Annotated in this window: 55 protein-coding genes (2 of these 55 running past the window's edge); 31 read left to right on the top strand and 24 right to left on the bottom strand. The window is 60.2% G+C overall.

Features of this window, described 5'->3' with window-relative positions:
* From AB4Z52_RS17800 to yghX, 3 genes are all read right to left on the bottom strand, one after another.
* Positions 1–302 carry the 5' portion of a DUF3455 domain-containing protein gene (locus AB4Z52_RS17800; protein WP_442219253.1) on the bottom strand. 238 nt of this gene lie to the left of the window's left edge, so 302 of the gene's 540 nt are visible here — the first part of the coding sequence; the start codon lies at positions 300–302; its stop codon lies beyond the left edge, outside the window.
* A 190-nt stretch (positions 303–492) separates the two neighbouring features.
* A complete protein-coding gene (locus AB4Z52_RS17795) occupies positions 493–969 on the bottom strand; it encodes a CHRD domain-containing protein (protein ID WP_442219252.1) in 477 nt (158 codons plus the stop codon).
* A 333-nt stretch (positions 970–1,302) separates the two neighbouring features.
* A complete protein-coding gene (gene yghX / locus AB4Z52_RS17790) occupies positions 1,303–2,190 on the bottom strand; it encodes a YghX family hydrolase (protein WP_442219278.1) in 888 nt (295 codons plus the stop codon).
* Between the two features lie 338 nt (positions 2,191–2,528).
* Between yghX and AB4Z52_RS17785 the strand changes: the two genes are divergently transcribed.
* Together AB4Z52_RS17785 and cueR are read left to right on the top strand one after the other, a co-directional pair.
* Positions 2,529–5,018 carry a heavy metal translocating P-type ATPase gene (locus tag AB4Z52_RS17785; protein WP_442219251.1) on the top strand — a complete coding sequence of 830 codons (2,490 nt, stop codon included), beginning with the start codon at positions 2,529–2,531 and terminating at the stop codon, positions 5,016–5,018.
* A gap of 9 nt (positions 5,019–5,027) precedes the next feature.
* Positions 5,028–5,423 (top strand): Cu(I)-responsive transcriptional regulator, encoded by a 396-nt coding sequence (cueR, locus tag AB4Z52_RS17780; RefSeq protein ID WP_442219250.1) that lies wholly within the window; start codon positions 5,028–5,030, stop codon positions 5,421–5,423.
* Positions 5,424–5,426: 3 nt separating this feature from the next.
* Here the strand turns inward: cueR and AB4Z52_RS17775 are convergent, their stop codons facing one another.
* From AB4Z52_RS17775 to AB4Z52_RS17735, 9 genes are all read right to left on the bottom strand, one after another.
* Positions 5,427–5,915 carry a nucleoside deaminase gene (locus tag AB4Z52_RS17775; protein WP_442219249.1) on the bottom strand — a complete coding sequence of 163 codons (489 nt, stop codon included), beginning with the start codon at positions 5,913–5,915 and terminating at the stop codon, positions 5,427–5,429.
* A gap of 47 nt (positions 5,916–5,962) precedes the next feature.
* A complete protein-coding gene (gene nadC, locus AB4Z52_RS17770; RefSeq protein ID WP_442219248.1) occupies positions 5,963–6,865 on the bottom strand; it encodes a carboxylating nicotinate-nucleotide diphosphorylase in 903 nt (300 codons plus the stop codon).
* Position 6,866: 1 nt separating this feature from the next.
* The gene (locus AB4Z52_RS17765) at positions 6,867–8,411 is read right to left on the bottom strand and encodes an L-aspartate oxidase (RefSeq protein WP_442219277.1); all 1,545 of its coding nucleotides are present in this window, start codon (positions 8,409–8,411) and stop codon (positions 6,867–6,869) included.
* Entirely contained in the window at positions 8,411–9,373 is a 963-nt protein-coding gene (nadA, locus tag AB4Z52_RS17760; RefSeq protein WP_442219247.1) for a quinolinate synthase NadA, read from the bottom strand. Before nadA ends, AB4Z52_RS17765 begins: the two co-directional genes overlap by 1 nt.
* Before the next feature lie 75 nt (positions 9,374–9,448).
* Entirely contained in the window at positions 9,449–10,342 is an 894-nt protein-coding gene (locus tag AB4Z52_RS17755) for an NUDIX hydrolase (protein ID WP_442219246.1), read from the bottom strand.
* 108 nt (positions 10,343–10,450) lie between these two features.
* Positions 10,451–10,591, bottom strand: a complete 141-nt coding sequence (locus tag AB4Z52_RS17750; RefSeq protein WP_442219245.1) for a hypothetical protein — start codon at positions 10,589–10,591, stop codon at positions 10,451–10,453.
* A gap of 9 nt (positions 10,592–10,600) precedes the next feature.
* The gene (locus AB4Z52_RS17745) at positions 10,601–10,795 is read right to left on the bottom strand and encodes a hypothetical protein (protein WP_442219244.1); all 195 of its coding nucleotides are present in this window, start codon (positions 10,793–10,795) and stop codon (positions 10,601–10,603) included.
* Positions 10,796–10,952: 157 nt separating this feature from the next.
* On the bottom strand, positions 10,953–11,519 hold the full coding sequence (locus AB4Z52_RS17740) for an RBBP9/YdeN family alpha/beta hydrolase (protein ID WP_442219243.1): 567 nt from the start codon (positions 11,517–11,519) through the stop codon (positions 10,953–10,955).
* A 134-nt stretch (positions 11,520–11,653) separates the two neighbouring features.
* Positions 11,654–11,776: a GMC oxidoreductase gene (locus AB4Z52_RS17735; protein ID WP_442219242.1), complete on the bottom strand. Its 123-nt coding sequence runs from the start codon at positions 11,774–11,776 to the stop codon at positions 11,654–11,656.
* Positions 11,777–12,274: 498 nt separating this feature from the next.
* Between AB4Z52_RS17735 and AB4Z52_RS17730 the strand changes: the two genes are divergently transcribed.
* Together AB4Z52_RS17730 and AB4Z52_RS17725 are read left to right on the top strand one after the other, a co-directional pair.
* Positions 12,275–13,006: a FadR/GntR family transcriptional regulator gene (locus AB4Z52_RS17730; RefSeq protein ID WP_442219276.1), complete on the top strand. Its 732-nt coding sequence runs from the start codon at positions 12,275–12,277 to the stop codon at positions 13,004–13,006.
* A 312-nt stretch (positions 13,007–13,318) separates the two neighbouring features.
* Positions 13,319–14,824, top strand: a complete 1,506-nt coding sequence (locus AB4Z52_RS17725) for a DegQ family serine endoprotease (protein WP_442219241.1) — start codon at positions 13,319–13,321, stop codon at positions 14,822–14,824.
* 60 nt (positions 14,825–14,884) lie between these two features.
* Here the strand turns inward: AB4Z52_RS17725 and AB4Z52_RS17720 are convergent, their stop codons facing one another.
* Positions 14,885–15,964: an alpha/beta hydrolase family protein gene (locus AB4Z52_RS17720; RefSeq protein WP_442219240.1), complete on the bottom strand. Its 1,080-nt coding sequence runs from the start codon at positions 15,962–15,964 to the stop codon at positions 14,885–14,887.
* 336 nt (positions 15,965–16,300) lie between these two features.
* Between AB4Z52_RS17720 and AB4Z52_RS17715 the strand changes: the two genes are divergently transcribed.
* The 3 genes from AB4Z52_RS17715 (at position 16,301) to AB4Z52_RS17705 (ending at position 17,353) form a co-directional block, all read left to right on the top strand.
* Entirely contained in the window at positions 16,301–16,636 is a 336-nt protein-coding gene (locus tag AB4Z52_RS17715) for a hypothetical protein (RefSeq protein ID WP_442219239.1), read from the top strand.
* A complete protein-coding gene (locus AB4Z52_RS17710) occupies positions 16,633–16,899 on the top strand; it encodes a hypothetical protein (protein ID WP_442219238.1) in 267 nt (88 codons plus the stop codon). The genes AB4Z52_RS17715 and AB4Z52_RS17710 overlap by 4 nt, the downstream gene beginning before the upstream one ends.
* A 124-nt stretch (positions 16,900–17,023) precedes the next feature.
* The gene (locus AB4Z52_RS17705) at positions 17,024–17,353 is read left to right on the top strand and encodes a hypothetical protein (RefSeq protein ID WP_442219237.1); all 330 of its coding nucleotides are present in this window, start codon (positions 17,024–17,026) and stop codon (positions 17,351–17,353) included.
* 7 nt (positions 17,354–17,360) lie between these two features.
* Here the strand turns inward: AB4Z52_RS17705 and AB4Z52_RS17700 are convergent, their stop codons facing one another.
* Positions 17,361–18,581, bottom strand: coding sequence for an ROK family transcriptional regulator (locus tag AB4Z52_RS17700; protein WP_442219236.1), 1,221 nt, complete (start codon positions 18,579–18,581; stop codon positions 17,361–17,363).
* Positions 18,582–18,826: 245 nt separating this feature from the next.
* On the opposite strand from AB4Z52_RS17700, the gene AB4Z52_RS17695 reads away from it, so the two are divergent.
* The 6 genes from AB4Z52_RS17695 (at position 18,827) to AB4Z52_RS17670 (ending at position 24,912) form a co-directional block, all read left to right on the top strand.
* Positions 18,827–20,080 carry an extracellular solute-binding protein gene (locus tag AB4Z52_RS17695; protein ID WP_442219235.1) on the top strand — a complete coding sequence of 418 codons (1,254 nt, stop codon included), beginning with the start codon at positions 18,827–18,829 and terminating at the stop codon, positions 20,078–20,080.
* Positions 20,081–20,155: 75 nt separating this feature from the next.
* Complete coding sequence (locus AB4Z52_RS17690) at positions 20,156–21,040, top strand: carbohydrate ABC transporter permease (RefSeq protein WP_442219234.1); 885 nt, start codon at positions 20,156–20,158, stop codon at positions 21,038–21,040.
* Entirely contained in the window at positions 21,040–21,885 is an 846-nt protein-coding gene (locus tag AB4Z52_RS17685) for a carbohydrate ABC transporter permease (protein WP_442219233.1), read from the top strand. The genes AB4Z52_RS17690 and AB4Z52_RS17685 overlap by 1 nt, the downstream gene beginning before the upstream one ends.
* Before the next feature lie 2 nt (positions 21,886–21,887).
* A complete protein-coding gene (locus tag AB4Z52_RS17680; RefSeq protein ID WP_442219232.1) occupies positions 21,888–22,904 on the top strand; it encodes an SIS domain-containing protein in 1,017 nt (338 codons plus the stop codon).
* A complete protein-coding gene (locus AB4Z52_RS17675) occupies positions 22,904–23,839 on the top strand; it encodes a PfkB family carbohydrate kinase (RefSeq protein ID WP_442219231.1) in 936 nt (311 codons plus the stop codon). Before AB4Z52_RS17680 ends, AB4Z52_RS17675 begins: the two co-directional genes overlap by 1 nt.
* Positions 23,836–24,912 (top strand): ABC transporter ATP-binding protein, encoded by a 1,077-nt coding sequence (locus AB4Z52_RS17670; RefSeq protein ID WP_442219230.1) that lies wholly within the window; start codon positions 23,836–23,838, stop codon positions 24,910–24,912. The genes AB4Z52_RS17675 and AB4Z52_RS17670 overlap by 4 nt, the downstream gene beginning before the upstream one ends.
* Here the strand turns inward: AB4Z52_RS17670 and AB4Z52_RS17665 are convergent.
* From AB4Z52_RS17665 to AB4Z52_RS17650, 4 genes are all read right to left on the bottom strand, one after another.
* Positions 24,909–25,304 carry a type II toxin-antitoxin system VapC family toxin gene (locus AB4Z52_RS17665; protein ID WP_442219229.1) on the bottom strand — a complete coding sequence of 132 codons (396 nt, stop codon included), beginning with the start codon at positions 25,302–25,304 and terminating at the stop codon, positions 24,909–24,911. The genes AB4Z52_RS17670 and AB4Z52_RS17665 overlap by 4 nt on opposite strands.
* The gene (locus AB4Z52_RS17660; protein ID WP_442219228.1) at positions 25,304–25,534 is read right to left on the bottom strand and encodes a type II toxin-antitoxin system VapB family antitoxin; all 231 of its coding nucleotides are present in this window, start codon (positions 25,532–25,534) and stop codon (positions 25,304–25,306) included. The genes AB4Z52_RS17665 and AB4Z52_RS17660 overlap by 1 nt, the downstream gene beginning before the upstream one ends.
* 122 nt (positions 25,535–25,656) lie before the next feature.
* Positions 25,657–28,809 (bottom strand): efflux RND transporter permease subunit, encoded by a 3,153-nt coding sequence (locus AB4Z52_RS17655; RefSeq protein ID WP_442219227.1) that lies wholly within the window; start codon positions 28,807–28,809, stop codon positions 25,657–25,659.
* Positions 28,809–29,972: an efflux RND transporter periplasmic adaptor subunit gene (locus AB4Z52_RS17650; protein ID WP_442219226.1), complete on the bottom strand. Its 1,164-nt coding sequence runs from the start codon at positions 29,970–29,972 to the stop codon at positions 28,809–28,811. Before AB4Z52_RS17650 ends, AB4Z52_RS17655 begins: the two co-directional genes overlap by 1 nt.
* 109 nt (positions 29,973–30,081) lie before the next feature.
* Here AB4Z52_RS17650 and AB4Z52_RS17645 point away from each other — a divergent pair, with 109 nt between their 5' ends.
* Positions 30,082–30,708, top strand: coding sequence for a TetR family transcriptional regulator (locus tag AB4Z52_RS17645; RefSeq protein WP_442219225.1), 627 nt, complete (start codon positions 30,082–30,084; stop codon positions 30,706–30,708).
* A gap of 16 nt (positions 30,709–30,724) precedes the next feature.
* On the opposite strand, the gene AB4Z52_RS17640 is transcribed toward AB4Z52_RS17645, so the two are convergent.
* On the bottom strand, positions 30,725–31,207 hold the full coding sequence (locus tag AB4Z52_RS17640; protein ID WP_442219224.1) for an Lrp/AsnC family transcriptional regulator: 483 nt from the start codon (positions 31,205–31,207) through the stop codon (positions 30,725–30,727).
* A 148-nt stretch (positions 31,208–31,355) separates the two neighbouring features.
* Here AB4Z52_RS17640 and AB4Z52_RS17635 point away from each other — a divergent pair, with 148 nt between their 5' ends.
* The 3 genes from AB4Z52_RS17635 to AB4Z52_RS17625 all read left to right on the top strand — a co-directional run bounded on the left by AB4Z52_RS17635 (position 31,356) and on the right by AB4Z52_RS17625 (position 34,544).
* A complete protein-coding gene (locus tag AB4Z52_RS17635; protein WP_442219223.1) occupies positions 31,356–32,129 on the top strand; it encodes a tryptophan 2,3-dioxygenase family protein in 774 nt (257 codons plus the stop codon).
* A 147-nt stretch (positions 32,130–32,276) separates the two neighbouring features.
* Positions 32,277–34,073, top strand: a complete 1,797-nt coding sequence (locus AB4Z52_RS17630; RefSeq protein ID WP_442219222.1) for a M23 family metallopeptidase — start codon at positions 32,277–32,279, stop codon at positions 34,071–34,073.
* 204 nt (positions 34,074–34,277) lie between these two features.
* Positions 34,278–34,544 (top strand): hypothetical protein, encoded by a 267-nt coding sequence (locus AB4Z52_RS17625; RefSeq protein WP_442219221.1) that lies wholly within the window; start codon positions 34,278–34,280, stop codon positions 34,542–34,544.
* 108 nt (positions 34,545–34,652) lie between these two features.
* On the opposite strand, the gene AB4Z52_RS17620 is transcribed toward AB4Z52_RS17625, so the two are convergent.
* Positions 34,653–35,336 (bottom strand): GntR family transcriptional regulator, encoded by a 684-nt coding sequence (locus AB4Z52_RS17620; RefSeq protein WP_442219220.1) that lies wholly within the window; start codon positions 35,334–35,336, stop codon positions 34,653–34,655.
* Positions 35,337–35,669: 333 nt separating this feature from the next.
* Here AB4Z52_RS17620 and AB4Z52_RS17615 point away from each other — a divergent pair, with 333 nt between their 5' ends.
* From AB4Z52_RS17615 to AB4Z52_RS17575, 9 genes are all read left to right on the top strand, one after another.
* Positions 35,670–36,797: a BMP family ABC transporter substrate-binding protein gene (locus AB4Z52_RS17615; RefSeq protein WP_442219219.1), complete on the top strand. Its 1,128-nt coding sequence runs from the start codon at positions 35,670–35,672 to the stop codon at positions 36,795–36,797.
* A gap of 18 nt (positions 36,798–36,815) precedes the next feature.
* Positions 36,816–37,949 (top strand): ABC transporter permease, encoded by a 1,134-nt coding sequence (locus tag AB4Z52_RS17610; RefSeq protein WP_442219218.1) that lies wholly within the window; start codon positions 36,816–36,818, stop codon positions 37,947–37,949.
* Positions 37,949–38,875: an ABC transporter permease gene (locus tag AB4Z52_RS17605; protein WP_442219217.1), complete on the top strand. Its 927-nt coding sequence runs from the start codon at positions 37,949–37,951 to the stop codon at positions 38,873–38,875. The genes AB4Z52_RS17610 and AB4Z52_RS17605 overlap by 1 nt, the downstream gene beginning before the upstream one ends.
* 10 nt (positions 38,876–38,885) lie before the next feature.
* Entirely contained in the window at positions 38,886–39,587 is a 702-nt protein-coding gene (gene biuH / locus AB4Z52_RS17600) for a biuret amidohydrolase (protein ID WP_442219216.1), read from the top strand.
* Positions 39,584–41,134, top strand: a complete 1,551-nt coding sequence (locus AB4Z52_RS17595) for an ABC transporter ATP-binding protein (protein WP_442219215.1) — start codon at positions 39,584–39,586, stop codon at positions 41,132–41,134. Before biuH ends, AB4Z52_RS17595 begins: the two co-directional genes overlap by 4 nt.
* Positions 41,134–41,802 carry a cysteine hydrolase family protein gene (locus AB4Z52_RS17590; RefSeq protein WP_442219214.1) on the top strand — a complete coding sequence of 223 codons (669 nt, stop codon included), beginning with the start codon at positions 41,134–41,136 and terminating at the stop codon, positions 41,800–41,802. The genes AB4Z52_RS17595 and AB4Z52_RS17590 overlap by 1 nt, the downstream gene beginning before the upstream one ends.
* Positions 41,795–42,148, top strand: coding sequence for a cupin domain-containing protein (locus AB4Z52_RS17585; protein ID WP_442219213.1), 354 nt, complete (start codon positions 41,795–41,797; stop codon positions 42,146–42,148). Before AB4Z52_RS17590 ends, AB4Z52_RS17585 begins: the two co-directional genes overlap by 8 nt.
* Positions 42,145–43,953, top strand: a complete 1,809-nt coding sequence (gene atzF, locus AB4Z52_RS17580) for an allophanate hydrolase (protein WP_442219212.1) — start codon at positions 42,145–42,147, stop codon at positions 43,951–43,953. Before AB4Z52_RS17585 ends, atzF begins: the two co-directional genes overlap by 4 nt.
* A 257-nt stretch (positions 43,954–44,210) precedes the next feature.
* Positions 44,211–47,465, top strand: a complete 3,255-nt coding sequence (locus AB4Z52_RS17575) for a GH36-type glycosyl hydrolase domain-containing protein (protein ID WP_442219211.1) — start codon at positions 44,211–44,213, stop codon at positions 47,463–47,465.
* A gap of 17 nt (positions 47,466–47,482) precedes the next feature.
* On the opposite strand, the gene AB4Z52_RS17570 is transcribed toward AB4Z52_RS17575, so the two are convergent.
* Positions 47,483–48,256 (bottom strand): AraC family transcriptional regulator, encoded by a 774-nt coding sequence (locus AB4Z52_RS17570; protein WP_442219210.1) that lies wholly within the window; start codon positions 48,254–48,256, stop codon positions 47,483–47,485.
* A gap of 127 nt (positions 48,257–48,383) precedes the next feature.
* Here AB4Z52_RS17570 and AB4Z52_RS17565 point away from each other — a divergent pair, with 127 nt between their 5' ends.
* The 4 genes from AB4Z52_RS17565 to AB4Z52_RS17550 all read left to right on the top strand — a co-directional run bounded on the left by AB4Z52_RS17565 (position 48,384) and on the right by AB4Z52_RS17550 (position 52,046).
* Entirely contained in the window at positions 48,384–49,607 is a 1,224-nt protein-coding gene (locus AB4Z52_RS17565) for an MFS transporter (RefSeq protein ID WP_442219209.1), read from the top strand.
* A 192-nt stretch (positions 49,608–49,799) separates the two neighbouring features.
* A complete protein-coding gene (locus AB4Z52_RS17560; protein ID WP_442219275.1) occupies positions 49,800–49,928 on the top strand; it encodes a hypothetical protein in 129 nt (42 codons plus the stop codon).
* Positions 49,929–50,333: 405 nt separating this feature from the next.
* Positions 50,334–51,659, top strand: a complete 1,326-nt coding sequence (locus AB4Z52_RS17555; protein WP_442219208.1) for a dicarboxylate/amino acid:cation symporter — start codon at positions 50,334–50,336, stop codon at positions 51,657–51,659.
* Positions 51,660–51,914: 255 nt separating this feature from the next.
* Positions 51,915–52,046, top strand: a complete 132-nt coding sequence (locus tag AB4Z52_RS17550) for a hypothetical protein (RefSeq protein ID WP_442219207.1) — start codon at positions 51,915–51,917, stop codon at positions 52,044–52,046.
* Here AB4Z52_RS17550 and AB4Z52_RS17545 read toward each other — a convergent pair.
* Both AB4Z52_RS17545 and AB4Z52_RS17540 read right to left on the bottom strand, forming a co-directional pair.
* Positions 52,033–53,388: an O-antigen ligase family protein gene (locus AB4Z52_RS17545; protein ID WP_442219206.1), complete on the bottom strand. Its 1,356-nt coding sequence runs from the start codon at positions 53,386–53,388 to the stop codon at positions 52,033–52,035. The two genes, AB4Z52_RS17550 and AB4Z52_RS17545, sit on opposite strands and share 14 nt — an antisense overlap.
* Positions 53,389–53,512: 124 nt before the next feature.
* Entirely contained in the window at positions 53,513–54,100 is a 588-nt protein-coding gene (locus AB4Z52_RS17540; protein WP_442219205.1) for a sugar transferase, read from the bottom strand.
* Between the two features lie 175 nt (positions 54,101–54,275).
* Between AB4Z52_RS17540 and AB4Z52_RS17535 the strand changes: the two genes are divergently transcribed.
* Positions 54,276–55,217 carry a UDP-glucose 4-epimerase family protein gene (locus AB4Z52_RS17535; protein ID WP_442219204.1) on the top strand — a complete coding sequence of 314 codons (942 nt, stop codon included), beginning with the start codon at positions 54,276–54,278 and terminating at the stop codon, positions 55,215–55,217.
* Here AB4Z52_RS17535 and AB4Z52_RS17530 read toward each other — a convergent pair whose 3' ends face one another.
* Positions 55,218–56,322 carry the 3' portion of a nucleotide sugar dehydrogenase gene (locus AB4Z52_RS17530; protein WP_442219203.1) on the bottom strand. Its footprint extends 185 nt past the window's final position, so only the last 1,105 of its 1,290 coding nucleotides appear in the window; its start codon lies off the right edge, out of view; the stop codon is at positions 55,218–55,220.

Below are 56,322 nucleotides of genomic sequence, written 5' to 3'. Positions count from 1 at the left end.
AGCTCCCAGCTTGGACCCGCAAAGTGGCGCCCGACGGTCTTGCCGTCCTTCAAGAGAGTGGCAAGCGGCTCGCGGAATTGCCACTTCGAGCCCCCGGCGGGATCCACCTTGCATTCGTAGATCTGGACCCCTTCGGCATGCAACTTCAACAGTTCCACTTTCCCGTCCGCCGAGATGGCAGCGGGCAGGTCGGCAGCGAAAGCACCGGCTCCCGCCGCCATCGCGGCTAGCACCAGGCCCGCAACTAGCGGCGCGCGCTGGGCGCGAAAGGAGTGAGCCGGGTAGAATATCGGATCGTTCATAGGCCACCTTGCTAAATTGCCGGCGCCTCACACGGGCCGGCATCATGTTGTGAACGGTGGCCCCTGAATTTTATTCATGTGACCGTTGAAGTTTTTCCAAGAACGCCACGTTCGCTTGGACCTTAGTTTGAGAGACAAGGGGCAAGGCCCGAAAGACCCGCCCCTTGCGCGCAAACACCAATGCTAGCGGTCAGTAGCTGCTCGAGCCAGAGCTTGCCTGCGGCACTGCTGCTTTCTGTTGTTGTGTGAACAGCACCTGGGCACGGATCTCGCCGTTGGGGTTCGCCGCAGTGTGAAGATTGAGATATGTCTTGCCGGCGAGAATAGCCTGGCCGGTCTTGGCATCGACCTTGGCCGACCCCGTCATGCCGCTCTTAAAGGCGCCCTTGATCGGAACAAGCACGCCGGCATTCTCGCCAACGGATGCCGGGCAATGGAAATGCGCAGCCGTTACCGGGCCGGTGAGACCGGACCACGTGATTTTATAGGAAAGCTTCCGGATGGCCGTATCATAGCTTCCCCAGACCTTGCCCTTTCCCTTCGAGATTGCGGCACCTTCCGCTGTGAGCGTCCCCGAGAATTTTTTCACCTCGGCGTGGGCCAGATTGCTGAAGCCGAGCACGGCAGCAAGTGTCAGAGGGAGTGCGAAACGAATATTGCGGTTCATGGAGTTTACCTTTTGCGTTCGAATTGAAATGCGATCGGTCAACGATCGATCCTCGGATTTATTCGGGGCACTTCGGCAAATGGCCGCGTTTGCAATACCACGGCTGCCATCTGCCTATTGGCGGGCGATCGGCTTCCTCCTGTGGTACGGATCCCTGCACATAAGCGGAATCAAACTAAGAACCCATAAGTCGGTCGGAATGGGCGAAACTTTGCCAGCTTCACGAATAAGAATCGACGAGGGCACTTTGATTTCTTCTGCCGGTTGGAAGTGATTTGGAAGTCGATCGGTTCGGGTTAAGCGTATGAGCATCCGACTGGCCTCACAGTCCCCTCAAGTCAAATAACGCTCAAACCAGGCGATGGTCCTTGTCCAAGCAAGCTTGGCCGCAGCCTCGTCGTAACGGGGCGTCGAATCGTTGTGAAAGCCGTGGTTCACACCGGGATAGACGAATGCCTCGTAAACCTTTCCCGATTGCTTGAGCGCGGCTTCATACGCCGGCCAGCCGGACGTAATGCCGGTATCCAGGCCGGCATAGTGGAGCAGCAGTGGCGCCTTGATGCGCGGCACGTCTTCCGTTCGCGGCTGCCGCCCGTAAAACGGCACAGCCGCGCTCAGTTCCGGATAAGCCACCGCCGCCGCGTTGGCGACGCCGCCACCATAGCAAAAGCCAGTGATGCCGACCTTGCCGGTGGTCGTATCGTGGTGCATAAGGAAGTCGACCGCCGCAAAGAAGTCGTTCATCAACCTTTCGGGGTCGATCTGTTGCTGCAGGTCCTTGCCCTTCTCATCATTGCCCGGATAGCCGCCAACGGAGCTCAGGCCGTCGGGTGCAAGTGACAAGAATCCGGCCTTTGCCACGCGCCGTGCCACATCCTCGATGTAAGGGTTCAGCCCCCTATTTTCGTGGACGACGACCACGGCCGGCACCTTGCCCTTGGCGTTGACCGGGCGAACCATATACGCACGTACATTGCCGTTGCCCTTTGGCGACGGGTAGGTGATGTACTCCGCAAGAATATCCGGGTCAGTGAATTCGACCTGCTGTGCGAGCGCGTAATCGGGGCTCATGGAAGCCAGGATTGCCGCAGCCGTCAGGCCTCCAACAGCAAACTTGGCGGCGCGGTCGAGAAACTCACGCTTGGTGATCTTCCCATGGGCATAGTAATCGTAGAGTTCCAGCAGCTCTGGCTGAAAGTCCTTCGCGGTGAGACGGGTCATCGAAGACTCCCTTGGCGTCGCGTTGCTTGACCATTGAGATGAATTCACAACTTCGAAAGTCAATGGAGGAACTGGCGATCTCCGGTCTGGAGCCAGACGCAGAGCGGATCCCGAGCGTGGGAAAGTGTTCGACTCTTGTTACACACAGCCCAATTCGTAACCCCATATTTCAGCCTGGCAATCTCGTCGCGGCCGGTCAGTGATCCTGCCGTGAACTTACCGCTATGAACGAACCAATGCGACCCCACTATCAGCTCTTGAAATTTTGCACTTGACCTTCCAGTTGCTGGAAGGTTCATACGGGCATCTACGGGGCCATGGTGTCCGCTGGAGTTTCAATGACATTGCATCACGAACACGACCATCATTCTTCCCACGAGCACGAATCCGGGACGACAATCGTGCGCGATCCGGTTTGTGGCATGACCGTCGATCCCGATGGTGACAAGCCCTCATTGAATTATCGTGGCCGCGTTTTTCACTTCTGCTGCGAAGGTTGCCGTAGCAAGTTCGAGGCGAAGCCGGACGACTATCTGAGCGCAAAGGACCTGGTTTGCGGCATGAATGTGGATCGGGCATCCGCTGCGCACTTACTGCGTCAGGACGGCGAGAAATTCTATTTCTGCTCGGCCGGTTGCAAAGCCAAATTCGAGGCCAGCCCAGCGGCCTATCACGCCGGCAACCAACCGGTATCGCGTCCGCTGGCGAAGGGCACGCAATATACCTGCCCGATGCATCCTGAAGTCATCAGCGACCGTCCCGGCGATTGCCCGAAATGCGGAATGGCATTGGAGCCAATGGGCGTGCCGGATCCGCACGAAGGGCCTAACCGCGAGTTGATCGACTTCACGCGGCGGCTGTGGATCAGCGCCGGTCTGGCCATACCGCTTCTCATCCTCAGCATGGGACCGATGATGGGCCTGCCGCTGCGCGATTGGATCGGCGAACCGTTCTCCACCTGGATCGAGCTCCTGCTTGCCACGCCTGTCGTGCTCTGGGCCGCGCAGCCGTTCTTTCGTCGAGCCTGGAATTCGGTCGTCAACCGCAGCCCGAACATGTGGACGCTGATCGGTCTCGGTGTCGGCACTGCCTATCTCTACAGCCTCGCGGCCATTGTTGCGCCCGGCCTTTTCCCGGAAGGGTTTCGTGTTCACGGCCATATGATCCCGGTCTATTTCGAAGCTGCGGCGGTGATCGTTGCGCTGATATTCGTCGGCCAGGTGCTTGAATTGAAGGCGCGCGAGCAGACAGGATCGGCGATACGCGCTCTGTTGGATCTCGTCCCGAAGACCACGCGCCGCATCGAGGCCGATGGTAGCGAGATTGACGTACCTGTAGACACGGTCGAGGTCGGCAATCGCCTGAGAGTTCGTCCCGGAGAGCGTATCCCCGTCGATGGTTCGGTTGTCGAGGGCCGTTCGGCAGTCGATCAATCGATGCTTTCAGGCGAGCCGTTGCCGGTCGACAAGGCAGAAGGCGACGCCGTCATCGGTGGCACAATCAACCGCAACGGCACGTTGGTGATGGTCGCCGAGAAGGTCGGCGCGGATACGATGCTGGCGCATATCGTCGACATGGTCGCCAAGGCGCAGCGCTCGCGGGCGCCTATCCAGGGCATGGCAGATCGCGTGTCTGCCGTTTTTGTGCCAGCCGTGATGTCGATCGCGATCTCCACTTTCGTGATCTGGGCATTCGTTGGTCCAGAACCCCGGCTGGCGCACGGACTGCTTGCTGCGGTCTCTGTGCTTATCATCGCCTGCCCTTGCGCACTTGGGCTCGCTACCCCGATGTCGATCATGATCGCCACGGGACGGGGTGCCCAGCAAGGCGTCCTGATCCGCGAGGCGCAGGCGCTGGAACGCCTTGCCAAAGTCGACACGCTGATCGTCGACAAGACCGGGACATTAACGGAAGGCAAACCGGCTTTGACCGATGTCCTGCCAGCAGCAGGCGTCAACGAAGGGCGGATGCTGTCGCTTGCCGCCAGCCTCGAGCGCGGTTCCGAGCATCCGTTGGCCGAAGCGATCGTGAGTGGAGCCAGAGGCCGCAGCGTCGATCTCGTTGAGATCTCGGGCTTCGAAGCCGAGGCTGGCAAGGGGGTGCGAGGGCAAGCTGGAAACATCGCGATTGCTCTTGGCAATGCTGCAATGATGGTTGATCTCGGCATCGACGTGGGCCCGATGAGGCAAGAGACCGAGCGGCTTCGCGAGGACGGCAAGACTGTGATGTTTGTCGCTCTCGACGGCAAGCTGGCGGGCATTGTCGCCGTCGCGGATCGTATCAAGCCAACCACGGCGCAAGCGATCGCGGCGCTACGCCGAAGCGGGCTCCAAATTATCATGGCAACCGGGGACAATGCGGTGACGGCGCGCGCGGTGGCAAGGAGCCTTGGCATCGATGATGTCCGTGCCGACGCGCTCCCGGAAGACAAGAAAATGCTGATGGATGACATGCGTCGACGCGGCAGGATCGTCGCCATGGCCGGCGACGGCGTCAATGACGCCCCCGTCCTTGCTGCTGCCGACGTCGGCATCGCAATGGGAACAGGTGCGGACGTGGCGATGGAAAGTGCCGGGATCACCCTGGTGAAAGGCGATCTCGACGGTATCGTCCGCGCTCGCCATCTCTCCGAGGTGACGATCCGCAACATCAAACAGAACCTCGGCTTCGCATTCGGCTACAATGTTCTCGGCATTCCGCTTGCCGCGGGCGTCCTCTATCCGGCCTTCGGCCTTTTGCTTTCGCCGATGATTGCGGCGGCGGCGATGAGCCTTTCCTCGGTCTCCGTCATCGCCAATGCGTTGCGGCTGCGGTTCGTCAAGCTATAGGAGATGACGATGAATATCGGCGAAGCTGCGGATCGGTCGAGACTGCCGGCCAAGACCATCCGCTACTACGAGGAGATCGGCTTGATACGTCCCGATCGCGGTGAGAACGGCTATCGCGACTATGGGGACAAGGACGTCCACAAGCTGCGCTTCCTGCACCGCTCGCGCGGTCTCGGCTTTTCCGTCGAGGAGTGCCGGCAATTGCTGGCCCTCTATGAGGACAAAAGCCGCGCCAGCGCCGACGTGCGCGATATCGCCTCTTCCAAACTGAACGAGATAGAACGTAAGATCCGCGAGCTTGTGGAACTCAAGCGCACGCTTGAACACCTTGTCCATGCCTGCCACGGCAACGATCGTCCGGACTGTCCCATCCTGGAGGAATTGGCGGAAGGCTCGTTGGTCTAGAGCCTACCAGACGCCGACATGAAGGGCGGCAGCCTCTTTGCAGAGCACCGGTCCGATAACCTCGACCTTGCGCTGACCCGCCTCGAAGACAACCCGGCACGGCAGATCGAGCGTCGGGTTTTCAGGGTGGTTGCCGGTGATTTCCTTAAGCTGGCTTTCGCTCAAGGCATAGACGACACGACCAACGCCAGCCCAGTAGATGGCGCCGGCGCACATGGCGCAAGGTTCAGCAGATATGTAGATGGTGCAATCCCTTAGGAAGCTCGGCTCATAGTGTTGTGAAGCACGCGTCATCAGGACGCGTTCGGCATGGCCGGTCATGTCGTGAAGCGGATTATAGGCGTTTTCCTGCTCCATCAGCACGGTTCCGCCAGGCCCGACGAGGATGGCGCCGAACGGATGATTGCCGTTGCGATGGGCGCGGGCGGCTACCTCGAAGGCGTGCCGCAGCAAAGTCTCTTCTTGAGGCGTCAGTTCGCTGCCATCGGTCATTTGCCAGGTTCCACCGTTGATCGAATCGCAAAATGGCTGATCGAAAGTCAGGTGGCAAGCGCGGCGCGTCGGCTTTCAACCGCAGAACGCTTTGGCAATTCATCGACGAAGTCGAGGCCGATGTCGAGTATCGGGGCGCTATGCGTGATCCAGCCGATGGAAATGAGATCGACGCCCGAGGTGGCGACCGCGACCGCCGTTGACGGCGTGATCCCGCCCGACGCCTCGGTCATCGCCCGGCCCGCGACGATCCCGACTGCCTGACGCAGCTGATCCGGCGTCATATTGTCCAGAAGCACGGCATCAACGCCGGTTGCCATCGCTTCGCCGAGCTGCTCCAGCGTGTCAACCTCGACTTCGATCTTGACCATGTGGCCGGTGCTCTTGCGGGCGCGCCGGATCGCTTCCGCCACGCCACCGGCGATCGCAATATGATTGTCCTTGATCAGGATCGCGTCGCAGAGCGCAAACCTGTGATTGGCCCCGCCTCCGGCGCGAACGGCATACTTTTCCAGGGCGCGCAGGCCAGGCGTTGTCTTGCGCGTGCAGGCAATCGCGGCTTTTGTGCCTCTGACAGCGTCCACGATGCCAGCCGTCACGGTTGCGATGCCGGAGAGATGGCTGAGGAAATTCAATGCGGTGCGCTCGCCGGTTATGATGCCGCGCGAAGGCCCTTGGACGGTTGCGATGACGTCGCCGGGACGGACGGCGGCTCCGTCCTGCAAATGCCGTTCGATCACAATTGCCGGGTCGACAAGCAGGAACGCCAATGCCGCCGCATCAAGACCGGCAACCACGCCAGCCTGACGAGCGGTAAGAGCGACGGTCGAGCGATGGTCCTCGGGGATGACGGCTGCCGATGTAATATCGCCAGCAAGGCCAAGATCTTCCAGAAGTGCTGAGCGCACGATCGGCTCTATGATCAGGCGGGGCAAGGGTACGATTGTCATATCAGGCGCTCCTGGCAAGAGAGTGAGGCAACAGTGACCGAGCGACGTCGAACACTTCGAACGCCGTCAGGATTTGCCGGCGGGCGAAGGGCAGCTTCGCGGCAAAATCGGTTCTCGCATGGGCGCCGCGCGATTCTTCTCTGAGCTTGGCAAAGACTGCGATCATCAGCGCAACAAGAGCGGGATCGGAGGCCGGCAGTCTGCCCTCCGCCATCGGCAGAAGCGCTTCCATGGCCGCCTGGAGGCCGTCCCCATCCCGCAGGATGTTGAGGTATCGGGACACGATCGGCCGGACGGCGGATGCATCTGATGGCACGGGCGACGGCTCGCTTGCCAGTCGCGGTTGCGATCTCGCCGGGATGGCGGCGACATCTCGCGCTGCCCGCAAAGCCATCACGGCCGCTTCGAGCAGGGAATTGCTGGCGAGACGGTTGGCGCCGTGCAGGCCCGTCGAGGCCGCCTCGCCGGCAACCCAGAGGCCGGGCACCGAACTGCGGCCCCTTTCGTCGGTCGCAACACCTCCCATGTGGTAGTGCGCGGCAGGCCGCACAGGAATTAGATCCACCGCAGGGTCGATGCCGATTGCTCGGCAGAGCGCATCGATCCCCGGAAAACGAGTGCTGAAGCGAGCGCCGACGGCTCTTCTGGCATCAAGAAAGACTTTGCCGCCACGGGCAATTTCGGCGGTGATCGCCCGGGCCACGACGTCGCGCGGCGCAAGTTCCGCACCGGGAAAATCGGCCATGAAGCGCTCGCTTCTCTCATTTACGAGTGTCGCCCCCTCGCCCCGCACCGCCTCGCTCACAAGCGCCAGCGGTCGCTGCGTCGTTGAGAGGGCGGTCGGGTGAAACTGGACGAATTCCATATCCGCCAGCCTTGCTCCGGCCCACGCGGCAAGCGCCAATCCCTGGCCCCAATTTGGAGCCGGATTGGTCGTCGCGTCATATAGGCCGCCGATTCCACCCGTCGCAAGAACCACGCGCGTCGTCGGCAGGATTGCCGCCCGCCCGGCCGTTTCAAAGAGTACGCCGGCTATCACGCCGCCGTCCCGCAACACCAGCCGCTTCACCTCGGCGCCCGTCAGAACGGTGATGGATGCAGTCCTCGCCACCGCCTGGCACAGCGCACGGACGATTTCGGCGCCCGAGCCGTCACCCCTTGCGTGAACGATGCGGCTGCGCGTATGCGCCGCTTCCAGCCCGAGCGCCAAGCCTCCGTCGGCGCGCCTGTCGAAACGGACGCCCATGGCTTCCAGCGCCGCAATGGCAGACGGTGCTTCCCTGACGATCCCTGCGGCAACTCGTGGGTCGCACAGCCCATCGCCCGCTGCAAGCGTGTCGGCGAGATGAAGGTCGGCGCTGTCGTCAGCACCTAGGCTTGCAGCGATGCCGCCCTGGGCCCAGGCGCTCGACGTACCTTCGCCGATAGCCGACCGGGTCAGCAGGACGACCGGTTCCGGCGCCAGCGCCAGCGCCGTCATCAAGCCGGCAACACCGCTGCCGATGACAGCCACCCGGCCTGAAAGCTCGTCGAGTATCTCGGTAATCATATCGCCAGCATCCTTTCGACCGCTCGGCGGGCGGCGAGCGCGATCGTCGGATCGATGGTGACTTCGTGCTGGTTTTGCTCAAGCGCCATGCGGATGTTTGAAAGGTCGATGCGCTTCATGTGCGGGCACAGGTTGCAGGGCCGAATAAACTCGATATCGGGATAGTGAACCGCCACGTTGTCGCTCATCGAACATTCAGTCAGCAGCACCACACGGGCGGGGCGCTTCTTCGCGACATAATCGGACATGACCGCGGTCGATCCGGCAAAGTCGGCTTCGGCCACGACCTCGGGAGGGCATTCGGGATGGGCGAGAACCGTCACACCAGGATGGTTTTCCCGGAGCTGGCGCACGTCCTCGGCGGTGAACAGCTCGTGCACCTCGCAGTGGCCGTGCCATGCAATGACTTCGACGCTGGTCTCGCGGGCAACGTTGCGCGCCAGATACTCGTCCGGGATCATCAGGACACGCGGAACCCCCAGCGATTCCACCACCTGCTTTGCGTTGCCCGAGGTGCAGCAAATGTCGGACGCCGCTTTCACTGCCGCCGATGTGTTGACGTAGGTGATGACCGGCACGCCGGGATGAGCCTTACGCAGCAAGGCGATGTCCTCAGGCATGATGGAATCGGCAAGCGAACAACCGGCGCGCAAGTCAGGAATAAGGACGGTCTTTTCCGGGTTCAGAAGCTTGGCGGTTTCGGCCATGAAGTGAACGCCCGCAAGGACGATCACGTCCGCATCGACCTCGGCGGCCTTGCGCGCAAGCGCCAGACTGTCGCCAACGATATCCGCGACGCAGTGAAATATCTCCGGCGTCTGGTAGTTATGGGCAAGGATGACGGCATTGCGCCGCCGCTTGAGATCGATGATCGCCTCGACGTCGTCCTCAAAAGTTAGCCATTCCGCCTTCGGAACAACGCGGCTTACTCGCTCATAAAGAGATGCAGCAGACTGCATGGCCTTATCTCCATTCATTTATACTCAACATGAGCATATCATGAAGGCAAAGATATTCTCAGATTGAGTATATTGTCAATCGCGCGATAGCGGTAATTTCGTTCCAACGAGTGCGCGTTCTTCCAGGACAACGTGCCGGAAGCGGAAAAGCTTGGCGGGGCGGCCGCCGGTATCGCTCTCCATGTCGCCCGTCTCCTCGACCAGCTCCTGCTGCTCGATCAGGCGGCGAAAATTCTGCTTGTGAAGTCTCAACCCGGCGAGCGCTTCGACGGCGCGCTGCAGGGCGAGCAATGTGAAGCATTCGGGCATGAGTTCGAAAACGACGGGGCGATACTTGATCTTGGCGCGCAGTCTTGCAATGCCCGTTGCCAGAATGCGGCGGTGATCGGCAAACATCGGTCGTCCAAGGTTGATCTCCCCAGGACATCCCGCCTCGGCAACCAACTCGGCCTCGTACAGCAGCTCGTAACGTTGCAGAACGAAGTCTTCGTTCCACGCTGCTCCGTCGAGGCCAAAGGCAAGCGCTGCCCTGCGGATGCGGTCCCCCCGACGTGTTGGATCGATCTCCGCCCAGGCCTTGAGCCGCGCGGCTATATCGCCGATCGCGTCGGGGATTCCCTGGCGGTGGTCCTCCCACGGAAGATATTCATACCAGTCGTGCCAGCCCGATCCGGGCGCTGCCTGCTCGCGAACCAGCCCGAGATAGCTGATGGAGATGGTTCTGCCGCCGAGAATCTCATTGTTGCGGTCGCGATCGGCAAATGTGTAGAGCTGTTCCAGATATCCGACCGGATGGGCGGTCTGCTCCTTGATCCACTCGCGCAGGCCGGTCTGCAGGGTGCGGTGGCCCATTTCAAAGGGTCCGGAAGGCAGGGCATCACCCTGGCGAACCGTCATGAAACGTGGTCGGTCGCCCGTGACCGCAATGATCACGCCAATCAATTCCGCATGTGCAAGACCGATCGTCACAGAAGCTGCCAAATCCCCTTATGGAGTTGTCATGCTTTCTGACATAGCCAAGGCGCAAAGCCAACGAACAGATGCGGTAAGAAATACCTGATTAGCAGCTATTTGATCTCACAAGGCGCCGACCACCAGCGCGAGGACAAATCCGAATGCGCAAACCACGGATGCGACTTCGATGCAGCTGTTGAGCACCGGCAGCAGGGACGATCGGGTGTCCTGTTGGTTGATCGATCTATAGGTTACATAGGCCATGGCGACCTCCTAATACCAGGACAGCGGCGTCGGCTGCCAATAGAAGGCTTCGTCTTCGATGAGCGACTGCAACCGCTCCTCGCCGATGTCATAGACCCTCCCCTGGCTCTCGACGAAGTCGCGCGAGAGCGGCAACGATTCCGACAATGCGGAGTAACGAAAAAGCACCGAATTGGTCACCAGTTGTCTCAATTCATTCAACACGGAAGGCTCCTTCTTCGAGACTGCCATTCTCGACACAGCGAACAAAATAGTCAATATAGTCTACACAATTAGTATTCTATCAACGAAAGCCGAGCGAGCAGGCTGTGCTCATTCGAGTACAATGCAGCGGATATTTTTCCCGCCAAGAGTTTGATGCCTACGCGGGAAGATATCTCCTGGCGCGGTTTTCGACATTGGCCTTGAGGCCATCGAGAAGTGCGTAGCCACCTGCCCAGCGGCCGTAGCCACTGGCGATGTTGATGTGCCCGGCAAGCCCGAGGTTTCGAACATCGCTTTTCCATAGCCGCCCGTAGGTCATCAACAGATCGATCGGCATGTAGGGATCGTTGAGGCTGCCGACCGTGATCGTCGGGAACGGCAGCGGCGCGTGCGGCATTTCGCGAAAATCCATGACTCCAGGATGCAGCCCCTCGGTTGCCCTGAGATCGCAAGGGGCGACCAGCAGTGCTGCCTTGACCCTTCTCGCGGCCGGCCGGCCCGCCAGAAGAGCGGTGAGGAGACAGCCGAGGCTATGAGCCACCAGAAATGCTTCTCCCGCCCGCTCCAATTCGATCTCGAGCGTGTCCAGCCAGCCCGCCTGGCGTGGATGGGTCCAGCTCTCCTGCTGGACTATATGGCTTGTCGGATCATCACGCGCCCAGAACCGCTGCCAATGACCGTCATTCGACCCGTTCAAACCAGGAATGATGAGCGTTGGAACCATCAGGCGACCCTGCCAGCAACACGGAATAGAATGGTCACAAGATAATCTAGTAAATCGCTAGATTAAAGCAACGGCAGTTCAACCATCCCTTCCGTATTGAAAAAAGCGACCCGACGACCCCGGATTGCGATGTCTCAAGCCATCATCATGTCGATGCCTTTATGAGCAATGATCATTGCGCGTGCCTTTGTGTTCGCGCTGACAATCGCCGGCATGATCGAACAGTCAAGGACGCGCAGGCCTTGAACACCGAACATAAGAAGCGCCTAGTCCACGACGCCGCGCCATCCGGTGTTCAACGGACGGGGCGGCCTTGAACTCCCGGACAATCTTCGCGCCGGCTGCAAAGGGCTTATTCTGGCGCCGGACTGCATCGACCATGCGGTATGCGTTTACGTGTCCTATCGCGGCGGATTGGAAGCGGAGGCTGAAAATTTCTATCGCGCCATGCTTCCCGCTGCTGTATTTACCATGCAGGGTATCGAGAATCTCCTGTGTTGCGGTAAGAGGCCCTTCGGCGCGAGCAGGTATTCCTATCTATGACAGGGCGCCAGCGCTCCGTCCCACGCAGACGGGGCTGGAGATTATCCAACGTTTCGCAAACCAACTGGGGCTTTGAGAGCCTGATCGGCGCCTGGGGCGCCGGAATAATCTTTGGCCACATCGACGTCAGATGGCTTTACATATAGGCATATGTGTAGATGCGGATTATACGACCTGACCGAGAGTACGATTGAGGGTGACTGCTGTTGGAAATGTTTGGATCGAACGGTGCTCTTAAGGCTTTTGCATCAGGTGACCGGGGATTGCCGGCGCAGATCGCTGCCGAAATCGGTCGCCGGATTACACTTGGCGAATTGAAGCCCGGCAGTGTCCTGCCGAAAGAGTCCGAGATGCTGCAGAACCTTCGCGTCAGCCGCACGACATTGCGCGAAGCGTTGAAGATCCTCGAGACCAAGGGTTTCATCAGCGCCAAGCCGCGAGCCGGGACGAGGGTCCGGCCGCCGGAATTCTGGAATACGCTTGATCCGATCGTGCTTTCCTGGCAGGGCCACGCAGACGATCAGGAGGGCTTGGTTCAAGAGCTTTTCGAGATACGGCTGGCAATCGAGCCGTTGGCGGCAAGCCTTGCAGCCTTGCGAGGGTCCGATCTCGAACATCTGCAAATTCGTGCCGCATTCGACGCGATGGCGGTCGAGCATGCAAGCGAGCATGAGGCCATGGAAACCGATATCAATTTTCATCTTCAGATTATTCGTGCGGCTCACAACAGGTTCCTGTTGCCGGTTTCCTCGGTCATCCGCGCTGCGCTGACGATCAGCATCCCCAAAACCTTCAAAGCCTTCGGTGGGATGCAACACTCGCTCGCCATGCATGAGGCGATCGCCGTGGCAATCGGCAAACGCGACGCCACCGCTGCGGCAAAGGCGGCCGAGACGCTGCTGAGCGCGACATATGAACGGAATTTCGGTTCTATCGGGCGCTAGACCTAAGCAAAGATTGGTCTCGACGCTCTGTTAAGCTTAAATACAAGCAATAAAGGGACGAATTACATTAAATATAAGTAATATATTCTCACTTGCGCATTTCGGCCAAATTATGGCGGCTATCCCAAGTATAAATTATCAATATTTAATGTGACATGGCGCTTTCGGGCGATTATTACGGATAGTGAAGTTTAATACTTGGGTCAGCTCTCATCCGGGACAGCTGCGAAGTCAAAACTTACGATCCGAACCATCGCCGGCGAGACAGATGGACGTTTGATCGATGCTTCCGATCTCGCCAGGACCATTGCCATGTCATCCATTCTCCAAAAGCACCGCACGGCCGCACTCGTCGGCGCCGCCTTGATAGTTGGGGCCGCATCGCTGCCATTTGCCCTCGATACATCTTCTGCCCACGCCTCGGCGGCGTCTGATGCCGTTGCCGGCGTCGTTGCGCCGCACGGCTCCTTCGCGCCGATCGTTAGCGCCGACAAACCTGCCGTCGTCACCATCACCACCACAATGAAGGCATCTGACGCAGGCTCCGACGACAACGGCTCACCCTTGGACGATCAGTTCCGTCAGTTCTTCCAAAATCACGGTCGGATGCCGCAGCAGGCGCCTGAAGGCAGGTCTTCGCCACACCCCAAGGCGCTGGGCTCCGGCTTCGTCATCAGCGCCGACGGCGTCATTGTCACCAACAACCATGTCATCCAAGGGGCCAGCGACATCAAGGTGACATTGGACGACGGCACCGAGCTGCCGGCAAAATTGCTCGGGGCCGACCCGAAATCAGATCTCGCCGTCATCAAGGTTCAATCGCCGAAGCCGCTGGCAACGATTGCCTGGGGCGATTCCGACAATCTCAAGCTTGGCGACCAAATTCTCGCGATCGGAAATCCATTCGGGATTGGCACGACCGTCACCGCCGGCATCGTCTCGGCCCGGGGTCGCGACCTGCACAGTGGCCCCTATGACGATTTCATCCAAATCGACGCGCCGATCAATCACGGCAACTCTGGTGGTCCGCTTGTCGATAGTAGCGGCGCCGTGGTTGGGATCAACACGGCGATCTACTCCCCGAACGGCGGCAGCGTCGGCGTCGGTTTCGCCATACCTTCCGATCAGGCAAAGGCGATTGTCGCAAAGCTCGAAAAGAACGGATCGATCGACCACGGTTTCCTCGGCGTGCAGATCCAGCCGGTAACGTCTGATGTTGCCGACGCAGTCGGCTTGAGCCATCCCGAAGGCGCGCTTGTCGCCGAGGTCAGCGACGGCACCCCGGCAGCCGATGGAGGCGTGAAATCCGGCGACATCATCACCGGCCTTGGTGGCCAGGCCATCAAAGCGCCGCGAGATCTCACGCGCCTCGTGGCCGATCTTTCTCCAGGCAGCATGAAGAGCCTGACAGTCTGGCGCGACGGCAAGACGGTCGATCTCAGCGTCACGGTCGGTGGCAGCGACATCGGACAGAAGCAAGCGGCCGCAGGCGAAAACGGTCAGGCCCACGAGGCAAACCAGCCGTCCATCGGCATTGGTCTGGCCGACCTGACACCGGACGCAAGGCAATCGCTGAACCTACCGACGGGTGCGACCGGGGCAATTGTGGCCAGCGTCAATCCGGACAAGCCCGCTGCCGCGTCGGGCATTCAGCCAGGCGACATCATCGTCTCGGTCAACCAGCAGCCAACCAGGAGTGCCAAGGACGTCCAGACCGCTGTAGCAGCGGCTGGAAAGTCCGGCCGCAAATCGGTTCTCCTGCTTGTCGAGCGCGCCGGAACCAAAACCTTCGTTGCGGTGCCCTTCGCTGCCGCATGAAATTGCCGCACAATCTCTTTCCGCCCGGCCTCTTTACGCCGGGCGGATGTCTATCGCAGATTATTTCGGCAAGATCACCTTCGCCAGAAACACGCTGATCAAATCAGCGACCTGTCGGTGGATCACATCCCGCCCCCGCGTTCCGCCATCTTTGCACACGATACCGTCGCCAGGGGTGTCTTCCTCGATCAAGGCAATAGCGCCGGCCTTGCAGAGTTGCATGAAGCTGAAATGCATGGCGTCGGAAATTTCAACATAACTCGATGTAGCGGCTGGCAGATTTGCAGCAAGGTATCCGGACTCCAGCCTTGCCGGCATGTCACCAATGTCGGCGCCCGCGCCGATCACCAATATCGGCACGCGCATGGCTTCAAGGCTTTCAGGCGTAAAGCCTCGGGCCAGGCCGAGGTCAAGCGACACGATTGCTCCAATCCTGGGGTCGGCCAGATCGGTATCCAATTTGCCCTTGTTGCTCGGCACGATCCCAAGCTCCGCAGAAAGGCCACAAGCGCGCGGGCTCGCATGCGCCTTGCAGTCCGCGATGAAGCGATCAGTATCGAAACGAGCGCCGGCCAAGGCTGCGACCGTCCAGCCGCCGAGAGAATGGCCGATCGCCGCGATGCGGTCCTGTTGGATACGACCCGCCAACGCATCATCCGCCGTCAGCGCGTCGATCACACGGCTGAGGTCGTGGGGGCGCTCCCAAAGCTTTGCCGCCTCTCCTGCGCTTCTATCGAACGTCGTTGTGCCTGGATGATCGGGCGCGGCAACGACATAGCCTTGGCGGACGAGTTCACCTGCAAGCCAACTGAGATTTCGCCAACTTCCGCCATAACCGTGGGACAGCACGACAAGTGGGTGCGGTTCGGCGATCGGCTCGGCATTCCCAGTGGAGGGTACACCGTAAAAGACCCGGTTTTCGCCATTCGGTACTGCTGGAGCATCATCCTTGGTTGGATACCACATGGCGACGTGGAGCGACCTGTCGCCAAAGGGATCCGGCAGTTCGATCTCCCGGAAGCCGATGGCGTCCGCGGCATTTGCAGTGGTTGTGATGAGCATGGAAAGAAGAAAGATCGAAATAACGCGCATATGATGGGGCCTCTCAAGGCGATTGAATAGGCGTCCATTACCGCTCATCGACAGCTCCGGAGACCCAAAACACAATCGAGGACACGGATGCGTTGGAAACCAGCACGATATTTTCAAACGCTTGTGCGAGGCAACGACTTTCCCTGGTTTATTCTTGTCATGGTTGTATGTGTGGCTATTCAAATCTATTCGCTGTTCGATAGTCCGGGATCTTGAGGCCTGACGATAAACGGCCCCGCTTAGAAGCGCCGCGCCTCGCGACGGCGTCTAGTCTGATCTAGTCTACGAAGGAGAATGCATTCTCCGCTTGGTCCTTCACATTGATCCCCTTGGCGGCACCTGTGCTCGGTGCAATTGCTGCCTTGGCTCGAATGGAGCCCATCCATGACCAACCGTGTCCAGCATCTTGCGGCCGGCGTGGTATTTGCCGCGACGGCGACGGAGGTGCTGCCTGCTCTTTACTATATGGGTTCGACGCCTGCGATCCTCGTCGGCGGGTTTCTGGGGCTGACTGCGATGGTCGGCGTCAAGGGGATCGGCAAGCGATTTTCGGCATCCCGGTCGCTCATGGTTCTCGTCGCCGTCGATATCCTCATCGAGGGCATCGTCCTCGGCATCGACTTTGCCGCCGGCGAGGCGCAGGGGACCATTCTCGCCACCGCGCTGACGGCGGAAATCCTGTTTGTGGGCGAAATGCGACGGAAGAACTTCGCTCGGTGATAAAGTCGCGGTTTGCCGTGATTGCGGTGGTCGCGACAGGTGGAGCTCTGCTTCCGATCGGCGCCCTCTTTGGCGAAGCCGGTCCATCAGCTGCCGCCATTCTACCTGACAGCCAGCTTTGCCCTCACCTTGATCGCGCTCTCTATCTCGTCGCCGAGGAGATCCTGGTGGAAGCCCATCACGAGCCAGACACCCCTGTCGTGACCATCATGATCTTCGTCGGATTTCTGGGCCTATTGGCACTGGAAATACCGAATGGTTGAGGCGGTCGGGCCATCTGTCGAACGCGTTTCATCAAATTTTCGTGACGCTTTTGCGCCCATGGAACTTACGCTCGTTTGGTGTGTTTCGTCTGTCATTCAACTCTCTCTGTTCAGGAGAAGGCAGATGTTACCAAGAGTTCTCGCAATCGCGGTGCTTGTTTTCGGCATGGCGACGACGGCCATGGCGGGCGGCGCCCATACCACCCACTCGGTCGACACCTTCAAAGGCCCGCGCATCAAATCGGCGATAATGCAGGGCAGAGACACATCCAAGGATGCGATCCTGCCGGACGGAACGATCAATGTCGACCCGACGGTGACGGGAAGCGTATCGCCAAGCGCTGTGGACAGCAGCAATTGGACCGCCCACAGAATCCTGTGCGATTCCAGCCCGAACACGACTGAAATGACGTCGAACACCTACGATTCGGCTCTGCCGTCGGTCTGCCCGTGATGCCGAGCTAGCCATTTGCACGTGTCTTGAGAATTGCCGAAAAGCGCGGGTCGAAAGCCCGGCTGATCGGCTCGGCCGCCGCACCTAGCGCCACCGCCCAAGGGTCGGTCATGCCAAGTTGCACCCGCGGCAGCCGGCGGTCGCGCCGATCGGCAATTGACGGCAGCAGCGGGTCCATTGCCTGCATCAGGCGCCGCGCCAGCGGTTCGGGCGCGCTGCCGCAGAGGATGACTGTCTCCGGATCGAAGATGGTTTCGATGATCTGGACGCTCCAGCGCAGGTCGCCGGCGGCAAGCTCGATCCAACCGGCAAGTGATGGCTCAGGGCTTTCTGCTGCCGCGGCGAGCTTGGCATGCAAATCGGGATCGGCAGGATCAAGCCCCATATGCTGGTAGAGCGAAGCCAGTGACGCCCGGTGCTCCAGCGCCTGGTGCTGTCCGCCACCTTGGCGCGGCGGCGTCAGTATCATCCCGATTTCACCCGCATTGCCGTTCGACCCATTGTAAAGCTCGCCATTAAGAATGAGGCCGGCGCCGATACCATAGCCGAGATAGAGGCAGACGGCATGGTCGAGGCCGTTTGCAGCGCCAACCATCCGTTCCGCCGTCGCCGATGCGGAAGCATCGTTCTGCAAGCCGACGTCAAGGCCCGTACCTGCAGCCAGCGTCTCGAGCAATGGAAAATTCTGCCACGCCGCCATCATCCAGGCGTCGTCCTCGATGATCTCCATGCCGAAGGGTCCAGGCATTGCCACCCCCAGCCCGACGAGGCGCTTCTCCGACTGCGAACTGAGGGTTGCCAACTCGCGCCGGACCTCCTCGACCAGATCGAGGATCACCTTGACGCCTCGAGCCGGTCCGCCCCGGGGCAAATTCGCTTCCGCCCGCACGAGGACATTTCCGACGAGATTGACGGCGGCGGCTCGCGTAACGTGGCGGTCGATCTGCAAGCCGATCGCAAAGGCTCCGTCGGGGACAAGCTTATAGGGCGTCGACGGCTGCCCCCTGCCCTTGCGCACGACCTCAAGCGACAGGACCAACCCGTCGTTTTCCAGCTCCTCGATGATGTTTGAGACCGTCTGCTTGGTCAGCTTCGTCGCCCGCGAAAGGTCGGCGCGCGATAGCGACCCGTTGAACCGCAGGGCGTCGATCATCACCCGGCGATTATGGGCGCTGGTGCCTTCGTGGTTCGTTCCGCTCTTTGCCCGGATCGGGCGCACATCGTTCATGCAATTTCCCTCTTGACTTGATTAGAATATTGAAGAAGAAATAAGTCAAGACAATTGACTTAATAAGGAACCGCAAGAGTTCCGGGGGAACGCGGACGGCATCGAGCTGATATTTCGAGGTCGTATCAACGCTCCGACACATTTGCCGGCACCGCCCTTTTTCATGCGGCGCCTTCCAATATTCACCATCGGCAGACCGCCGGCGGCGAACGCAATCGCAACTGTCAGTCACTGGAGGGAATAAAATGTTGAAGTCCACACGCATAGCGCTACTCAGCGCCAATCTTATCGGAGCAGGTTTTGTCGGAATGTCCTTTGCAGCGCAAGCGCATGCCGAGACGACGTTGAATGCGTTGTTCATGGCGCAGGCCGCTTATAGCGAAGCAGACGTTCGCGCCATGACCGAAGCCTTCACCAAGGTGAACCCGGACATCAAGGTCAATCTCGAATTCGTTCCCTACGAGGGTCTGCACGACAAGACGGTGCTGGCGCAAGGATCAGGCGGCGGTTACGATGTTGCCCTCTTCGACGTCATCTGGCCGGCGGAATATGCCACCAACAAGGTGCTGGTAGATGTCTCCGGCCGCATCACCGACGATATGAAGAAGGGCGTCCTTCCCGGCGCCTGGACCACGGTCCAGTACGACAGCAAATACTACGGCATGCCGTGGATTCTCGACACCAAATACCTGTTCTACAACAAGGATATCCTTCAAAAGGCAGGGATCGCCACGCCACCGAAGACCTGGGACGAGCTTGCGACCGATGCCAAGATCATCAAGGACAAGGGCCTGCTTGCAACGCCGATCGCCTGGAGCTGGTCGCAGGCCGAAGCTGCAATCTGCGACTATGCAACGCTGGTCAGCGCCTATGGCGGCAAGTTCCTCGACAATGGCAAGCCGGCCTTCCAGTCGGGTGGCGGTCTCGATGCGCTGAAGTACATGGTCGCCAGCTATTCTTCGGGCCTTACCAATCCGAACTCCAAGGAATTCCTCGAAGAGGACGTCCGCAAGGTCTTTGAAAACGGCGATGCCGCTTTCGCGCTGAATTGGACCTACATGTACAACCTTGCCAACGACCCGAAGGAAAGCAAGGTCGCCGGGAAAGTAGGCGTCGTGCCTGCTCCCGGCGTTGCCGGCAAGAGCGAAGTCTCCGCCGTCAATGGCTCAATGGGCCTCGGCATCACGGCGACCAGCAAGCATCAGGACGAGGCCTGGAAATACATTGCCTTCATGACCTCGCAGTCGGTGCAGAACCAGTATGCCAAGTTGAGCCTGCCGATCTGGGCGACCTCCTATGACGATCCGGCCGTGACCAAGGACCAGGAAGAACTGATTGGCGCTGCCAAGCACGCACTTGCAGCCATGTTCCCAAGGCCTTCGACGCCGAAATATCAGGAGCTGTCCACCGCGCTGCAGCAGGCGATCCAGGAATCGCTCCTCGGTCAGTCGTCGCCGGACGATGCCTTGAAGACTGCCGCCAAGAACAGCGGCCTCTGATCCACCGGTCTCGGGCGGCGATCCCGGTCGCCGCCCAAATTCTTATCGCAATCCGACGCTTGAAAAGGGCTGCCCATGTCCGGCACCTGGATGACAACCCGCGCGTGGCTTTTGATGCTGCCACTGCTTGCGGTCATGATCGCCGTCATTGGCTGGCCTCTCATCGATACAGTCGGCCTTTCGTTTACCGACGCCAAACTGGTCGGCACCGCAGGCGGTTTCGTTGGCATCGACAACTACGCCAAGATGATTTCGAGTTCCGCCTTTCAGCGCACGCTGCTGACGACGGCCGAATTCGCCGTCATCTCGGTCGCAGCCGAGATGGTGATCGGTGTGCTGGCAGCCTTGCTCCTGAACCAGGAATTTCGCGGCCGGACGGTGCTGCGCGCCTTGATGATCCTGCCCTGGGCGCTGCCCACGGTGGTCAACGCCACCCTGTGGCGGCTGATCTACAATCCCGAATACGGCGCGCTCAACGCCGCCCTGACCCAGCTCGGCCTGATCGACGCCTATCGCTCCTGGCTTGGCGAACCCGGAACCGCGCTTGCATCGCTGATCGTCGCCGATTGCTGGAAGAACTTTCCGCTGGTCGCCTTGATCGCACTTGCTGCGCTCCAGGCCGTGCCTCGCGATATCACCGCCGCTTCCCTGGTTGACGGCGCCGGGCCGTTCAATCGTTTTCGCTTCGTGATCCTGCCCTATCTCGCCGGCCCGCTGATGGTGGCGCTAGTGCTTCGGACCATCGAAGCTTTCAAGGTCTTCGACATCATCTGGGTCATGACGCGCGGGGGGCCGGCCAACAGCACGCGTTCGCTGTCGATCCTCGTCTACCAGGAGGCATTTTCCTTCCAGCGGGCTGGCTCCGGCGCGTCGCTGGCGCTGGTGGTGACGCTGCTCGTCAGCCTGCTTGCCGCGGCCTACGCCGGTCTCGTGCGCAAAACCGCGGGGAGTGCCGCCTGATGGAACGCAAGAGCCCCGTCTTTACCGCCTTCATCTATCTCTGCGCCCTGCTGCTTGCCGCCGTCATTCTGGCGCCGCTTGCCTGGCTCTTCATCATGAGCATTTCGCCGCCGGCCGATCTTGCCGCCAAGCCACTGCGCTGGTGGCCGGAGGCGGTGGATTTCTCGCGCTATGGCACGCTACTTTCCATGGCAGAAAACAGCGCCGGCGCGGCCTTCACCTCGTCGTTGCGCAATAGCATCGAGGTTGCCGGCATGGCGACGATCGTGGCGCTCGCGCTCGCCGTCCCATCCGCTTGGGCCGTATCGAGGACGCCTTCCGTCGGCTGGTCGCTTTATATGGTGATCGCGACCTATATGCTGCCGCCCGTGGCGCTGGCGGTTCCACTCTATATGGGGCTTGCCTATCTCGGCCTGCTCAACAATGTCTTCGGCCTGGCGCTCGTCTATCTCACCATCCTTGCGCCGTTTACCACCTGGCTGATGAAATCCGGTTTCGATTCCATTCCGCGCGAGATCGAACAGGCAGCGATGATGGACGGCGCCGGATTGTTTGCGACGCTGCGCATCATCACCCTGCCGCTGGCAGCTCCCGTCATGGCGACGTCGGCGCTGTTTGCCTTCCTGCTTGCCTGGGATGAGTTCTTCTACGCGCTGCTCTTCACCTCCGACCAGCGCGCCAAGACCCTTACCGTCGCCATCGCCGATCTCGCCGGCGGCAGGGTTTCCGATTATGGACTGATTGCCACCGCCGGCGTGCTCGCTGCCCTACCGCCCGTGGTCGTCGGTCTCTTCATGCAACGCGCCCTGATTTCAGGGTTGACCAGCGGCGGCGTCAAGGGATGAACATGAGCTCGAACGACAATCGCCCGACGGGGCTCAAAGCAATCGACCGCGAAATGGCACGCCAACTCGCAGATGCCATCGCGTCCTACGAGGGAGCTGGCGAAATGGCAGCCCGGGTCGCGGCGTCGCTAACATCGACTGGCCGACTGCTTCTGCTCGGCATGGGCGGATCGCACGCCGTCAGCCGCGCCGTCGAACCGCTTTATCGAGCGATCGGCATCGAGGCGATAGCGGTGACCCTCTCCGAGCAACTCGGCCAGCCATTGCCGCTGGACGAACGCACGGTGCTGGTGACATCCCAATCCGGTGAAAGTGCTGAGGTACTGCGCTGGTTTGCCGAAACCGGCGGGACCAAGGAGACGTTCGGCCTAACGCTTGAAGGCGGCTCATCGCTGGCAAAGGCAGCACCTTGCCTCGTTGGGACCGGCGGCACCGAGATCGCTTTCGCCGCTACCCGCAGCCTGACGGTCTCCTTTGCCCTGCATCTTGCGGTCCTTGCAGCACTTGGTGAAGACCCGACCGCGGCACTCGCCTCGCTCCACGCGCCGGCGAACAATGATGTCGCGGAGGCACTTGCCGCGTTCGAGAACGTTGCGACGGTCGTCACATCAGGTCGCCGGCTTCAGGGTCTTGCCGAGGCACTGGCGCTCGGCCTGACCGAACTGTCGCGGCTTCCCTGCTTCTCGCTCGAGGGCGGCCAGCTGCGGCATGGACCGATGGAGATGCTCGGCCCCAGGATCGGCGTCGTCCTGTTCCGCGGAAAGGACGCAACTGCGGGTCTCGTCGCTGTTATGGCTGCATCCGCCCTCGAGGCTGGTGCGCCGGTGGTCGTGTTCGACTCGTCGGGCGAAGAGCAAGTCGCTGGGACAACGACGATCCGCTTCAGCCCCGCGTCGGACATGGCGGCGATCTTTGCGATGTTGCCGGTGGCGCAGCGCTTCATGATCGCCTTCGCCGATGCCCGTGTTGAGAATGCCGGGACGCCGGTACGCTCGACCAAGATCACCCGGAGCGAATGATGCGTCCGCTTGCAGTCATCGGTAATGTCAATGTCGACCTGATCCTTGGTCCGGCTGAGCCCTGGCCCAAGGCCGGGACGGAGGTCATCGTTGACCACGACGAACTCAGGGTCGGCGGCGCCGCCGGCAACAGCGCGCTCACCTGGTCAGCCCTCGGCGTCGATTTCGAGATCGCCGCCAATGTCGGCTCTGACGAATTCGGCCGATGGTTGCGCGGGGCCTTCGGTGAAAGGGCTGCGAAATGGCCGGTGAGCGCCGAGGGCACGACACTGTCCGTGGGCATCACCCACCCGGACGGCGAGCGAACCTTCTTCACCACGCGCGGCCACCTGCCCCGCTTTACGCTGGACGACGTCCTGTCGGTGCTCGATGGCGAGCGGCTGGCCGGAGGCTATATGTTGCTCTGCGGCTCGTTTTTGACGACCGACCTGACCGTTGACTACGAAGAGCTATTCGACTGGGCAGACAAGCATCGCATCACCACCGTCCTTGATACTGGCTGGCCGCTCGACGGATGGACGGAGGAGAATTGCGGGGCGACCCGCGCCTGGCTCACCCGTTGCGGCTGCGCGTTGATGAACGAGATCGAAACGACGACGCTTGCGGGTCTTCCAGATCCCATCGAGGCGGCGCGCGACCTCAGGGCCCATATGCCGGAAGGCGCAATCGTGGTCGTCAAGCGCGGGCCGCAGGGCGCCGTCGCCATCGACGCCGACGGTGCGCTTGTCTCGGTGCCTGCCCCGGTCGTCAGCGTGGTTGATACGATCGGCGCCGGGGACGTGTTCAACGCGGCCTTCCTCGCGACACTTGCAGCCGGAAAGCCCCTTGTCGCCTGCCTCGAAGCCGGCACCAACGTCGCCTCGAAGGCGATCTCCACCCTGCCCCGCAGCTATGGCAGGCCGCTGCAGTCCGACGCCAAGGAGACCACGCGATGAGCGCGCTCGAAATCCGCAACATTCACAAGACCTACGGCGACGTCGTGACGCTGAAGGGTATAGACATCGCGCTCGAAAGTGGCGAGTTCCTGGTCCTGCTTGGCCCCTCTGGCTGCGGGAAATCGACGCTCCTCAACATTATTGCCGGTCTTGCCGAGGCATCCGGCGGCGATATCCTGATCGGCGGCAAATCGGTGATCGGCGTGCATCCCAAGGATCGCGATATCGCCATGGTCTTCCAGTCCTATGCGCTTTACCCGAACCTGACCGTTCACCGGAACATCGGCTTCGGCCTCGAGATGCGCAAGGTTCCGACCGACATCCGCGACAAGGCCGTGCGTGACGCTGCGCGATTGCTGAAGATCGAGAACCTTCTCGATCGCAAGCCGGGCCAGCTCTCCGGCGGGCAACGGCAACGCGTCGCCATCGGCCGGGCGCTGGTCAGAAAGCCGGAAGTGTTCCTCTTCGACGAGCCCTTATCCAACCTTGACGCCAAGCTGCGCATGGAAACGCGAACCGAGCTGAAGCGGCTGCACCAGATGCTGAAGACGACGGTGGTCTATGTCACCCATGACCAGATCGAAGCAATGACGCTCGCCACCCGTATTGCGGTGATGCGCGACGGCCGCATCGAGCAACTGGGCACGCCGGAGGAAATCTACGACCGGCCGGCGTCTCTCTATGTGGCCGGCTTCGTCGGCGCACCGCCCATGAACATGCTCAATGTGACGGTTCGAGGCGAGACACTCGTCATCGCCGGCTCCGACGCCGTAGTGCCGCTGCCTTCAAGGTTTCGTGGTCATGCCCGCGATGGGCAGCAACTCATATTGGGCATCAGGCCCGAGGCGCTCAATCTCTTCCGCAACGAGGCAAGCGTTTCGCTGTCGACGCGCGCCGAGGTCGCTGAATTGACCGGACCTGAACTGGTCGTGACGGCAATGGTCGGCGAGCAGCGGCTGATGGCATGCCTGCCACCACGCTCAAGCATTGCCGGCGGCGAGGACCTGACGCTGTTCTTCGACGAGGACGTGGCTCACCTCTTCGAACCCGAGACCGGCAAGGCGATCGTCTAAGCGATCTCGATATCCGTCTCGCCGAACCTGCCGTCTTTGGACAACAAAGGCTGGCGATAATATCGCGCGCAGGCATAGGCCATGCAATCGTCGAGTTCGAGGCAGGCGGAATGCCGGCCTTTGCCGAAACGGTCATAGGCCTCCGCAGCGAGGAACGCTGCACGCGGCGGCACGGCAAGGAGCTGGATGTTCACGATCTGAAGGAAGGCCTTGAAGGCGGTCTCGACCTCCGCGTTCGGCAGATTAAAAATGGAGCCCACAGCGACCGCCGCTTTGGCAACCGCCATTGGCGACGTCATTCTAACGGTCGATGCCTGGAGGCGGCGCGCGAAATTCCGCGCATCGTTTTCATCGGTCATCATGGCGGCCATCACCGAAGCATCGATAAACATCAGCCTTCATCTCCAGCAGCATCAAGTGCGCTCACGCCCTGCCCGGCCCTGTTTTTTAGGTCGCGGCAAAAGGCGACTGCAATATCCTCGAGCAGGGGCTTTGCAAGTTCCTCGTCGAGTGCCCGCTGTAGCGCCCGGCGGACCGCTTCCGTTTTGGACGAGGCCTGCGTCAGTATCTGATAGCGACGGGCCAAACGGTCTATGGCGTCGTCCTTGATGTAAAGAGGCATCCGGTATCCCTTTCTGCGTTTTTTGCGGAGATGGGTATCCACCGGGACGCTCCACGGCAACAAAAAACCCCGCTCCAATTGGAACGGGATTCTTCTGAGGTCGATGAGATATCGCTCCGGCGCTACTCGGCCGGCTCGGGCGATGCGTGGCCGGGGTTTGCCTCCATGCTTCCCGGCGCCGGCTTCGGCTGTCTCCAGGCGATCAGCCTGTAGAACATCGGGATGAAGAAGGTAGCAACGAATGTTGCCGCAAGCATGCCGCCGATAACCCCGGTTCCGATCGCATGGCGACTGGCCGAACCCGCACCGGTGCTGATTGCCAAGGGAATGACGCCCAGGATGAAGGCCAGCGAGGTCATGACGATCGGGCGAAAGCGCAGCCGCGCCGCCTCGATCGCCGCCTGCCCGGCACTCATTCCTTCCTGACGCTTCAGCACAGCAAATTCCACGATCAGGATGGCGTTCTTGGCCGCAAGGCCGATCAGCGTCACCATGCCGATCTGGAAGTAGACATCGTTGGTGAGCCCGCGCAGATAGGTGGCGAGCAGCGCGCCGAACAGCGCGAAGGGAATCGCGGTGATGACGGCGAGCGGCAGGCTCCATTTCTCATATTGAGCCGCAAGAATCAGGAATACCATGATGATGCCGAAGATCATCGCCTGCGTGCCTGCGCCGCTGGTTTCAAGCTCCTGGAAAGCCGAGCCGGTCCAGGCGATCTGGAAGCCCTCAGGCAAGTTCTGCTGCGCGACTTCCTGCATCGCCTTGATCGCGTCGCCGGAGGTATATCCGGGTGCGGGATTTCCCGTGATTTTTGCGGCGTTGAAGGCGTTGAAACGCTCAACCTGATCTGGCCCGATGACGCGCGTCACCTTCACCAGGGCATCAAGCGGGATCAGGCTGCCGCCGTCGGCCCGGACGAACACCTGGCGAAGATCGTCAGGCGATTCACGGAAAGGCGCTTCCGATTGCAAGTTGACCTGGTAATTGCGGCCATAGAGCGTGAAATCGTTGACATAGAGGCTGCCAAAGGTTGCCTGCATCGCATCGAAGACCGAGTTGATCGGCACGCCAAGCGCTTTTGCCTTCTCACGGTCGAGGTCGGCGCGGAACTGCGGCACGTTGGTATCGAGCGTGGTGCGCACCGCTGTCAATTCAGGGCGCTTGGCCGCCAGCGCCACAAGCCTGTCCGTCTGCTCGGCCAGACCCGAAAGGCCCTTGCCTGTCCGATCCTGAACATAGACCTCGAAGCCGCCGGTCGTGCTAAGGCCCATGATCGGCGGTGGATTGAAGGCGAGGACCATCGCGTCTTTGATGCCCATGTTCATGCCGATGATCGGGCCTGCCAGGTTGCGCGCATCGAGATCGGGCGTCTTGCGTTCGCTCCAGTCCTTCAACGTCACGAAGGCGACCCCCGCATTCGTCTTCAGCCCGCCAGAGAGCAGGTCGAAGCCGGCGACGGCAAAGACGTTGTCGACTGCCGGAAGCCTCTTCGTGTTGATCAGCGCCTGGTCCATCACCGCCTGGGTGCGCGGCAGGGAGGCCGCCGGCGGCAGCATGGCGATTTCGAACAGAACGCCCTGGTCCTCATCGGGGACGAGAGAGCCGGGAATGATATAATACAGGTAGCCGGTTGCCCCAACAAGACAAGCCACGAGCACAAGACCCAAGACGAAGCGCTTGACGAAGAAACTGACGCCTGCCGAATATCCCCTCGTCAGCCGTTCGAAACCGCTGTTGAATATGCGGAACGGCAAGATTGGACGATGGTGGCCAGGCTTAAGCAGCAGCGCGCAAAGTGCCGGCGTCAGGGTCAGAGCGACAATCCCCGACAGGATGACGGACATGGCGATGGTCACAGCGAACTGCTTGTACATCTGTCCCGCCAGGCCGCCCATGAAGGAGACCGGGATGAACACCGCGCAGAGCACCAGAACGATGGCAACGACAGGCCCGGTGACTTCGCCCATGGCCTTGATCGCCGCCTCGCGGGGCGGCAATTTTTCTGTCGACATCAACCGCTCGACGTTCTCGAGCACGACGATCGCATCATCGACGACGATGCCGATGGCAAGCACCAGGCCGAACAGGGTCAACAGGTTGATTGAAAAGCCGAGCAGGTACATGCCGGCAAAGGTGCCGACGATCGAGATCGGAACGGCGATGACCGGGATCAGCGTCGCGCGCCAGTTCTGCAGGAAGACGAAGACGACCATCACCACAAGCAAGATCGCCTCAATGAAGGTATGGATCACCTCGTCAATCGAAACCTGGATGAACTTCGTCGTGTCATAGGGAATCTGGTAGGCAATGCCTTCCGGGAAAGACTTCTGCAGTTCGTCGAGGCGGGAGCGAAGCGCCTTCATCGTGTTTAGAGCATTGGCGCCGGGCTGCAGATAGACTGCAATCGGAATGGCTGCCGTGCCATTGAGGCTGCTCTGCACCGCATAGCTCTTCGTGCCGAGCTCTATGCGCGCAACGTCCTTCAGTCTGAGTGCCGCGGCGTTGGCGTCTGCACGAAGAATGATATCGCCGAACGCGTTGACGTCAGGCAAGCGGCCCTGCGTGGTCACGGTGTAGGTGAAAGGCAGCGACTTACTGTCAGGCTGGTCTCCGAACTTGCCGGCGGCAAACTGGGAGTTCTGCTCGCGAATAGCGCCGGCCACATCGCTTGGGGTGAGATTGTACTGCGCCAGCTTGTCCGGACGCAGCCAGATGCGCATCGAATAGTCGATGTCGCCCAAAAGATTGACATCGCCCACGCCGGGGATGCGTTTGAGGTCGTCGACGACGTTGAGGAGCGCATAATTGCCGACATAGGCGCGGTCATACCGGTTGTCGGACGAATACATCGCGACAAAACCGAGAATGGATGTTGACCGCTTGGTTACGACGACACCGAGGCGGGTAACGTCCTGCGGCAGCGTCGACGTGGCACGTTGAACGCGATTGTTGACGTTAATCGCTGCCTGGTCTGGGTCGGTTCCGAGCGCAAAGGTGACCGTGATCTGCATTGCGCCGCTGTTGGAGTTCGTCGACTGCATGTAGAGCATGTTTTCGACGCCGTTGATCTGCTGCTCAAGCGGCGAGGCAACGGTCTGCGCGACGGTTTCGGCACTGGCGCCGGGATAGGTTGCAGTGACAACCACCTGCGGCGGCGTCAACTCGGGATATTGCGCGATCGGCAAGATGCGCAACGCAAGGATGCCCGCCAGGACGATGATGATCGAGATCACCGCCGCAAAGACGGGACGATCGATGAAAAACCTGTTGTTCATCAGTTCTGCGCCACCTTGTTGACTTCGCCTGCCGGAGTTGCCTGGACCGGAGAGCCGGGGCGAACCTTCATGATGCCTTCTGTGATCAGCTTGTCACCCGCACCCAGGCCGCTCAGCACCAGCCATTGGTCGCCGACCTTCTGGCCGAGCGTCAGCGGATTGACGTGGGCCTTGCCATCCTTATCCACGGTGTAGACGAACTGGCCCTGGGGGCTCTGCATCAATGCCACCTCGGGGATGACAATGGCGTTGTCGAGCGAAACACCGGTGACCGTGGCACGGACGAACTGCCCCGGCAGCAGCCGGCGATCGGGGTTTGCAACGACGGCACGCGCCTGCAACGTTCCGGTCGAAACATCAATGGTTGACGAGGTGAAATCGACCACACCATCCTGATTGTAAGTGGATCCGTCACCGAACGAGATCTTGACGCCGAGCTTTGGGGCCTCGCCCTTTGCCTTCTTGAGATCGACAAGCCTTCGAACCTCGGCTGCCTCGATATCGGAGAAGGAGAAATTGACATAGACGGGGTCAAGCTGGGTAATGCTGGTCAAGAGCCCAGTGTCGCCACTGGTGCCGATCAGGCTCCCCTCGGAGACATGCTCAAGGCTGGTGATGCCGTCGACCGGAGCCGTGACGGAGGTGTAGTCGAGATTGAGCTGGGCCGTCTGCAAAGCCGCGCGGGCCGAGGCGACCAGGGCTTCGGCCAGTTCGCGGGCAGAAATCGCGTCGTCGCGCGCCTTCTCGCTTCCTACCTTCTGGTCGAACAGGCTGCCGGTGCGCTTTTCCTCGCGCTGGGTCTGGCTGAGCTGGGCTTCTGCCTGCTGCAGCAGCGCCTTGGATTTGGCGACATCCGCCTGATAGGTGGCCGGGTCGAGCATGAACAAAACGTCGCCTGCCTTGACTTCCGCGCCTTCGATGAAATTGCGCTTCAGCAGAATACCGCCGACACGAGCCCGAACGTCGACTTGTCGAAATGCCGTAATGCGAGCGGCATATTGATAGCTGAGCGGCACCGTCTGAGTCTTGACTTCGATGACGGTCACAGGCGGTGGCGGCGGCGTCTGTCCGGCCTGCTGCGCATAGCCGGGGAAGGCCGAGAGAATTGCCAGGCCCGCCACCAGAAGGCTGCTACGGGGAGAAAGGATTGATCGCGCCGTCATGAAAAATCACCGCTCGTTATGGATTTCCTATTGCGACGCAACATACAAACATGCATGGATGATTGTAAATATCAAATCGAAGTCGCAACATAAAAAAATGAGGAGCTGAATGCGCAGGACCAAGGAAGACGCCGCCAAGACGCGAGAAGAAGTTCTGACCGCAGCCGCGGAGGTCTTCTATGAAAGCGGTGTCAGCGGCTCAAGCCTGGACAAGATCGCCAAGCGCGCCGGCGTGACCCGAGGCGCAATCTACTGGCACTTCAAGGACAAAGCTGAAGTGTTGACGGCCTTGCACAGCCAGATCAAGTTGCCGCAGGAAGCGATCATCACCGATGCTCTGGAATATGGGCACGACGATCCTCTTGGTCTGATCGAGGCCGGCTCGATGTCGGTGCTCCATATCCTGGCCGAAGACGAACATCAGCAGCGGATTTTCGCGATCATGACGCTGAGCTGCGAATTTACGGAGGATATGTCGGACGCAACAGCGCGAGTAATGGCGGCCAACGCCGAAATGTACGGCAAGCTGCAGAATATCATCCGGCTGGCCGCCCGCCAGAACATGCTGGCAAGCGGTTGGACCGTCGACACTGCTGCGCGCGCATTCCAATGTTCCGTCAACGGACTTTTCGGCGAATGGCTGCGTTCCGGGAAATCCTTCTCTCTCGTCGAGGTTGGCGAAAAGCTGGTGACCACGCTCATCGGCTCCATGCGGGCGCCTGGATCAGCGAACTGAGCCGGACAAGACACCATCACTGTCCATTTTCCTTTCCGACATGCCTTGCTGCATCGGCAAATGAAATGTCGCTCTTGATCTCGCGTGTCGACATTGAAGTGGACGTCCGCTTGACGCCTGGCAGGCGGCAGAGTTCCTGGCGAAGGATGCGATCGAGCGCGTTCATGTCGGTCGCGACAATGTGAAGAAGATAGTCCGCCTCGCCGGTTGTCGCATGGCAGCGCCAGATCAGTGGATGCCGCCTTACCGCAGCTTCGAATGCCTCCGAAAGTTCAAAATCGATGGAAACCTGAATGAAGGCCTCCAGGCCGAAGCCAAGCAGGGCGGCATCGAGCATTGTCCTGTACCCGCGAATGATGCCAGCCTCCTCCAGCGCCTTTACCCGCTTCCAGCACGGTGTCTTGCTGAGGCCGACGATCTCGGCCAGCGCGGCAAACGACATGCGCGCATCCGCTTCCAGCGCAGAAACGATCTTCTGATCCAGCAGACTTAAGGCCATCGTTCTCTCCAAGGCTGAAATCTTGTCCATTCGTACTCTGATCATGGCATTCACCATGACAAATAGAAACAATGTTCAGCCAAAAATTTCCTATCATCGACGAAAGCAAACAGGCTTCGAGCTGAAGAGCCGCGCAAGGGGACAGACCATGAACAGAGAAGACTATTACGCCCGCATCGAGGCGCCTGAGATGCGCGATTATGGCGTCTATCTCCAGTGCGACCGGCTACTTGCCTGCCAGAAGCCTCTGGCTGAAATGGCAAATGCTGACGAACTGCAGTTCCAGATCGTGCACCAGGTCGAAGAGCTGTGGATGAAACTCATCGCCTATACGCTGGTCGACGTCCTGGCCTATCTCGAAGATGCCAACACCCATCGCATCGTAACGCTGATGGGCCGCGTACACCGTTTGATGCGAATGATGACGGCGCAGCTCGACCTTCTAGAAACCATGTCGCCGAAGGAATATCAGCAGATCCGCCTGCAGCTTGGCAACGGCAGCGGCCAGGAATCGCCCGGCTTCAAATTCCTGCTGCGGATTCCGCCGGATCTCTGGCATGCGTTCAAGGCAAGCTATCTCGATGGCCCCAGCCTCACTGTCGAGGATATCTACGATGGGAAATATGATCACGGCGATAGCTATGTGGTCGCAGAAGCCCTGATTGAATTCGACGAGCTGTTTCAGAAGTTTCGCGCCCACCACCTTTATCTGATCCATCGCTCGATCGGCCTCGGATCGAAGTCGCTCAAGGGTCGACCGGTCGACCTGCTGCAGGCCGGCGCCCGCTATCGATTCTTCCCTGAGCTTTGGGACGTCCGCTGCTCGATGACCGACCAATGGGGAAGCCATTATGGTGTCATCCGAGATTCGATCTCGAAGCCAGACGAAGCGGACGATCGTAACAAACCAACCGCTGCGTGAGGGTGCGCATGCTTGCGGATGCAAGCATTGATAGCGCCAAGCGAAAGAACCTCTGCATAATTAAATTTGCGGTAACGTTTGCCTAGTTTTCGCCATATTCAGCCTTAGCTTGGCCATCACCGTGATCTGCAAGGGTTTCCCGCATCTATGGCCGAAAGTCCGCTCTACGTGCAATTCCCGGCAGAAGCGGCAATCCAGGCACATCCACACCACGAATTTCATATTCCCTTTTTGCCGCGCTCTGCTCATCTGCGCCACCTGATCGCCATCGGCTTGGGAGCTGGTGCCTCCTTCGGTCTGCTGGCCGCGGTAATCTATCCTCTGCTCGCCCGGCACACGATCGCTCAGGCGGTTCAGGTGCCGCATTCCGAGGTGGCGCAATCACAGCCTTCAATGCCGAAGGCAAACCGGCTTGCCGGCCGGAAACGCTTTGATGGCTCACGCTTCGCGCAAGTTGCCGAAACGCTCTCAAGCGGCGAGACCAGAATATTCACCTATCACCGCCTGACCCTTGTCTTCAAAGGCGATGCGAGCGACTACGGCGAAGGCGGATCCATGGCCGCCGCGTCCTCGCAGATGGATGAAACGCAATCCTATACCGGGCGATGGTCGCAGCCTTTGTTGGCGGACATGCGAAACGGTATCTATTCACCTCCCGGCACCATGATTTCCGGCAAACGGTCGCGTTTCCCGGTGCGTGGCGTTCCGCTCAATGTCAGCTACACCTCGGCCGAAGCGCCGCCCACCCGCGAGATCAAGCGCCTGGTGTCCATGCCGAAGAACCGGCAGGAATTGGCGGATGTGCTTGAAACTGCAGGCCTTGGAGACGAGAACCGAGATCAGCTCGTGCAGGCGCTGGCAACCGACACCGTCGCGCCGGGCGATAGTCTCGAGCTCTTGATGGAGAAGAACCCGATCGATGGACAGCCAAAGCTCATCATGGCGAAACTGAACGGCGACAAGGCCGGGGAACGTGTCGTGGCGCGGGATGATGCAGACGGTTTCGTCACACTTTCGGACGACCGCCTGTTTTCCACTCTGTATAGCGAAGGCCAGTCAGAAGCACCTTCCTCCACCGAGGTCGCAGCCGTTGATCTCAAGGGCGTGCGGGACGGCGATCAGACAGGCCTGCGCTCACGGCTGGAGCGGGCCGGGCTTTCCGACGATGCGGCGACGGGCTTGATGAAGCTCGCGGCTTCGAAAGGCATCACGCTCGGTGTCGGCGACAACGCGCCCGACAGCGTCGACTTGCTCTTCCGTAAATCGGATGATGACAATCAGGAACTGATGTTCATCGAGTTCCATTCGGGCGACGAGGCCCACCGCTTCTATCTACATCGCAATGGACCCGACGCGCTGTCTGAATTCTATGACGAAGACGGCCATTCGGTCGCAAAGTATCTTGCGCATCGCCCCGTCCCCGGCGGAAAACTCGGTGATGGGTTTGCGTGGCGCGTTCACCCTATCCTCGGCGTGAAGAAATTTCATAACGGCGTCGATTTCCGCGCGCCAATGGGCACTCCGATCCTCGCAGCCGGCGATGGGGTCGTTGAAAAGATCGATTCCGAAACGGGGTATGGCAAATATGTTCGCATCCGCCACGACGGCGGCTACGAGACGACATATGCTCATATAGCCTCGACACCTCGAGACCTGAAGGTCGGGCAGCGCGTGACGCAGGGCGAGGTCATCGCCTATGTCGGCTCGACTGGTTATTCGACCGGGCCCCATCTGTACTACGAGCTCCGGGTCAACGGCCAATACGAGAATCCCTTGACCGCCAGCCTGCCCGCCGGCACCAATCTTACCGGCAAGTCCCTGGATAACCTGCGTTCGCAGGTCAATCACGTCGACAGCATCATGAGCTACCTCGATGTATCGGGGCCGGCAGCGGCAGCGGCACCAGCGCAGGCCAAGGCCTTCTCATCCCTCGAGCGAAAATAGCTGGAACCGCGCGCGCGGCATCGCGGGCTTTTCCCATCGGCGCCTTCGGCAAAGATTGCCCAGCGGCTTCCCCTCAGGAAAATACTGAGGGAACATAGCGTTTATGCTGCATAGCGAGAATTTCTATGCTTCTGATGTGTCGCCATGCCAAAAATAAAAACTATTGGTAATAGTTAAGAGGTAGTCACGCAGAAAAATGCAGACATGGTCGAGGAGACCAATGCCGCCGGTGCCAATCCCGCGTCGGAAGCAAGCCAGTTGCACGATCTCATCTCTCAATTCAATCTTGGCGCGGACAGTCACGACGACAAGCACGTCGCAACTGCTCACAGAATAATGTCGGCCCGATCGGCGATCGCTCGCGGAGAAAATCTGCAGTTTGGCTCACCGGTTCAAAAAATGGTGGCTGGCGTCAACAGGGCTTTCTCGAACGCCAAGTCGCCGAGCCAAGGCAGCTGGCAAGATTTCTAGCCAAATGCAAGGCGTGCTGCTTCGTACTTCGACGCTGCACGCCGTGATCGTGTGATGCACAGCTTGGGCTCGATCTCATGAGCGCCCTGCGCCCGATCGTTGCGCATCTTATCCGCGCACCGCATCAGTCGAGGCAAAGACAGCACTTGCATCGCTGACAATTGAAACATGGGCGTAGGCGGCGCGACCGGCAGCCTCGCCATCGGCGCGCATGATTGCTGTGACGATGCCGGCATGCTCATCATAGGATTTCGCCAGGCGCCCTGGTAATCTGAACTGCGCCCGCCGGAATGGCGCAAGCCGCGCCCGGGTCTGCGTCACGAGATCGCAGATGTGATCATTATGTGCACCGCGATAAAGCCTCGTATGAAATTCGATGTTGTAGGCAGCATAATTTTCCTCATCGCCAGCGTGAACCAGGTCAATCGAGTGGCGATGGCCATTCTCCAGCGAGCGACGTTCGTCTATCGTCATGCGCTCGGCGCTGAGCCGCGCGCAAATCCCTTCAAGCTCGGCCATGGCCTCGAACATAGAGGCGAGATAATTGCCCGTCACATTGGTGACGACGGCGCTGCGGTTCGGCTCGCGGCCGACAAGTCCCATGGCGCAGAGCTGACGCAGAGCTTCCCGCACCGGCGTTCTGGATACCTCAAAGCGGCCTGCGAGCGATAGCTCGTCGAGCCGTTCGCCCGGCTGCATTTTCCCCGTGACGATCAGATCCGCAATCGCTCGCACAACCTGCTCGACCGTCGTTCCCGCCCGGATGATTTGCTTTCGTCTGACGTGTTTCACAGGAGAATCTAACACTCTAGATGATTTGCATACAGATGCCTTTCGACATCAAAGATGTCAAATCCGTGGGGAAAACTGTATTTTTAGGCGCCCAGTGCAGCGTGATTTCCCGGCGGGGAGTTTCCCATTGGCTGCACCCAAGTCAACTGCCTCATTCTTGGAGCCTGCTCTTCTTTTCATCATTTTGATTGTCAAAAGTGCATGCAGTTTTCGCTGATCGTCATTGATATATCAGTAATATAAATGTTTTCAATATCATAGAAACTGGCACGACCATTGCATACACTTTTCTGTAGGATTTCAAACCGGCCATCGCCCTTGAGGAGCACTCCCATGACCAAACTCCTTCCCATGACACGCCGCTCGTTTCTGCAGACCACCGCCACCGGTGTGGCTGCGGGCTTGGCGCCTTCCTTCCTCGCGACCGGCGCCTTTGGGCAGACTGCGCTGAGCGTCGGTTTCATCTATGTCGGCCCTAAGGACGATTATGGCTACAACCAGGCCCACGCGGAAGGTGCCGCCGTTGTCAAGGCAATGCCGGGCGTCACCGTCGTCGAGGAGGAGAAGGTCCCCGAAACGGTCGACGTTCAAAAGACGATGGAGTCGATGATCAATCTCGACGGCGCCACGCTGATCTTCCCGACATCCTTCGGTTATTTCGACCCCCACATGCTGGCCATGGCTGCAAAATACCCTGACATCCAGTTCCGTCACTGCGGCGGCCTCTGGCAGAAGGATAAGAACCCGATGAATACGGGCTCCTACTTCGGCTATATCGGTCAGGGGCAATACCTGAACGGCATCACGGCCGGTTATGCCAGCAAGAGCAAGAAGATCGGCTTTGTTGCGGCCAAGCCCATCCCGCAGGTGTTGCAGAACATCAATTCCTTCCTCCTCGGAGCCCGCTCCGTCGATCCGGCGATTACATGCCAGGTGATCTTCACCGGCGAATGGTCGCTGGCGGTTAAAGAAGCCGAAGCCACGAACGCTCTGATCGACCAGGGCGCCGACGTCATAACCTGTCACGTCGACAGCCCGAAGGTCGTCGTCGAGACTGCCGCCGGTCGCGGCGCCTTCGTCTGCGGTTACCATGCCAACCAGAGCCCGCTTGCGCCGGAGAAGTACTTGACCGGCGCCGAATGGGCGTGGGGCAATGTCTACACCAACTTCATCAAGCAGGCGCAGGCCGGCCAGAAGCTGGGGAACTTCGTTCGCGGCGGCCTGAAGGACGGCTTCGTCAAGATGAGCCCCCTTGGCCCCGGCGTGTCGGCGGAGGCAGCCAAAAAGTTCGAGGCGACCAAGGCCGAGATGATGGCCGGCAGCTTCTCAGTGTTCAAGGGTCCGATGAAGGACAACAAGGGCAAGCAGATCGTCGATCCCGGCAAGAGCTACGCCGAGGACGCGATCGAACTCGAGAGCATGGACTATCTCGTCGAAGGTGTGGTCGGTTCGACAGCCTAAGCAAGCAGGGGCGGCGTCATGACGATCGAGGCAGACAATTCCGCAGCACCCATTACGCAAGCCCAATGGCAAGCGACAATGGCTCCGACGCTCGAGTGGCTGGCACGGCGGGCGGAGCCGGTTGCCATCGGCCTCGGTGCTATCCTGTTCGGCCTCGCCCTGTTTTCACTGTTCATCCTGGCGGTCGGCAAGTCGCCGACCGATCTCTTCCGGTATATGTACCAGGGCGGCTTCGGTAGCTGGTTCTCCATCCAGAACAGCCTCAGCCGGGCAGCCCCTCTCCTGCTCACCGCGCTCTGTGTCGCCCTGCCGGCGCGCCTCGGCCTTGTCATCATCGGCGGCGAAGGCGCGGTCGTTCTCGGTGGCGTCGCGGCAGCAGCGATTGCCCTGCCGCTGGTCAATAGCGTACCGCCGCTTCTGGTGCTTCTCGCCATGGCAATTGCCGCCATGGCCATGGGCGCTGTCTGGATCGGCTTCGTCGGCTTCCTCAGACACTATCGCGGCGTCAACGAGACCATCGCCTCGCTGCTGATGGCCTATATAGCCATCGCACTGATGAACCAGTTCATCGAAGGCCCGCTGCGCGATCCCGCCAGCCTCAACAAGCCTTCGACGGCGCCGCTTCCGGCGATCGACCGGCTCGGAAACATTCCCGGCATGGACGTCCATTGGGGGCTCGTCATCGGCATTGTCGCCTGCGTCGTCTCCTGGGTCCTAATCGAGATCACTAGCTATGGTTTTGCAGCCCGCATCGCCGGTGGAAATGTCCGCGCCGCTCAGATCCAGGGACTGCCAGTCGGCCGCCTGATCGTCGGCTTCACGGGGATTGCCGGCAGCTGCGCCGGACTTGCCGGCATGATCGAGGTGGCCGCCGTGCAGGGCAGTGCCAATGCGTCGCTCGCAGCCGGCTATGGCTATACCGGCATTCTTGTCGCCTTTCTGGCAAGGCACAATCCGCTGGCCATCATTCCTGTCGCCATTTTGCTTGGCGGCATCGATGCCTCAGGAGGCCTTATCCAACGCCGCATGGGGCTGCCTGACGCAACGGTCCTCGTCTTGCAGGGGACGTTGTTCGTGGTCATCCTCTTTTGCGAAACCTTCTACGGCCGCTTGAAGATATTCAATCCCGATCTCTGGAAGAGGAGCGCCTGATGGAACAGACCGTAATCGGCCTGTGGGGCGTACCGCTTGCAATCCTTGCCGGCGCCATCCGTGTCTCCACCCCCTTCATCTTCGTCAGTCTTGGCGAAACCATCACCGAGCGCTCGGGTCGCATCAATCTCGGGCTTGAGGGAACGCTCGTCTTTGGTGCGATGACCGCCTATGCCGTTGCCGTCATGACGGGCTCGCCCTGGCTTGGCGTGCTCGCCGCAATGGCGACAGGCGCGGTGTTCGGTTCCGTCCATGGCTGGATCTGCAAGTGGCCGAAAGTCAACGACATCGCGATCGGTATTGCCATGATGCAGTTCGGCCTTGGCATGGCGTTCTTTCTCGGCAAGTCCTTCATCAAACCGGCGGCACCCCATCTTCCTGCCATCCCACTCGGGTTCTGGTCGAGCGTGTCGCAGGTCCAGGCCGCTCTGAACATCAATGCGCTCTTTCTCATCGGTGCGGTCTTTGCAGTAGTTCTGTGGTGGGCTTTTCGCAACACGCGCGTCGGCCTCATCCTCCGCGTCGTCGGAGACAGCACCGATGCTGCCCGAGCCATGGGCATCGACCCCGATCGCATCCGCCTGCTCGCGACTGCCGCGGGCGGGTCGCTGGCAGCCGTTGGGGGGGCCTATCTGTCGCTCTATTATCCCGGATCGTGGAACGAAGGCATTTCTTCAGGCCAGGGCCTGATGGCCGTTGCGCTTGTGATTTTCGCGCGCTGGAACCCGATCGGCTGTTTTCTGGCAGCCCTGCTCTTCGGCGGCGCTGGTGCGCTCGGCCCGGCGCTGCAATCCGTCGGCGTGTCCGAGGGATATTATCTTTTCTACGCCGCGCCCTACGTGATGACCCTCGTCATCATGATCATCACTTCGTCGCCGACGCGCTCGCTTTCGGGCGCGCCTGCCGCGCTTTCGATCACGAAATAGGAGCCAGACTATGGATGCGCTCGCGACCACAAAAGGACATTACATCACCGCCGACCCCTATCCCTGGCCCTATAACGGCGCGCTTAGGCCCGACAACACGGCGCTGATCATCATCGACATGCAGACTGATTTCTGCGGGCCCGGCGGCTATGTCGATCACATGGGCTACGACCTGTCGCTGGTGCGGGCTCCGATCGAACCGATAAACTCGGTGCTGACGGCGATGCGAGCCAAGGGCTACCACATCATCCATACGCGCGAGGGCCATCGTCCGGATCTTGCCGACCTTCCGGCCAACAAGCGCTGGCGCTCGCAGCGCATCAATGCCGGCATCGGCGACCCAGGCCCTTGCGGGCGCATCCTGGTGCGCGGCGAACCCGGCTGGGACATCATCGACGAGTTGAAGCCGTTCGACGGCGAAACGATCATAGACAAGCCTGGCAAAGGCTCGTTCTGCGCGACCGACTTGGAGCTGATCCTCAACCAGAAACGCATTGAGAACATCATTCTGACCGGCATCACCACCGATGTCTGCGTTCACACCACCATGCGCGAGGCAAACGACCGCGGCTTCGAATGCCTGCTGCTGGAGGATTGCTGCGGAGCGACCGACTACGGCAACCACCTGGCCGCGATCAAGATGGTGAAGATGCAAGGAGGCGTCTTCGGCTCCGTTTCGAATTCGGCCTCGCTCGTGAGCCAATTGCCATGATGCGCATCAGCGATACGTCTCTCCCGAAGGCGGGCGCCGCCGTCGGCGTCCAGACACTCGACATGACCATGAGGTTCGGCGGCTTCACGGCACTCGATCACGTGTCGATCGACATTCCCGCAGGCTCGTTCCACGCGCTGCTCGGCGAAAACGGAGCCGGCAAATCGACGCTGGTCAAATGCATCATGGGCTTTTACCACCAGACGTCGGGCTCGCTTTCCGTCGACGGCCGCGAAGTGTCGATCGCCTCCCCGAAGGATGCGGCAAATTATGGGCTCGGGATGGTCTACCAGCATTTCACGCTGGTGCCGTCGTTGACGGGCGCCGAAAATCTCGTCATCAGCCGAACGGAAGTACCGGCCATCATCAATTGGGCGAAGGAGCGCAAGGAGCTTGCAGCCTTCATGGAGCGCATGCCCTTCAAGATCCCGCTCGATCGTGCGGTCAGTGATCTGGCGGCTGGCGAGAAGCAGAAGCTGGAAATCGTCAAGCAGCTCTATCTAGGCCGCAGCTTCCTCGTGCTCGACGAGCCGACGTCGGTCCTGACGCCAGCCGAAGCGGACGAAATGTTGGGGCTGGTGCGCGGCATGACGGAGCGCGGCGAGCTTACAGTCCTGATGATCTCGCACAAATTTCACGAAGTGACCAAATTCGCCGACGCTGTGACCATTCTCAGACGCGGAAAACTGGTCGGCGGCGGCAAGGTCGGAGAGCTTTCGACAAGCGAAATGGCATCAATGATGATCGGCGATGTCAAACTGGCCGAACTCGATACGAGACTGCCGGTCGAAAGCAGCACACAGCCGGTGCTTTCGCTGCAAAAGGTCAGGGCGCCTGATCGTTCGGGCCTGAAGACAATCAATATCGAGAACCTGACCGTTCAGGCCGGCGAGATCGTCGGCGTAGCGGGTATCTCCGGAAACGGGCAGAAGGAGCTGATCGAAATTCTTGCCGGGCAGCGCCCGCCGAATTCAGGCAGCATCAGCGTCAACGGTACGGACTACAACGCCACCCGCGAGGAGACACGGAAGCACAATGTCCGCTTCATTCCCGAAGAGCCGCTGCAGAATGCCTGCGCGCCGCGGATGACGGTGACGGAAAACCTCTCGTTCCGCACCTTCGATCTCAAGGAGAACGGCGCCGATGCGATCTGGCTCAACGCCGGCAAGATGCGCCGCCGCGCCGTGTCCCTGATTTCTGACTTCAAGGTGAAGACGGCGTCATCGTCATCGCCGATCGCCGCACTTTCCGGCGGCAATGTGCAGCGCGCGGTGCTCGCCCGCGAACTGACAGGCGAGGTCGATCTGCTGATCGTCTCCAATCCGTGCTTCGGCCTCGATTTCTCGGCGGTTGCGGAAATCCGGGCGCGGATCATGCGGGCGCGCAACGCCGGCACGGCTGTGCTTCTGCTGTCCGAGGACCTCGACGAGCTTTTGGAAATGTCGGATCGGATCATGGTCATTTCGGAAGGAAGGCTGGTCTATGAAACGCCGGCGCTTGCGGCGGACATTGCCGTCATCGGCGCGCACATGGCAGGGCATCACTGATGGCTGAGATCATGGCTGAGCCGTTCGCCTTTCCACTCCGGCTGGACGCAGTTGCGCTCATCGTCATCGACATGCAGCGCGATTTTGCCGAGCCCGGCGGCTTCGGCGCAAGTCTTGGCAACGATGTCAGCCGTATCACCCGCATCGTGCCGGATGTGAAACGCCTGATCGAAGGCTTTCGCGCGGCAGGGCTGCCGGTCATTCACACGATGGAGTGCCACAGGCCCGACCTTTCCGACCTGCCGCCGGCAAAGCGCAACCGCGGCGACCCTGACCTGCGCATCGGCGACGATGGACCGATGGGGCGGGTGCTGATCGCTGGCGAGCCGGGAACGGCAATCCTGCCCGAACTCGCTCCCATCGACGGCGAGATCGTCATCGAGAAGCCCGGCAAGGGAGCCTTCTACGCGACCCCGCTTGGCGATATCCTGAAGAGCCGCGGCATTGGCCAGCTTGTCTTTGCCGGCGTAACGACGGAGGTCTGCGTGCAGACAACGATGCGCGAGGCGAACGACCGGGGCTATGAGTGTCTGCTCATCGAGGAAGCGACCGAAAGCTATTTTGCCGAATTTAAAGCCTCGGCCATTGCGATGATCCGCGCCCAGGGCGCGATCGTCGGCTGGACCGCGCATATTGATGATATATTGCAAGGAATTGATCGTGCCTGAGACCACACGCGAAGATCTCACCGCGGACGGTTGGCGCCGCCTCGAATTCGGTCTTTTTCGGCCGGGGGTGACGATCCATTGGATCCGCCAATTCGAGGGCGACCAGCCAGGCGTGGCACTGTTAAAATATGAGGCCGGCGCCGCGGTTCCGCGCCATCTGCACCAGGGGCTGGAAACCATATTGGTGCTGGACGGCACGCAGTCCGACGAGACCGGCGACTATGGCAAGGGAAGCTATCTGGTGAACGCGGCGGGCACGGAGCACTCTGTCTGGAGCGACATCGGCTGTGTCGTGCTCATCCAATGGGATCGGCCGGTCATTATCCTCGAAGAGGAAGCGGCATGATCGACGGTCAGGTTTTCGATATCAGCTCTCTGCATGCCGCCTTTGCCCGCGGCTGGACGCCTATCGACATGATCGACACGGTGTTTGCCCGCATTGCGGCGGCGGACGATCCCGGTATCTTTCTTCATCTGGCAGACAGAGCAAGCCTGATTGCCGAGGCGAAAGCGCTTGGGCCGTTCGACCCCGCGTCGAGGCCGCTATGGGGCATTCCCTTCGCCGTGAAGGACAACATAGACGTGACCGGCATGCCGACCACGGCCGCCTGCCCCGACTATTCCTATTTGCCGCAAGCCGATGCCACCGTTGTTCGTCTGCTGAGGCAGGCCGGCGCATTAGTGATCGGCAAGACCAATCTCGATCAATTCGCCACCGGCCTCGTCGGCGTCCGCACGCCCTATCCCGTACCGCGCAATGCAATCGACCCGGCGCTGGTGCCCGGCGGGTCGAGCTCCGGCTCAGCGGTCGCAACTGCCCGCGGCATCGTCTGCTTCGCGCTGGGAACCGACACTGCCGGCTCGGGCCGTATCCCGGCGGGATTGAACAACATTGTCGGCCTTAAACCGAGCCTCGGCGCACTGTCGACGACCGGCGTGATCCCGGCGTGCCGCACGCTGGACTGCGTCTCCGTCTTTGCCCTGACGGTCGATGATGCCTGGTCCGTCTTTTCCGTGGCCGCAAAGGCCGATCCATCGGATGCCTATTCGAGAGTTGTCGAAACGTCAGCACTTGGCGCAACTCCGCCGGCGCTTGTGATCGGCGTTCCCTCGATAGCCGATCTCCAGTTCTTCGGCGACCGGCAGATGGAGGCGGCCTATGCGCGCGCACTGGAGACACTTGCCAGCCTTGGGCACCGGCTGGTGGAACTGCCGTTCTCGGATTTCTACGCGGTTGCAAACCTGCTTTATGAAGGCGCCTGGGTGGCCGAGCGTTATGCGGCCGTCGATGCATTCTTCAATGAGAAAGAGGCGAGCTTTCATCCGGTCACCCGGAAGATCTACGGCGGCGCAAAGGCGCTTTCCGCAGCAGACGCGTTCAATGGCCTGTATGCCCTGCAGGCGTTGAAGCGGCAGGTTGAGCCGTTGATCGCGTCCGTCGATATTCTTTGCGTCCCAACCGCGCCCACACATTATACGCGCGCGGACCTTGAGGCCGAACCGATCCGCGAGAACTCGCGCCTCGGCACCTACACCAATTTCGTCAACCTTCTCGACATGTGCGGCATCGCGGTTCCAACCGGGACGCGCGCCGATGGCCTTCCGGCAAGCGTGACGTTGCTTGCACCTTTCGGCAGTGATGCACTGACCGCGCAGCTCGCCCGCGATCTGCATCACGCAAGCGGCCTGTCGCTCGGAGCCACTGGATGGGCGCAGCCGGTGCAGCGGTGCGCTCCGCAAACAGAGCGAAGTGATCTCATCGATCTCGTCGTCGTTGGCGCGCATCTGTCCGGCATGCCGTTGAACGGACAGCTTCGCACACTGGGCGCGCGCTTTGTAAGGACGGCTCGGACGGCCGCGTGCTACCGCCTCTTCGCTCTTGCCGGCCAAATCCCTGCCAAGCCCGGCCTGATCCGCGTTGACGACGGCGAAGGCGCAGAGATTGCGGTCGAGGTCTGGCAATTGACGCCGGCCGCCTTCGGGCGGTTCGTCGCCGCCATCCCAGCCCCTCTCGGCATCGGCACGATCACGCTTGGCGACGACAGCGTCGCCAAGGGCTTTCTGGTCGAGGCCGTGGGTCTGGATGGAGCAAGCGACATAACCGGCCACGGCGGCTGGCGGGCTTACGTCAAGAGCCTCGAGGCGATGTAGAAACCGCGCCCATCCACCCCTCGTGGTCACCAACGCCATCATCGCCTCTAAGCCGAAAATTTAATCAAAGGCCACATTTGCACAGCGTCTCCTAATCGAGTGAAGCCGCCTGTGCCACAAGCGATGAAGGCGTGTAGTCCCGGCGCGAAAATCGAGCGTTTGCTAGGGACCGCACTGCGATGCCTGCTGTCGCGTCCTATTATCCCAGACATTCCTGTGCTCTAGTAACAACCGATGTGAATCACGGGATGCCAGCTATGTCCTCCGAACCCAAACGCAGCTTCCAGACGCCGCACCGAGAAAATCTCGGCTTGCTCTCCATCGCCAACGAGGCCGGCCTATCGGCGTCGGCTCTGCCCAACGGCACGCTCTTTGCTATCGAGCATACCGATCCGCAGGGGACCGCAATGATCAACCAGGTCCTCGGCTCGCCGCTCTATGGCGGTATCGGCAGGCTTTACATCAGGATCGGCGGGCAGCGCCCGGCGGTCGCCGAAATTGTCGGTCCGAGAGCCGCCGTCCGCTTCGGCCAGAATGGGGCAGCTTTTTCGTGGAGCGGAGAGACGCAAGGGGTTGGACATAGTGTCCAGCTGGAATTGCACCCAACCGAAGCGATCTGGCTCTGGACCGTAACGCTTGAGAATAGGACTGCGGACGTCGTTCCAGCCGATCTCGTGCTGCTCCAGGACATCGGTCTTGGGGACCGGGGTTTCCTGATGGGAAGCGAAGCCTACGCCTCCCAATATATCGACCATCACATCGCCGAGCACCCAGCATTCGGCTCCGTCATCATGAACAGGCAGAATCTCAAACAGAGCGGCGCAAGAAACCCCTGGTTGGCGCAGGGCTGCGTCGATCGAGCGGCCGCCTATGCAACTGACGCTATCCAGCTTGTCGGCGCGCATGACAGCCATATGGTGCCCGCCTTTGGCGCGAGCCTGCCCAGCGCGCGGCGCCAGCATGAGGTGGCCTGTTCAACGCTCCAGTCCGGACCTCTGTCCCTTAGCCGCAGCAATCCTCAAGTCACGCGGTTTTTCGGCCTGTTCGTCGCCGATCATCCCGAGGCGTCGAGCGATGCGGACCTTTCCCGTCTCGACCTTGTCGCCGATTTCGCAACCGATCACTCCAGATCCGACATCGATGAAATGCACCCGGTGCGCAGCGTCGTTCAGGATGCGCCGCTGGTCGCAGCGGTATCGCTCGATGCAGCGGCTATTCAACGGCTCTATCCCGTCCGGGACTTGGAAGAGCGCGTCGACGGTCGCCTGCTTTCCTTCTTCGTGAAGAACGGATTTCAAAATCGCCACATCGTACTGCGCGACAAGGAACTTGCCGTCGCCCGGCGCCATGGCGCGATCCTTCGCAGCGGCGGCAACATGCTGCCGGACGACCGGACGCTTGCGGCAACCTGCTGGATGCAGGGCATCTTCGCCGCGCAACTGACCATCGGCAACACATCGTTTCACAAGCTGTTTTCCGTTTCCCGCGATCCTTACAATCTGACGCGCACCAGCGGCCTGCGCATCCTTGCCGATATCGGCCAGGGCTGGCAGATGCTCGCCGTTCCCACCGTGTTTGAGATGGGGCTTAGCGACTGCCGCTGGATCTACAGTCTGCCTGACCGCACCATCACCGTGACATCGGTGGCATCAGGCCAAGATCCGGCGATGCAATGGAACATTGTGGTCAAGGGTGCTCCCTGCCGTTTCCTCGTCTTCGGACATGTCGTGCTTGGCGAGCGGGAGTTCGAAACCAGCGGTCGGATCGAGATCGATGCCGCAGCCAAGCGCGTCTCATTTCGGCCGGACCCCGGCTGGCTCTGGGGCGAGCGTTTTCCTGAGGCAGCCTACCACCTTGTGACATCGACGCCCGACGCGATCGAAGCTATCGGCGGCGACGAACTGCTCTATGGCGATGGCATCGCACGGGACGGCGCTTACGTCGCGCTGACCTCCCGGGTGACCAACGCGCTTTCCTTCGCAGTGGTCGGATCGATGAGTGACGCGGCGGAGGGCGAACGCCTCGCCGAGCGCTATCAGGCCGGCGTCGCAGATGAGGAGCAGCTGGCCTCGGCGTCAGCCTTCTGGCGTCATGTGACACGCGGCCTCGACCTTGCTGGCAAGGGCCCTGATATTGCTGCCCAGGCAACGATCCTGCCGTGGATGGCACATGACGCAATCGTGCATCTGAGCGTTCCGCATGGGCTCGAACAATATACCGGCGCTGCCTGGGGCACCCGCGACGCGTGCCAAGGTCCGGTCGAGTTTCTGCTCGCCTATGAGCATGATGCCGAGGTGAAGCAGCTGCTCTCGATCGTCTTTGCCGAGCAGTATCGCGATCGCGGCGATTGGCCCCAATGGTTCATGCTCGAGCCCTATTCGAACATCCGCTCCGGCGAAAGCCATGGCGATATCGTCGTCTGGCCGTTGAAGGCACTCTGCGACTACATCGAAGCGACCGGCGACTTCGGTTTCCTGGACGAGACGGCATCCTGGCGCGTCGACGAAACAGCCGAGAGAACGCCGGAGACGGCTTCGATCGCGGCGCATGTGGAAAAACTGCTGGAGACCGTGCGCGAGCGCTCCATTCCCGGCACCCACTTGATCCGATATGGAGAAGGAGATTGGAATGACAGCCTGCAGCCGGCGGATCCTCACTTGCGCGACTGGATGGTCAGCAGTTGGACCGTTTCGCTACTCTACGAACAGATCGTCCGCTATTCGGCCATTCTCGACCATCGCGGTCAGACCGAGGAGGGCAAGTCGCTTGCGCAGACGGCCGCGGCGATCAAAGAGGATTTCAATCGCTTCCTGATCCGGGATGGGATCGTCGCTGGCTACGGCCTGTTCGATCCAGACCATGACGAGGTCGAGCTTTTGCTCCATCCCGACGATCGGCGCACCGGGCTGCACTTTTCGCTGATTTCGATGACACAGGCCATGCTCGGCGGTCTCTTCACGCCCGAGCAGCGGCACAGCCACATGAAGCTGATCGACGAGAACTTGTTGTTTCCCGACGGCGTCAGACTGATGGAAAAACCGGCGCGATATTCCGGCGGGCCTGAAACGCTGTTCCGACGGGCTGAGTCGTCGTCCTTCTTCGGCCGCGAGATCGGGTTGATGTATGTCCACGCACATCTGCGCTATTGCGAGGCGCTGGCAATAGACGAAAAGGCTGACGCTCTCTGGGACGCGCTGGCGCTCGTCAACCCGATCTCGGTCACCGACCGGCTGCCGCACGCGTCGCTGCGCCAGCGCAACACCTATTTCAGCAGCAGCGACGCTGCCTTCCACGACCGCTATCAGGCGGCAACCGATTGGGATCGCGTGAAGGCCGGCGACTTGGCAGTCGATGGCGGCTGGCGCACCTATTCAAGCGGCCCCGGCCTTTATACGAGAAGCTTTCTTTTGAACGTCCTCGGCTTCAAGAGGCAGTTGGGCCAACGCATTCGCAAGCCGTTGCTGCCGCTGACGCAGCTGCTTGACGAGGTTACGCTTGATTTCGACGCGTAACCTCGCCGGTTCCGCCGCTAAGGACCCTTCCTGCCAAAATAGGCCCGGGGTGAAGCGCCGAGCATGCGCTTGAACATGGTCGTAAAGGCGGCAATGCTCTCATAGCCGAGATCAAGCGCGACGCTAGTGATTGCCTCCCCGGCGGCCAGGCGCGGAAAAGCAGCGAAGAGGCAAGCCTGCTGGCGCCAGATCGACAGGCTGAGACCAGTCTCGCGGTGGAATGCGCGCGTGAAGGTACGCCGGCTCATGGAAAGCTCCTTCGCCCAATCGTCGATGACGAGATGGGGCGAGGGATTGAGCACAAATCGGCGGCAGAGCGCCGCAAGCCGAGGCTCGCCCGGAAAGGGCAGGCCGAGCGACCGTTCCGGCAGCGTCGAAATCACCTCCAGCAGCAGCCGCATGACGAGATCGATCCGCGCCGTCACATGGCCATCAGGCAGCGCCGCCGCTGCCTCCATGATCAGCGCCCGCGCAAGATCGGTCATCGCCACAACACGAACTGCATCCGGCAGCGCGCTAGGAGCACCGAAGACCGAAAGCATGTTCACATGCCCCACCATGTCGACGGAGTGTTCGATACCGGCTGGAATCCACAAAGCGTGATCGGGCGGCACCATCCAGCGTCCCGCCGTCGAGGTCACCATGAGGACGCCGCTCCTGGCGTAGAGCAGTTGCGGCCGCGAATGGCTGTGCCGCGCAACGACGTCTCCCGGCGTGTAGTCGCTCGGGAGAGGATAGATCGGTCCGTCCGATTCGATCGCCTTCAGGCGCTCATCACGGCGTTCCCGCACGACCCTTGCCTCTCCGTCTGACTGCCCCGCCATACTTTGGCCCACACGCGAAAGAAATGGACCAAAACACGAAAGCAACGTTTAAGCAACCAGCCTATCGAATGGCCTCCAATAAGGGAGTTTGATCGTGACGAACAGCGCAGTGAGTTTGGAAAGACAATCGGCCGAAGAGACGGTATTCGGCATCATCATGGCGGTCAGCTTCTGCCACCTGCTCAATGATACGATGCAATCTCTGATCCCGGCCCTCTATCCGATGATCAAGCAGGGATATGGGCTCGATTTCACCCAGATCGGCCTCCTCGGCCTGGTCTTCCAGGTCACCGCATCGTTGCTACAGCCGCTGATCGGCATCTATACCGACAAGCGACCCCTGCCCTATTCGCTGACGGTCGGCATGGGTTTCACACTGATCGGACTGGTGCTTCTGGCGTTCGCCCATGCCTATTGGGTCTTGCTCATCGGCGCTGGCGTGGTCGGTTTGGGCTCGGCTGTTTTTCACCCAGAATCGTCGCGCGTCGCGCGACTGGCCTCGGGCGGACGGCATGGTCTGGCGCAGTCATTGTTTCAGGTCGGCGGAAATTTCGGATCGGCGCTGGGACCTCTGCTTGCAGCGTTCATAGTCTTGCCGCGCGGCCAGCAAAGCGTCGCCTGGTTTTCAGTCGTAGCCCTCGTGGGGATGGCGGTGCTTTGGCGGGTCGGCAACTGGTATGCGGGACATCGCCGCGCCAACGCCCAGCGCAAGACCGTACCGGTAACCACGGCGCTTCCGCGCGCAACGGTCATCAAGGCAATCGCGATACTGGCGATGCTGGTGTTCTCGAAGTACGTCTACATGACAAGCCTCTCCAGCTACTACACATTCTATATGATCGAGCGGTTCGGCGTATCGGTCCAGCACGCCCAGGTTCTGTTGTTCGTGTTCCTTGGCGCTGTGGCGATCGGAACGGTTGCCGGCGGCCCGGTCGTTGACTGGTTCGGAACGAAGTTCGTGATCTGGTTCTCTATTCTCGGCGCCCTACCCTTTACCCTGGCGCTGCCCTATGCCGGCTATAGCTGGACGGTTGTGCTGAGTTTCGTCATCGGCGTCATCCTCGCCTCCGCCTTCTCCGCCATCGTCGTCTTTGCCCAGGAACTGGTTCCTGGGCGCGTCGGGATGATTGCCGGCCTGTTCTTCGGCTTTGCCTTTGGCATCGGCGGGATTGGAGCGGCCAGCCTCGGCGTCGTCGCCGACCACATGGGGATCGAGTTCGTCTATAAGATCTGCTCCTATCTGCCGCTGCTGGGGCTGCTGACGATATTTCTCCCAGATATCGGCAAGGGCCGGCGCCATGGGAGAAAGGAAGCTTGATCGTCAGGCATGGAAACCCTCGATCCCCGCAAAGGCGGCAGCCTTTCGGGGAAAGGCATATTTGGCCCTCGAATTCGGCACCCACCACGTGATTGCCGATCTGCCTGTAAGCGCTCGCGCGCTGTGCGAGCCTTGCAACCTGCCCGTATGATGTTTGAAGCACACTCCACGGACTATTAAACGCCACAGGCACTGCGTTGTCCGGTCTTTAACAGATTTGCCATTTCGAAAATCGGCCCCGGCCAGACGCTCGCCCTCAGGCAAGCGCTTTATCGCCTTGATCTGATCGCAGAATTTCTAGAACCAATGCGTGTCCAATAGGCGAAGCGCAGGTTGAAATATGGGCAAGACGCTACCTAAACTGAGCTCGGCTGACCAACGTATTGTATTCCCAATGTTGGTGGAACTGGCATACGCCTTGCTTCTAAGCTGGCATGCAAGGCAGCGAGGCATCGGCAAATAAACAAAACTCAATCGATGGAGCCATCGTCTCAGGCGTGCTTGGCACACTCGCCGGGCATCTTGGTGTTTCCCGTTCGAGTGGCACATTAAAACGGCTGGGAGCCCGCGGCATCGGGTGCTCAATCCCTGCGCCCATGACGCCACAGCCGGCGATCCAACTAACCGGCCCCAACGCAGGTCCTCCCCCCTTAGCGACGTTTCGCCGCCGATTTCGTCACGAAAACGAGTTTCGTTCATTCACCCAAACAGAAATGGAGCTTCGCAATGACTTCAGACATTCTCCCGATGACGGTCGGGAAGAAATCAAGCCCGCTCTACAAGTCTCTTTTCGTCCAAGTCCTCGTTGCCCTCTTAGTGGGCATCGTGTTGGGCATGTATGCGCCTGCTTTCTCGGTCCAGTTGAAGGTTCTCAGTGATGGCTTCCTGAAGCTGATCTCGATGATCGTCGCACCGATCGTTTTCTGCGTGGTCGTCCACGGTATCGCGGGAGCGGGCGATCTCAAGAAGGTCGGTCGAGTCGGCGTTAAGGCGCTGATCTATTTCGAGGTGATGACGACGATCGCCCTGGCGCTCGGGCTCATCTTCGCTTTCGCCTTCGGTCCCGGCCACGGGATGAATATAGACCCGGCAAAACTCGATGCCGGCGCGATGAACACCTACGTCGACAGTGCCCACAAGTTGCAGGGCGCGGGCATCGGCAGCTTCGTTCTGAACATCATACCGACGACCTCAATCGACGCGTTGGCTCGCAACGACGTGCTGCAGGTTTTGTTCTTCGCCATCATCTTCGGCGTTAGCCTCGCCCTCATCGACACCGAGAAGGCGGAGAAGGTGAACTCTCTACTCGACGCCGTCTCGACCGTACTTTTCAGGGCGATGGGATTGATCGTGCGCCTCGCTCCCCTGGGCGTCCTCGGTGCCGTTGCCTACACGGTCGGTAAATATGGCGTGGGTTCGCTAGAGCAACTCCTTTCCCTCGTCGCTCTATTCTATCTCTCCGTTGCGCTTTTTGTCCTCGTCATTCTGGGCGTTGTAATGAAGTTGGCCGGACTAAACATTTTCAAATTTCTGGCCTATCTACGTTCCGAGTTGACCATCGTGCTTGGCACAGCCTCCTCCGACGCCGTGCTGCCCCAGATCATGCGCAAGCTTGAACACCTCGGCATCAAGAAGTCGGTGGTCGGGCTCGTCGTTCCAACCGGCTATTCATTTAATCTCGACGCCTTTTCGATCTATCTCACGCTGGCTGTGGTTTTTATCGCCCAGGCGACCAACACGCCGCTTTCCATCGGCGACCTCATGCTGGTTTTGGGTATCTCGCTTCTGACGTCGAAAGGCGCCCACGGCGTGCCCGGCTCCGCAATCGTCATTCTCGCCGCGACATTGAACGCAGTGCCATCGATCCCGGCCATCGGCTTGGTTCTGGTTCTGTCAGTCGACTGGTTCATCGGCATGGCCCGGGCGACAGGCAACCTCATCGGCAACTGCGTTGCCACCGTCGTAATCGCTGCGTGGGAAGGCGACCTCGACAAGATCCAGGCCAACAAGGTGCTGAACGAGAGCCACGACCTTGTTGATGCAACGGCGTAGTCAGATGTATTTTTGCAATCCGGTGGACATATTTGACCTCGCGTAAATTGCCTCTGATTTGAAAGGCAAACGCGGCATTCGCCGCGTTTGCCTTGTCCCGTTTCGCAAGTTTCTTCGGCAGGCGCTCTAAAGGAGCGCTAGGCCGGCTGACCTCTTGGCATATTTCCTGCAGAACGCGTCTTCGAACTGCTCCAGCGTCTTGCCCCGCGTTTCAGGCTGTCTCACCGATGCCGGGGCGATTGATGCGAAATATCGATGCGTTTCACCCAAACCATTCGGCTTTATTCTGGCCAGTTCGGCGAAAACATCGGCGATCGGCAGAAGGATGTCGTTAATTTCGAACAGGCTCAGTACTTCAATTTCCGCCTATACGTCATGCCTGAGTAGCTCCCTGACCGGCTAGTGCTGTCTGTTCATGCGCCGCCGCGGACTTTGCCGATAGCTGCATGTTGCACCAGCAAGCGAAAGCCGAGCTCAGGAGCGCCAGGCTTTCACCGATCGCCAGCCTATTGTTGGAGTTGCTCAGCAGCGTCAGTGCGAAGTAGAACAAGCCGAGCATATAGGTGTGGAACGCTGCGCGCGGAATGAACCCCGATCGAAACGCCCGCCACACCGAAGCCGCCAGGGCCGCAAGAATGGCTGTCATGACGACGGCGCCAAATGCGCCAAAGCGGATCAAGATTTCGAGATAGCCGTTATGCATCAGTGTGTATTGGACATGCGCGTAGCGCGTCTGGTGCCACCGCTCCAACCACTCGTTTCCCCAACCGAACACCGGCGCCGAAAAGATGAGCTCTCCGGCATTGTACCAAAGCTGCAGGCGCTCATCCATCGAGACCGGCGTCGTCGTGGATTCGATCGTGCCTGAGACGACGCCGCTGAAGTCGCTTCCCTGCTCGATGCCTTCCAGCAGCGAAATCGTCGCGGCAACGGTCGGGCCGGCTGTCTTGTCGAGATTGTGACGGACCGCATAGACCCCCGCTGTCAGAAGCGCGGCGGCGCAAACAATGATGACCAGACCCATCTTCCGCCTAAGGTAGGTCAGCGCGACAAGTCCCACGATCGGCAGCGTAACGACCAGCGCCAGCCACACGCCCTTCGATTTCGCACCGTAGATGGCGACAAAGCAGATGACGATAATCAGCGGCGCGGCGATATAGGCAAACCGGGCAAAGGCAGCGTTGCTCGATTTCGTCGTCATATAGTGCAGCAGCCAGAAGGAGGCGGATATCAGGATGAGACCACAGGCAACGGCGCCGTGGATCTGATTGTTCATGATCAGTGGCACGACGGTTTCGCCCGAAAATATTCGCTCGAAATGCGTCGTTGCCGCGAGCATAACCAGGGCAACAGCGAAAAAGGCGGCGACGATCCTCTCAAGCTGTGCCGCGTAAAGACTGAACGCAACGCCGAGTATCGGGAAGAAGAACGGAAAGGCAAACAGCCAGTCGGACGCTCCGAGATCGCGGGTCATGAGATAGATAGCGACAAAGCGCAGCACCACATAGGTGCCCCAGGCCATGCACAGCCAGCCAAGCCAGTTGGTCCGCGGCCGATCCTTCAATCCGAGATAGTGGAACAGAGCGATAATGGCGAGGATCGCGCCTGCGTAGCGGTATGTATCGCGTTCCACGAAAACCGGTGATGCAACCAGCAGCCATAGCACGCATCCAAGGATCGTGAGCGGCAGGGACATCGATTTCGTTGCGATTGCCGGGGTCGCGCTCATGGATACGGCTTCATTATGCGGTGTCTTCGGGAGCAAGTATTCGGTCCTTTCGCCCTGGCCGCTCAACCGGCCGGGAAGCTCTTGAAATGCAATGCGCTACGGATCGCAAGAACGGCAATGCTGGTCAATGGTTCACCCCCTCGCCGCGCACGACTTTTAATGCCGTTAGCACCAGTATCCGGAAATCGAACACTAAGGATCGCCGCTGGAGATACTCTTGGTCCAGTTTCACTTTGGCCGGTATGGGCAGTTCGTCGCGCCCGTTGACCTGCGCCCAACCCGTCAGCCCGGGCACCAACGTCTCGACGCCGCATGCGGTTCTAAGTTCGATCAGGTCCTGCTGATTGAAGAGCGCGGGCCGCGGGCCGACCAGGCTCATGTCGCCCCTCAGAATGGACCAGAGCTGAGGCAATTCGTCGAGGCTGGAACGCCTGAGGAAAGAGCCGATCGGCGTAAGATAGGATTTGGCATCCCCAAGAAGATGCGTGGCGACGGCCGGCGTATCGGTCCGCATGCTGCGGAATTTCGGCATGCTGAAGATGCGATTGCCGCGGCCAACGCGATCGGACCAATAGAAAACGGGCCCCCGCGACGTCAGTTTTACCGCCGCCGCGATGAAAATGACGGGAATAGCGAAGATGAGCGCCACGACACCGGCGACAATAAGATCGAATGTGCGCTTGGCGATCGAATATGACATTTTCTCGGACATATCTCTGCCGCTGCGTAAGGACGGCTCTTCCGGTTGACTGAAGTTCGGCTCAAATCTCACATCGCGCGATCTTTCACAATCGCGTGCGGTGGCTTTTCCTCAAGCAGCGACCGACATTGCACTCTCAGGGGCGGCCAAGTAAGAGCTGAAGTCTACTCAATCGAATGGGCATCGCATGATTTTGGTGACGGGAGCGACAGGCTTCGTCGGTCAGGCTCTCTGCGAAGAGCTTGACCATCGGCAGATCGCCTATCGGCCGACGAGCCGGACGCCGCGAGGCGGTTTCTACACGTCGGGACCTATCGACGGGAAATCCGACTGGTCGGCGGCGCTCCGTGGCGTGACGACGGTCGTTCATCTTGCGGCCCGGGTCCATGTCATGAACGAGGCCGCTAGCGATCCTCTCTCCGCGTTCCGTGCTACAAATGTCGACGCGACGTTCAATCTGGCGCGTCAGGCCGCAGCGGTCGGCGCTCGCCGCTTCATATTTTTAAGCTCGATCAAGGTGAATGGGGAATCGACCCCGCCTGGAAAGCCGTTCACCTCTGGAGATACGCCAAATCCTGGGGATGCCTATGGCCAGTCCAAATGGGAGGCTGAGCAGGCGCTTTTCCAGCTGGGCGCGGAAACGGGAATGGAGATCGTCGTCATTCGCCCGCCGCTCGTCTACGGCCCCGGCGTCAAGGCGAATTTCGCCAGCATGCTGCGCTGGGTAAAGCGCGGCGTGCCACTGCCCCTCGGCCAGGTTGCCAACAGACGCTCATTGGTCTTCGTCAGGAACCTCGCTGACTTCATTCTCGTTTCGGTCGATGTAGCCGACGCTGCAAACCGGACATTCCTGGTGAGCGACGGAACGGATCTTTCGGTCTCGGAACTCCTGCGCAAACTTGCCGAAAACCTGGGCGTTCGCTCCCGGCTCGTTGCCGTGCCTCCTCGTCTGCTGGAGATCGCCGCGGTGCTATTGGGAAAAGGTGCTGCCGCGCAACGCCTGCTTGGCTCGCTGCAGGTCAATATCAGCGAGACGCAGCAAATCACGGGCTGGCTGCCGCCCTATTCGGTCGATGATGGCTTAAGGCAGACCGCGCGAGCATTTCTGAAAGAAAATTCGCAAGCCTGATCAAAGGCTCCAGACCAAATGGCCCGAAAGTCCGGGATTGTCGACCTCCAAGGCAGCCTTGACGTCGACGATCACACCGCCCGGCTTCAGCAGACCCAGGATTTCCCGTGCGTCTTCAACGAGATACTGGCGATGCGGGACGGCGAGAATGACGGCATCGAGCTGCGGAAACTCGGCAAGCGGGGTAAACTGCACGCCATACTCCTCGCCTGCCTCATGCGCATCGGCCATGGGGTCGTGGACCAGGGGAACCAGGCCGAACTGGTGAAGTTCGCGGATAATGTCAGGAACGCGACTGTTGCGCAGATCCGGAACATTTTCCTTGAACGTCAAGCCGAATATGCCGATCCGGGCGCCGTTGATCGGTTTTTCGGCCGCCACAAGCATCTTGATAAGCTTCTGGGCAATGAAGCTGCCCATGCCGTCGTTGATCCGCCGGCCGGAGAGGATGACCTCTGGGTGGTATCCGAGCTGCTCCGCCTTGGCCGTCAGGTAGTAGGGATCGACACCGATACAATGGCCGCCGACAAGGCCGGGAGTGAACGGCAGGAAATTCCATTTGGTCCGGGCGGCGTTCAGAACATCCGCGGTGCGGATGTTCATCTTCTCGAAGATGATGGAAAGCTCGTTCATCAGGGCGATATTGAGATCGCGCTGGGTGTTTTCGATGACCTTGGCCGCTTCGGCGACCTTGATGGTCGGCGCGCGATGGATTCCCGCCTCGACGACGGCGCCATAGATCGCAGCGATCCGCTCCAGCGTCTCAGGGGTATCCCCGGCCACGACCTTGATGATCCGCTCAAACGTGTGCTCGCGGTCGCCGGGATTTATGCGTTCGGGAGAATAGCCGAGATTGAAGTCGCTCCCTTGGACCAAACCGGAAACCTCGGCAAGCACCGGCCCGCAGATGTCTTCCGTGACGCCGGGAAATACTGTCGATTCATAAACGACGACGCTGCCTTTTTTCATGACCTGGCCGACAGTCCGCGAGGCCGAAATCATCGGGCGCAGATCCGGCTGGCGGTTCCGGTCGATCGGCGTCGGGACCGCGACGATGAACAGCGTACAGCCCTCGAGGTCCTTGAGATTACTTGTCAGCTGAAGC

Origin of the sequence: Rhizobium sp. 2YAF20 (assembly GCF_052114685.1) — a bacterium.
Lineage (GTDB): Bacteria > Pseudomonadota > Alphaproteobacteria > Rhizobiales > Rhizobiaceae > Rhizobium.
The sequence above is the reverse complement of the archived record's forward strand: the minus strand, read 5'-3'. Positions and strand labels throughout refer to the sequence as shown.

Excerpts from the sequence above, each read along its gene's own strand:
- AB4Z52_RS17655 (WP_442219227.1), bottom strand. The coding sequence starts at position 28,809 with ATGAACAACAGGTTTTTCATCGATCGTCCCGTCTTTGCGGCGGTGATC.
- AB4Z52_RS17555 (WP_442219208.1), top strand. The coding sequence starts at position 50,334 with ATGACTTCAGACATTCTCCCGATGACGGTCGGGAAGAAATCAAGCCCG.
- AB4Z52_RS17640 (WP_442219224.1), bottom strand. The coding sequence starts at position 31,207 with ATGGCCTTAAGTCTGCTGGATCAGAAGATCGTTTCTGCGCTGGAAGCG.
- AB4Z52_RS17725 (WP_442219241.1), top strand. The coding sequence starts at position 13,319 with ATGTCATCCATTCTCCAAAAGCACCGCACGGCCGCACTCGTCGGCGCC.
- AB4Z52_RS17715 (WP_442219239.1), top strand. The coding sequence starts at position 16,301 with ATGACCAACCGTGTCCAGCATCTTGCGGCCGGCGTGGTATTTGCCGCG.
- AB4Z52_RS17705 (WP_442219237.1), top strand. The coding sequence starts at position 17,024 with ATGTTACCAAGAGTTCTCGCAATCGCGGTGCTTGTTTTCGGCATGGCG.
- AB4Z52_RS17665 (WP_442219229.1), bottom strand. The coding sequence starts at position 25,304 with ATGTTTATCGATGCTTCGGTGATGGCCGCCATGATGACCGATGAAAAC.
- AB4Z52_RS17595 (WP_442219215.1), top strand. The coding sequence starts at position 39,584 with ATGATGCGCATCAGCGATACGTCTCTCCCGAAGGCGGGCGCCGCCGTC.
- AB4Z52_RS17615 (WP_442219219.1), top strand. The coding sequence starts at position 35,670 with ATGACCAAACTCCTTCCCATGACACGCCGCTCGTTTCTGCAGACCACC.
- AB4Z52_RS17550 (WP_442219207.1), top strand. The coding sequence starts at position 51,915 with ATGCGTTTCACCCAAACCATTCGGCTTTATTCTGGCCAGTTCGGCGAA.
- AB4Z52_RS17625 (WP_442219221.1), top strand. The coding sequence starts at position 34,278 with ATGGTCGAGGAGACCAATGCCGCCGGTGCCAATCCCGCGTCGGAAGCA.
- AB4Z52_RS17730 (WP_442219276.1), top strand. The coding sequence starts at position 12,275 with ATGTTTGGATCGAACGGTGCTCTTAAGGCTTTTGCATCAGGTGACCGG.
- AB4Z52_RS17750 (WP_442219245.1), bottom strand. The coding sequence starts at position 10,591 with ATGGCCTATGTAACCTATAGATCGATCAACCAACAGGACACCCGATCG.
- AB4Z52_RS17650 (WP_442219226.1), bottom strand. The coding sequence starts at position 29,972 with ATGACGGCGCGATCAATCCTTTCTCCCCGTAGCAGCCTTCTGGTGGCG.
- AB4Z52_RS17605 (WP_442219217.1), top strand. The coding sequence starts at position 37,949 with ATGGAACAGACCGTAATCGGCCTGTGGGGCGTACCGCTTGCAATCCTT.
- AB4Z52_RS17545 (WP_442219206.1), bottom strand. The coding sequence starts at position 53,388 with ATGAGCGCGACCCCGGCAATCGCAACGAAATCGATGTCCCTGCCGCTC.
- atzF (WP_442219212.1), top strand. The coding sequence starts at position 42,145 with ATGATCGACGGTCAGGTTTTCGATATCAGCTCTCTGCATGCCGCCTTT.
- AB4Z52_RS17670 (WP_442219230.1), top strand. The coding sequence starts at position 23,836 with ATGAGCGCGCTCGAAATCCGCAACATTCACAAGACCTACGGCGACGTC.
- AB4Z52_RS17675 (WP_442219231.1), top strand. The coding sequence starts at position 22,904 with ATGCGTCCGCTTGCAGTCATCGGTAATGTCAATGTCGACCTGATCCTT.
- AB4Z52_RS17795 (WP_442219252.1), bottom strand. The coding sequence starts at position 969 with ATGAACCGCAATATTCGTTTCGCACTCCCTCTGACACTTGCTGCCGTG.
- AB4Z52_RS17775 (WP_442219249.1), bottom strand. The coding sequence starts at position 5,915 with ATGACCGATGGCAGCGAACTGACGCCTCAAGAAGAGACTTTGCTGCGG.
- AB4Z52_RS17575 (WP_442219211.1), top strand. The coding sequence starts at position 44,211 with ATGTCCTCCGAACCCAAACGCAGCTTCCAGACGCCGCACCGAGAAAAT.
- AB4Z52_RS17695 (WP_442219235.1), top strand. The coding sequence starts at position 18,827 with ATGTTGAAGTCCACACGCATAGCGCTACTCAGCGCCAATCTTATCGGA.
- AB4Z52_RS17645 (WP_442219225.1), top strand. The coding sequence starts at position 30,082 with ATGCGCAGGACCAAGGAAGACGCCGCCAAGACGCGAGAAGAAGTTCTG.
- AB4Z52_RS17540 (WP_442219205.1), bottom strand. The coding sequence starts at position 54,100 with ATGTCCGAGAAAATGTCATATTCGATCGCCAAGCGCACATTCGATCTT.
- AB4Z52_RS17660 (WP_442219228.1), bottom strand. The coding sequence starts at position 25,534 with ATGCCTCTTTACATCAAGGACGACGCCATAGACCGTTTGGCCCGTCGC.
- AB4Z52_RS17685 (WP_442219233.1), top strand. The coding sequence starts at position 21,040 with ATGGAACGCAAGAGCCCCGTCTTTACCGCCTTCATCTATCTCTGCGCC.
- yghX (WP_442219278.1), bottom strand. The coding sequence starts at position 2,190 with ATGACCCGTCTCACCGCGAAGGACTTTCAGCCAGAGCTGCTGGAACTC.
- AB4Z52_RS17635 (WP_442219223.1), top strand. The coding sequence starts at position 31,356 with ATGAACAGAGAAGACTATTACGCCCGCATCGAGGCGCCTGAGATGCGC.
- AB4Z52_RS17680 (WP_442219232.1), top strand. The coding sequence starts at position 21,888 with ATGAGCTCGAACGACAATCGCCCGACGGGGCTCAAAGCAATCGACCGC.
- AB4Z52_RS17630 (WP_442219222.1), top strand. The coding sequence starts at position 32,277 with ATGGCCGAAAGTCCGCTCTACGTGCAATTCCCGGCAGAAGCGGCAATC.
- AB4Z52_RS17535 (WP_442219204.1), top strand. The coding sequence starts at position 54,276 with ATGATTTTGGTGACGGGAGCGACAGGCTTCGTCGGTCAGGCTCTCTGC.
- AB4Z52_RS17720 (WP_442219240.1), bottom strand. The coding sequence starts at position 15,964 with ATGAGCGGTAATGGACGCCTATTCAATCGCCTTGAGAGGCCCCATCAT.
- AB4Z52_RS17690 (WP_442219234.1), top strand. The coding sequence starts at position 20,156 with ATGTCCGGCACCTGGATGACAACCCGCGCGTGGCTTTTGATGCTGCCA.
- AB4Z52_RS17610 (WP_442219218.1), top strand. The coding sequence starts at position 36,816 with ATGACGATCGAGGCAGACAATTCCGCAGCACCCATTACGCAAGCCCAA.
- AB4Z52_RS17785 (WP_442219251.1), top strand. The coding sequence starts at position 2,529 with ATGACATTGCATCACGAACACGACCATCATTCTTCCCACGAGCACGAA.
- nadA (WP_442219247.1), bottom strand. The coding sequence starts at position 9,373 with ATGCAGTCTGCTGCATCTCTTTATGAGCGAGTAAGCCGCGTTGTTCCG.
- AB4Z52_RS17740 (WP_442219243.1), bottom strand. The coding sequence starts at position 11,519 with ATGGTTCCAACGCTCATCATTCCTGGTTTGAACGGGTCGAATGACGGT.
- AB4Z52_RS17700 (WP_442219236.1), bottom strand. The coding sequence starts at position 18,581 with ATGAACGATGTGCGCCCGATCCGGGCAAAGAGCGGAACGAACCACGAA.
- biuH (WP_442219216.1), top strand. The coding sequence starts at position 38,886 with ATGGATGCGCTCGCGACCACAAAAGGACATTACATCACCGCCGACCCC.
- AB4Z52_RS17735 (WP_442219242.1), bottom strand. The coding sequence starts at position 11,776 with ATGTTCGGTGTTCAAGGCCTGCGCGTCCTTGACTGTTCGATCATGCCG.
- AB4Z52_RS17590 (WP_442219214.1), top strand. The coding sequence starts at position 41,134 with ATGGCTGAGATCATGGCTGAGCCGTTCGCCTTTCCACTCCGGCTGGAC.
- cueR (WP_442219250.1), top strand. The coding sequence starts at position 5,028 with ATGAATATCGGCGAAGCTGCGGATCGGTCGAGACTGCCGGCCAAGACC.
- nadC (WP_442219248.1), bottom strand. The coding sequence starts at position 6,865 with ATGACAATCGTACCCTTGCCCCGCCTGATCATAGAGCCGATCGTGCGC.